Source organism: Methylobacterium sp. J-090, from assembly GCF_022829345.1.
Taxonomy (GTDB): domain Bacteria; phylum Pseudomonadota; class Alphaproteobacteria; order Rhizobiales; family Beijerinckiaceae; genus Methylobacterium.
In genome coordinates this window covers 55705-112118 of the sequence record NZ_JAKSXV010000060.1, presented here as the reverse complement: position 1 = coordinate 112118, position 56414 = coordinate 55705, and the positions used below count along the sequence as shown (strand labels likewise).

The 56414-nt window shown below is 70.2% G+C and carries 51 protein-coding genes and 1 tRNA gene (2 of these 52 only partly in view); 18 read left to right on the top strand and 34 right to left on the bottom strand.

Going from position 1 to position 56414, the window contains the following annotated elements:
• From MKK49_RS08680 to MKK49_RS08625, 12 genes are all read right to left on the bottom strand, one after another.
• A protein-coding gene (locus MKK49_RS08680; protein WP_244027744.1) for a glycosyltransferase crosses the window boundary here: on the bottom strand, window positions 1-472 show its 5' end (the start). Its footprint begins 617 nt before the window's first position; only the first 472 of its 1089 coding nucleotides appear in the window; the start codon lies at window positions 470-472; its stop codon lies beyond the left edge, outside the window.
• 10 nt (window positions 473-482) lie between these two features.
• Window positions 483-2528, bottom strand: coding sequence for a glycosyltransferase (locus MKK49_RS08675; RefSeq protein WP_244027742.1), 2046 nt, complete (start codon window positions 2526-2528; stop codon window positions 483-485).
• Window positions 2529-2672: 144 nt separating this feature from the next.
• Window positions 2673-2749, bottom strand: a tRNA-Pro gene (locus MKK49_RS08670).
• 102 nt (window positions 2750-2851) lie between these two features.
• A complete protein-coding gene (locus tag MKK49_RS08665; RefSeq protein ID WP_244027741.1) occupies window positions 2852-3628 on the bottom strand; it encodes a 4'-phosphopantetheinyl transferase family protein in 777 nt (258 codons plus the stop codon).
• Window positions 3625-3855, bottom strand: coding sequence for a hypothetical protein (locus tag MKK49_RS08660; protein WP_244027740.1), 231 nt, complete (start codon window positions 3853-3855; stop codon window positions 3625-3627). Before MKK49_RS08660 ends, MKK49_RS08665 begins: the two co-directional genes overlap by 4 nt.
• 115 nt (window positions 3856-3970) lie before the next feature.
• Window positions 3971-4843 (bottom strand): RNA polymerase factor sigma-32, encoded by an 873-nt coding sequence (locus MKK49_RS08655; RefSeq protein WP_056087229.1) that lies wholly within the window; start codon window positions 4841-4843, stop codon window positions 3971-3973.
• Between the two features lie 241 nt (window positions 4844-5084).
• The gene (locus MKK49_RS08650) at window positions 5085-5681 is read right to left on the bottom strand and encodes a CarD family transcriptional regulator (protein ID WP_244027739.1); all 597 of its coding nucleotides are present in this window, start codon (window positions 5679-5681) and stop codon (window positions 5085-5087) included.
• Between the two features lie 463 nt (window positions 5682-6144).
• A complete protein-coding gene (fdxA, locus tag MKK49_RS08645; protein WP_244027738.1) occupies window positions 6145-6483 on the bottom strand; it encodes a ferredoxin FdxA in 339 nt (112 codons plus the stop codon).
• A 222-nt stretch (window positions 6484-6705) separates the two neighbouring features.
• Window positions 6706-7002, bottom strand: a complete 297-nt coding sequence (locus tag MKK49_RS08640) for an RNA-binding S4 domain-containing protein (protein WP_244027737.1) — start codon at window positions 7000-7002, stop codon at window positions 6706-6708.
• 39 nt (window positions 7003-7041) lie between these two features.
• Window positions 7042-10455 (bottom strand): helicase-related protein, encoded by a 3414-nt coding sequence (locus MKK49_RS08635; protein ID WP_244027736.1) that lies wholly within the window; start codon window positions 10453-10455, stop codon window positions 7042-7044.
• 68 nt (window positions 10456-10523) lie between these two features.
• On the bottom strand, window positions 10524-10868 hold the full coding sequence (locus tag MKK49_RS08630; protein ID WP_244027734.1) for a hypothetical protein: 345 nt from the start codon (window positions 10866-10868) through the stop codon (window positions 10524-10526).
• A gap of 7 nt (window positions 10869-10875) precedes the next feature.
• Window positions 10876-11763 carry a DUF3108 domain-containing protein gene (locus MKK49_RS08625; RefSeq protein WP_244027732.1) on the bottom strand — a complete coding sequence of 296 codons (888 nt, stop codon included), beginning with the start codon at window positions 11761-11763 and terminating at the stop codon, window positions 10876-10878.
• Between the two features lie 284 nt (window positions 11764-12047).
• On the opposite strand from MKK49_RS08625, the gene rpmB reads away from it, so the two are divergent.
• From rpmB to MKK49_RS08610, 3 genes are all read left to right on the top strand, one after another.
• Window positions 12048-12353 carry a 50S ribosomal protein L28 gene (rpmB, locus tag MKK49_RS08620; RefSeq protein WP_056087207.1) on the top strand — a complete coding sequence of 102 codons (306 nt, stop codon included), beginning with the start codon at window positions 12048-12050 and terminating at the stop codon, window positions 12351-12353.
• A gap of 168 nt (window positions 12354-12521) precedes the next feature.
• Window positions 12522-12995 carry a DUF1348 family protein gene (locus MKK49_RS08615; RefSeq protein WP_244027730.1) on the top strand — a complete coding sequence of 158 codons (474 nt, stop codon included), beginning with the start codon at window positions 12522-12524 and terminating at the stop codon, window positions 12993-12995.
• Window positions 12992-13549 carry a TetR/AcrR family transcriptional regulator gene (locus tag MKK49_RS08610; protein ID WP_244027728.1) on the top strand — a complete coding sequence of 186 codons (558 nt, stop codon included), beginning with the start codon at window positions 12992-12994 and terminating at the stop codon, window positions 13547-13549. Before MKK49_RS08615 ends, MKK49_RS08610 begins: the two co-directional genes overlap by 4 nt.
• A gap of 46 nt (window positions 13550-13595) precedes the next feature.
• On the opposite strand, the gene MKK49_RS08605 is transcribed toward MKK49_RS08610, so the two are convergent.
• From MKK49_RS08605 to MKK49_RS08580, 6 genes are all read right to left on the bottom strand, one after another.
• Window positions 13596-14261 (bottom strand): DUF2268 domain-containing putative Zn-dependent protease, encoded by a 666-nt coding sequence (locus MKK49_RS08605; protein ID WP_244027726.1) that lies wholly within the window; start codon window positions 14259-14261, stop codon window positions 13596-13598.
• Between the two features lie 119 nt (window positions 14262-14380).
• A complete protein-coding gene (gene cobT / locus MKK49_RS08600) occupies window positions 14381-16288 on the bottom strand; it encodes a cobaltochelatase subunit CobT (protein ID WP_244027724.1) in 1908 nt (635 codons plus the stop codon).
• Between the two features lie 7 nt (window positions 16289-16295).
• Window positions 16296-16796 carry a DUF29 domain-containing protein gene (locus MKK49_RS08595; RefSeq protein WP_244027723.1) on the bottom strand — a complete coding sequence of 167 codons (501 nt, stop codon included), beginning with the start codon at window positions 16794-16796 and terminating at the stop codon, window positions 16296-16298.
• A gap of 11 nt (window positions 16797-16807) precedes the next feature.
• A complete protein-coding gene (locus tag MKK49_RS08590) occupies window positions 16808-17308 on the bottom strand; it encodes a DUF29 domain-containing protein (RefSeq protein ID WP_244027722.1) in 501 nt (166 codons plus the stop codon).
• Window positions 17309-17331: 23 nt separating this feature from the next.
• Window positions 17332-18315 (bottom strand): cobaltochelatase subunit CobS, encoded by a 984-nt coding sequence (gene cobS / locus MKK49_RS08585; RefSeq protein ID WP_244027721.1) that lies wholly within the window; start codon window positions 18313-18315, stop codon window positions 17332-17334.
• A 233-nt stretch (window positions 18316-18548) separates the two neighbouring features.
• A complete protein-coding gene (locus tag MKK49_RS08580) occupies window positions 18549-19199 on the bottom strand; it encodes a J domain-containing protein (RefSeq protein WP_244027720.1) in 651 nt (216 codons plus the stop codon).
• A gap of 171 nt (window positions 19200-19370) precedes the next feature.
• Here MKK49_RS08580 and MKK49_RS08575 point away from each other — a divergent pair, with 171 nt between their 5' ends.
• Complete coding sequence (locus tag MKK49_RS08575) at window positions 19371-19646, top strand: BolA family protein (protein ID WP_244027719.1); 276 nt, start codon at window positions 19371-19373, stop codon at window positions 19644-19646.
• Window positions 19647-19670: 24 nt separating this feature from the next.
• Window positions 19671-20093: an alternative ribosome rescue aminoacyl-tRNA hydrolase ArfB gene (gene arfB / locus MKK49_RS08570; protein ID WP_244027718.1), complete on the top strand. Its 423-nt coding sequence runs from the start codon at window positions 19671-19673 to the stop codon at window positions 20091-20093.
• A gap of 18 nt (window positions 20094-20111) precedes the next feature.
• Here the strand turns inward: arfB and MKK49_RS08565 are convergent, their stop codons facing one another.
• Together MKK49_RS08565 and MKK49_RS08560 are read right to left on the bottom strand one after the other, a co-directional pair.
• Complete coding sequence (locus tag MKK49_RS08565; RefSeq protein ID WP_244027717.1) at window positions 20112-20849, bottom strand: YoaK family protein; 738 nt, start codon at window positions 20847-20849, stop codon at window positions 20112-20114.
• Window positions 20850-20979: 130 nt separating this feature from the next.
• Window positions 20980-21957 carry a class I SAM-dependent DNA methyltransferase gene (locus tag MKK49_RS08560; protein ID WP_244027714.1) on the bottom strand — a complete coding sequence of 326 codons (978 nt, stop codon included), beginning with the start codon at window positions 21955-21957 and terminating at the stop codon, window positions 20980-20982.
• Window positions 21958-22012: 55 nt separating this feature from the next.
• Here MKK49_RS08560 and MKK49_RS08555 point away from each other — a divergent pair, with 55 nt between their 5' ends.
• The 5 genes from MKK49_RS08555 to MKK49_RS08535 are packed head-to-tail and all read left to right on the top strand — an operon-like array spanning window position 22013 to window position 26089.
• Window positions 22013-23053 (top strand): ligase-associated DNA damage response exonuclease, encoded by a 1041-nt coding sequence (locus MKK49_RS08555; RefSeq protein WP_244027761.1) that lies wholly within the window; start codon window positions 22013-22015, stop codon window positions 23051-23053.
• A complete protein-coding gene (locus tag MKK49_RS08550) occupies window positions 23050-24960 on the top strand; it encodes a cisplatin damage response ATP-dependent DNA ligase (protein WP_244027712.1) in 1911 nt (636 codons plus the stop codon). Before MKK49_RS08555 ends, MKK49_RS08550 begins: the two co-directional genes overlap by 4 nt.
• Window positions 24957-25442: a secondary thiamine-phosphate synthase enzyme YjbQ gene (locus MKK49_RS08545; protein WP_244027710.1), complete on the top strand. Its 486-nt coding sequence runs from the start codon at window positions 24957-24959 to the stop codon at window positions 25440-25442. The genes MKK49_RS08550 and MKK49_RS08545 overlap by 4 nt, the downstream gene beginning before the upstream one ends.
• 52 nt (window positions 25443-25494) lie before the next feature.
• A complete protein-coding gene (locus MKK49_RS08540; protein WP_244027708.1) occupies window positions 25495-25785 on the top strand; it encodes a type II toxin-antitoxin system RelE/ParE family toxin in 291 nt (96 codons plus the stop codon).
• Between the two features lie 13 nt (window positions 25786-25798).
• Window positions 25799-26089: an addiction module antidote protein gene (locus MKK49_RS08535; protein WP_313899151.1), complete on the top strand. Its 291-nt coding sequence runs from the start codon at window positions 25799-25801 to the stop codon at window positions 26087-26089.
• Between the two features lie 13 nt (window positions 26090-26102).
• Here MKK49_RS08535 and queC read toward each other — a convergent pair whose 3' ends face one another.
• From queC to queE, 3 genes are read right to left on the bottom strand one after another with little or no spacing between them, the layout of a single operon-like run.
• A complete protein-coding gene (gene queC / locus MKK49_RS08530) occupies window positions 26103-26810 on the bottom strand; it encodes a 7-cyano-7-deazaguanine synthase QueC (RefSeq protein ID WP_244027706.1) in 708 nt (235 codons plus the stop codon).
• Window positions 26807-27190 carry a 6-carboxytetrahydropterin synthase QueD gene (queD, locus tag MKK49_RS08525; protein ID WP_244027704.1) on the bottom strand — a complete coding sequence of 128 codons (384 nt, stop codon included), beginning with the start codon at window positions 27188-27190 and terminating at the stop codon, window positions 26807-26809. The genes queC and queD overlap by 4 nt, the downstream gene beginning before the upstream one ends.
• 22 nt (window positions 27191-27212) lie before the next feature.
• Window positions 27213-27851 (bottom strand): 7-carboxy-7-deazaguanine synthase, encoded by a 639-nt coding sequence (gene queE / locus MKK49_RS08520; RefSeq protein WP_244027702.1) that lies wholly within the window; start codon window positions 27849-27851, stop codon window positions 27213-27215.
• A gap of 274 nt (window positions 27852-28125) precedes the next feature.
• On the opposite strand from queE, the gene MKK49_RS08515 reads away from it, so the two are divergent.
• The 3 genes from MKK49_RS08515 to MKK49_RS08505 all read left to right on the top strand — a co-directional run bounded on the left by MKK49_RS08515 (window position 28126) and on the right by MKK49_RS08505 (window position 31870).
• Window positions 28126-29661 (top strand): D-alanyl-D-alanine carboxypeptidase family protein, encoded by a 1536-nt coding sequence (locus MKK49_RS08515; RefSeq protein ID WP_244027700.1) that lies wholly within the window; start codon window positions 28126-28128, stop codon window positions 29659-29661.
• Between the two features lie 62 nt (window positions 29662-29723).
• The gene (locus tag MKK49_RS08510) at window positions 29724-30845 is read left to right on the top strand and encodes a CobW family GTP-binding protein (RefSeq protein ID WP_244027699.1); all 1122 of its coding nucleotides are present in this window, start codon (window positions 29724-29726) and stop codon (window positions 30843-30845) included.
• A gap of 161 nt (window positions 30846-31006) precedes the next feature.
• On the top strand, window positions 31007-31870 hold the full coding sequence (locus tag MKK49_RS08505) for a hypothetical protein (protein ID WP_244027698.1): 864 nt from the start codon (window positions 31007-31009) through the stop codon (window positions 31868-31870).
• A gap of 56 nt (window positions 31871-31926) precedes the next feature.
• Here the strand turns inward: MKK49_RS08505 and MKK49_RS08500 are convergent, their stop codons facing one another.
• From MKK49_RS08500 to MKK49_RS08480, 5 genes are all read right to left on the bottom strand, one after another.
• Window positions 31927-32247, bottom strand: a complete 321-nt coding sequence (locus MKK49_RS08500) for an HPr family phosphocarrier protein (RefSeq protein ID WP_244027697.1) — start codon at window positions 32245-32247, stop codon at window positions 31927-31929.
• A gap of 166 nt (window positions 32248-32413) precedes the next feature.
• Window positions 32414-32815 carry a PTS sugar transporter subunit IIA gene (locus MKK49_RS08495; RefSeq protein ID WP_056087142.1) on the bottom strand — a complete coding sequence of 134 codons (402 nt, stop codon included), beginning with the start codon at window positions 32813-32815 and terminating at the stop codon, window positions 32414-32416.
• Between the two features lie 125 nt (window positions 32816-32940).
• Window positions 32941-33435 carry an HPr kinase/phosphorylase gene (locus tag MKK49_RS08490; protein WP_244027696.1) on the bottom strand — a complete coding sequence of 165 codons (495 nt, stop codon included), beginning with the start codon at window positions 33433-33435 and terminating at the stop codon, window positions 32941-32943.
• Window positions 33436-33442: 7 nt separating this feature from the next.
• On the bottom strand, window positions 33443-35209 hold the full coding sequence (locus MKK49_RS08485) for a stimulus-sensing domain-containing protein (RefSeq protein WP_409565039.1): 1767 nt from the start codon (window positions 35207-35209) through the stop codon (window positions 33443-33445).
• A gap of 84 nt (window positions 35210-35293) precedes the next feature.
• Entirely contained in the window at window positions 35294-36004 is a 711-nt protein-coding gene (locus MKK49_RS08480; protein WP_244027695.1) for a response regulator transcription factor, read from the bottom strand.
• A gap of 293 nt (window positions 36005-36297) precedes the next feature.
• On the opposite strand from MKK49_RS08480, the gene MKK49_RS08475 reads away from it, so the two are divergent.
• The 3 genes from MKK49_RS08475 (at window position 36298) to MKK49_RS08465 (ending at window position 40656) form a co-directional block, all read left to right on the top strand.
• On the top strand, window positions 36298-37116 hold the full coding sequence (locus tag MKK49_RS08475) for a HugZ family protein (protein ID WP_244027694.1): 819 nt from the start codon (window positions 36298-36300) through the stop codon (window positions 37114-37116).
• Window positions 37117-37267: 151 nt separating this feature from the next.
• Window positions 37268-39073 carry a translation elongation factor 4 gene (lepA, locus tag MKK49_RS08470; RefSeq protein ID WP_244027692.1) on the top strand — a complete coding sequence of 602 codons (1806 nt, stop codon included), beginning with the start codon at window positions 37268-37270 and terminating at the stop codon, window positions 39071-39073.
• 5 nt (window positions 39074-39078) lie between these two features.
• Window positions 39079-40656 carry a hypothetical protein gene (locus tag MKK49_RS08465; RefSeq protein ID WP_244027690.1) on the top strand — a complete coding sequence of 526 codons (1578 nt, stop codon included), beginning with the start codon at window positions 39079-39081 and terminating at the stop codon, window positions 40654-40656.
• Window positions 40657-40707: 51 nt separating this feature from the next.
• On the opposite strand, the gene MKK49_RS08460 is transcribed toward MKK49_RS08465, so the two are convergent.
• Window positions 40708-42189, bottom strand: coding sequence for a methyl-accepting chemotaxis protein (locus tag MKK49_RS08460; protein ID WP_244027689.1), 1482 nt, complete (start codon window positions 42187-42189; stop codon window positions 40708-40710).
• Between the two features lie 296 nt (window positions 42190-42485).
• On the opposite strand from MKK49_RS08460, the gene MKK49_RS08455 reads away from it, so the two are divergent.
• Window positions 42486-45590 (top strand): N-6 DNA methylase, encoded by a 3105-nt coding sequence (locus tag MKK49_RS08455; RefSeq protein WP_244027688.1) that lies wholly within the window; start codon window positions 42486-42488, stop codon window positions 45588-45590.
• A 63-nt stretch (window positions 45591-45653) separates the two neighbouring features.
• On the opposite strand, the gene MKK49_RS08450 is transcribed toward MKK49_RS08455, so the two are convergent.
• The 3 genes from MKK49_RS08450 to MKK49_RS08440 are packed head-to-tail and all read right to left on the bottom strand — an operon-like array spanning window position 45654 to window position 50102.
• Window positions 45654-47342, bottom strand: a complete 1689-nt coding sequence (locus tag MKK49_RS08450) for a response regulator (RefSeq protein WP_409565041.1) — start codon at window positions 47340-47342, stop codon at window positions 45654-45656.
• Window positions 47343-47365: 23 nt separating this feature from the next.
• Complete coding sequence (locus tag MKK49_RS08445) at window positions 47366-47827, bottom strand: response regulator (protein ID WP_244027687.1); 462 nt, start codon at window positions 47825-47827, stop codon at window positions 47366-47368.
• 1 nt (window position 47828) lies between these two features.
• Entirely contained in the window at window positions 47829-50102 is a 2274-nt protein-coding gene (locus tag MKK49_RS08440; protein ID WP_244027686.1) for an ATP-binding protein, read from the bottom strand.
• A gap of 384 nt (window positions 50103-50486) precedes the next feature.
• Here MKK49_RS08440 and MKK49_RS08435 point away from each other — a divergent pair, with 384 nt between their 5' ends.
• Entirely contained in the window at window positions 50487-52847 is a 2361-nt protein-coding gene (locus MKK49_RS08435; protein WP_244027685.1) for an EAL domain-containing protein, read from the top strand.
• A gap of 42 nt (window positions 52848-52889) precedes the next feature.
• Here the strand turns inward: MKK49_RS08435 and MKK49_RS08430 are convergent, their stop codons facing one another.
• Entirely contained in the window at window positions 52890-53102 is a 213-nt protein-coding gene (locus MKK49_RS08430; RefSeq protein WP_244027683.1) for a hypothetical protein, read from the bottom strand.
• A gap of 435 nt (window positions 53103-53537) precedes the next feature.
• A protein-coding gene (locus MKK49_RS08425; RefSeq protein ID WP_244027681.1) for an autotransporter domain-containing protein crosses the window boundary here: on the bottom strand, window positions 53538-56414 show its 3' portion. It continues 207 nt past the right edge of the window; 2877 of the gene's 3084 nt are visible here — the last part of the coding sequence; its start codon lies off the right edge, out of view — the gene reads right to left on this strand; it ends in the stop codon at window positions 53538-53540.

Here is a 56414-nt window from a genome sequence, read left to right as displayed (position 1 = left end):
GCACGGCCGGTCGCAGCAGGGCCACGAGGGCCTCGGGTCGGCAGACGTCACGGACGGCTTCGCCGGTGGTGCGGGAGTTGACGAGGAAGCGGCGCCCGAAGCGCATGGCGAAGGCGAAGCTCGGGGCCATGTAGAGCCGGCTCTTCCAGCTCAGGTCCTGGGGCCGGGTCAGCAGGAAGGTGTCGTGGACGTAGGCGATGCAGCGGTCGCCCAGGGCCACGGACAGGGGCCCCGGGGGGAAGCCGGGGAAGACGAACAAGGCCGAGGGGTCGCCGAGGGCCCGGGCCGGCAGGCCGATATGCTGGGCCAGCACCATCCCGGGAAGGCTGCGGCTGCGCACGGGCCGGACCTCGTGCGGCGCGAGGTTCTCCGGGGCGAACAGGTCGAGGGCGACCCGCTCGATGCCCGTGACGTGGCCGCGCAGGTTGGTCTGGTCGAGATAGACCCGGCGCGGCGGGGTTTCGGTGCTCATCGGTGGCGTCTCATGATCGGAGGCGCCTCATGGGCCCCGTGATAAGGCTGCTGACGTAGAGGCCGCGCCGGAGCCAGAGCGGCAGGTCGCGGCCGAGAACGGCGCGCTTGGCCCGGCGCAGCATCCGGATCGGGGCGGGGGAGGGGGCCGGCACGGTGCCGCTCTCGCCGGGGTGGCGATCGCGCGCGAAGGCGAATCGGCCGAGCAGGTCCGGGGAGAAGCGCAGGCGTCCGCCGGAGGCGGCGGGCAGGAGGCCGCGGGCGATCAGGACATCGTTGAACCGCAGGGCGGCCGAGGCGTGGCTGAACCGGTTCTCCAGGGCGATGCGCGCGTAGGCGCCCATGCGCCGGCGCAGGGGCGCGTCGTCGATGAGCTTCGCTAGGTCATCCGCCAGGGCCCCGGGCACCTGGGGCACGAGGATGCCCGAGACGCCGTCGATCACCGCCGTGGTCAGGCCGGAGGCCCGGTAGGCGACGGTGGGAATTCCGCACAGGCCGGCCTCCACGGGCGTCTGCCCGAGGGTCTCGTTGAGGCTCGCCGTGACGTAGATGTCGCAGGCGCTGTACCACTCCGCCAGGCCGGCCTCGTCGCCTATGGGCCCGACGGCCACGAGGTCGGGCAGGCCGAGGGCGGCCGGGTCGTCGAGGCGTCCCACGGCGACGAAGCCGACGCCCGGCCGCGCGATCCGGCGCAGGTTCGCGGCGAGGTCCGCGAAGCCCTTGCCCGGGGCGTCGGCGATGACGGCGGCGAACATTACCAGCACGCTGTCGGCGGGCAGGCCGAGGCGCCGGCGCAGGGCCGCCCGGTCCCCCGGCCGGAACGCCCCCGTGGGGAAGGCGAGATCGATGCGCGCGATCGCGGCGCCGGCCGGGGCGCAGGCCCGGGTGTAGGCCAGGGTCCAGGCGGAGTTCGCCAGGAGCAGGGGGCCGCCGGGCTCGGTCAGCAGCGCCCGCTTCTCCCCATGGATTCCGGCGATCCGGGACGGGGCGAGGTGGGGATACTGCGTCGAGGTCGGGCAGCGCGCATCGCAGCCCGTCGCGATGAGGGTGCATCCGCACGGAAACGCGCAGCGCCCGGTCAGGGGAAACAGGTCGTGCATCACGAGGGCGACCGGCAGGTGCCGCGCGAGGCGCGCGAGGACGGTCGGCCGGCGGGTCGCGCCGTGGATGTTGCCCGCGAGGAGGAGATCGTAGGCGCCGTCCCGGATGGCGGCCTCGGTCCGGGGAAAGCTGTCCTGCCACTCGGCCCCCGCCGGAACGGCCTCGTCGGCCAGCCGCAGATGCGTCACGCGATGGCCCGACAGGACCAGCGCCTCGGCGAGGCGGCGATGGGCGATGCCGGCGCCGCCGCCGGCGCCGTGGTCGGTGAGGGCGGCGATGGCGAGGCCCGAACCCGGCGGCGGCGCGTGCCGTCCGCCCGGGGCATGCTGGAGCAGGACCGGCCGCCCGATCCGGGCGAGGCGCGCACCGGCGAGGCGCGGCCACAGGTCGGCCACCGGGTGCGCCCGCGCGAGGTCGAGACCGCCCGCCCGTTGGACGGCCGTCCGCGACAGGAGGCACTCGCCGCCGGTGAACGCCGCGAGGGAACCGGCCGGGATGCCGCCGCCGTCGATGGGGCCGGGGGCCTGCGCGATGGCGTCGAGGCCGAGCACCCCGTCGTCGAAGACCACGCGCAGGCCGGTGACCACGTCCGGTGCCCCGGAGGAGGAATCCCCGAGGAACGCTTCCAGGCCGAGGGCGGTCAGGGCGCCCGGCGCCAGGAGGTCGCCGGCCCGCAGGACGAGGAGATAATCGACGGACGGATCGGACAGCAGGGCTTCGACGCGGGCTGCCGCGTCCGGCCCGGGCGGCACGTGGTGGTGATGCAGCGGCGCGTAACCCTGCGCGGCCACCGAGGCGTCGGTCGCCGGAAGGCCGGGGGCGTCGGGCCCCGCCGGCGTGAGGACGTGGATGCTGGGCCAGGGGCGGCCATCGGGCAAGGTCGCCGGACGCGGCGCGTCCGGGGCGCGGGGTCCGAAGGGCCACTGGGCGACGCCGTGACCATCGTGTTCGAGCATGGTGACGGTTGAGCCCGTGACTGACGATCGCCGGGAGATCGCACACCGACCCGGCCTCGGCCCATGGCCTGAGGTTAGGGACTAACTGTGAAGATTTGCTTGTTGCTCTCTGAGCCGGGAAGACCGGTTCCCCAAAGGAAACGCTGGTCGGAGTGGCAGGATTTGAACCTGCGACCCCCACGTCCCGAACGTGGTGCGCTACCAGACTGCGCTACACTCCGAAGGCCGGTGCGCTGCACCGACGAGCGGACCTATAGCGAGGCGGACGGCGCCCCGCAAGCGGATCGTTGGCGTGGGCGCGCGCTTTCTTCGAGGGCGCCGTGTCAGGGACCGGGCAGGCGCTCCGCCCAATCCGGGCGAAGGCGCCTGAGCGCGCAGGCGGCGCGGGGCGCCTCGATGGCCACGGCGCCGGTCACGCCCGGCGCCGGCGCGAGGGCGGTCAGGGTCCAGGCCGCCGCCGGGGCGTTGCGGCCGCCGATCTCCAGGATCGCCGGGGGGGCCGGCGGGATCGCGACGGCGAAGCCGTCGAGGGGCATCGACAGGCCGGCGCCGACCGCCTTCACGAAGGCTTCCTTGCCCGTCCAGCACGCGTAGAAGCCCGCCTCGATCGCCGGTCCGCAAGCGGCGAGGGCCGCGACCTCGCGCGGGTGAAAGTGCGCCCGCGCGATCCGCAGGGCGTCCGGCATCGGGCGGGGCACCTCGACATCGACGCCGATCCGCGCCGTCGTGGAGACCGCCACGAGGGCGTGCTCGCCCGAATGCGACAGGTTGAAACGCAGGCGCTCCGCCTCCGGACCGGCGAGCTCCGGCTTGCCGGAGGGCGATCGCGCGAAGGCCAGGGTTCGCGCATCCGCATCGAGGAGGCCGGCGAGGATGAGGCGCAGGGCCGCGTGGCACGCGATGAGGCGATCCCGGTCCTGGGCGCGCAGGAACCGATCGGCCCGATCGCGTTCGCGTCCGTCGAGAAGGGAGAGGCAGGCCGCGCGGCCAGCGGCGGAGAGGCACAGCCCGATGCTCCACACCGCGTGGCCGTCGTGCCAGGCCGGCTCGTCGACGGGCCAGTCGGCGTCCGTCATCGGCAGACCGGACCGACCGTTCATCGATCCCGGCGGATCGCCGCCGCGGCGCCATCGCGCCTGGCCGCCGCGATCAGCATCAGGAGATACCCGAGCTCCACGACGGCGAGGACGCCGAGGAGAAGACCGAAGCCCCCATGCAGCGTGAGCCGCTGATTCCAGGCGACGACCAGGACGGCGAGCACCGACGTGACGATCAGGGCGGGCAGCACCGTGATCGACGTCCAGGAAAAGGGAGCCGCCTCGTTCATGGTGATCGTCGTGCCGCGGAGCTCGAAGCCTAACGGGCTGGATCTGTCGGTCAATGGCCGGAGCGCGTCCGTTTCGACCGCGCGGCGCGGCCGCCACGACGGTCCGGACCGCCGCTTACGCGTAGACGTTGCCGGCCGTCTGCGGAAACCGCTCCGCCAGGGCCCGGCGCAGCTTCTCCAGGGCCCGGTTCTCGATCTGGCGCACGCGCTCCTTCGAGATGCCGAGACGCAGTCCCAGGGCCTCGAGGGTCGCCTGGTCCTCCGCCAGACGGCGCTCCTTGAGGATACGCAACTCGCGCTCCGACAGGACCGCCAGGGCCTCGTTGAGCCAAGTCAGGCGGCGCTCGCCGTCGACCTGGGCCGACACGGTCTCGTCGGGTAGGGCGGCGCCGTCCACGAGGAAGTCCATCCGCTCGGACGACGCCTCGCTTTCCTCGCCCACGGGCGCGTTCAGGGACATGTCCGGTCCCGACAGGCGCGCGTCCATGAGGGCGACGTCCTCACGCGAGACACCGATGGCCGTGGCGATGCGGCGGTGGATCTCGTCGCCGACATGCTCCTCGGTGGATTGCATGAGGCGTGCGCGCAAGCGCCGCAGATTGAAGAACAGGGCCTTCTGCGCCGAGCTCGTGCCACCGCGGACGATGGACCAGTTGCGTAGGATGTAGTCCTGGATCGAGGCGCGGATCCACCACGTGGCGTAGGTCGAGAACCGGACTTCCCGCTCCGGCTCGAACCGGGCGGCGGCCTCCATCAGGCCGACATGGCCTTCCTGGATGAGATCGGCCATGGGCAAGCCGTAATGGCGGAAGCGGCCCGCGATGGCGATGACGAGGCGCATGTGGGCCTCGATCAGGCCGTGCAGGGCGCGCTCGTCGCGCTTGTCCTTCCAACGGACGGCGAGACCACGTTCCTCGTCGCGCGCGAGAAAGGGCGCCTCCATCGCCGTGCGTATGAACTGACGCCGTATCCCAGCGATGTCCGCCATCCCCGCCTCCGCCACTTTGAAACGTTTGCTTCTGCTGCAAGGTCCGGATCGTCCCGCCGTCGAGATCGGTCTCGGGACCTTTGCATGGCGACTGACAACGGGACCGCAACGGCGATGGTTCCCGCAGCGCGGCAAGCCGGTCCTGCCCGGTCTCCGCGACGGCGCGGTGACGAAAACGAAAAAGCCCGGCGCTGATGCGCCGGGCTCGAACTCATCGAACGAGTTTCGAAGAGATCGCGGTTCAGGCCGCCTCTTCCTGAATGGTTTCGTCGCCCTCGGCCTCACCCTCGGCCTCCGCTTCGCCCTTGGCGCGGCGCGGCGACTTGGCGAGGCTCTGCTCGATGAGCTTCAGGGCCTCGGTCTCGGTGATCCGGTTGACGGCGGAGATCTCGCGCACGATCCGGTCGAGGGCGGCCTCGTAGAGCTGACGCTCGCTGTAGGATTGCTCGGGCTGGGCCTCGGAGCGGAACAGGTCCCGCACCACCTCGGTCACCGAGAGCAGGTCGCCGGAATTGATCTTGGCCTCGTATTCCTGGGCCCGGCGCGACCACATGGTGCGCTTGATCCGGGCGCGGCCGGTGAGGACGTCGAGGGCCTTCTTGACGAGTTCGGGCTCGGCGAGCTTGCGCATGCCGACGCTGTTGGCCTTCGCGGTGGGCACGCGCAGGACCATCTTGTCCTTCTCGAACGAGACGACGAACAGCTCGAGCTTGTAGCCGGCGATCTCCTGCTCCTCGATGGCGGTGATGCGCCCGACCCCATGCGCCGGATACACGACCGCTTCGCCGGTCTTGAAGCCTTGCCGGCCTGCTGCCGTCGTCTTCTTGGCTGTGGTCATGCGAGAAGCGCCTCCAGAACATCGCGCGGATTGATCGCCGCGCCGAACGGTAATCCCGGGGTCATTCACCCGGTCTCGGCCCGTTGGCCGAGGGTCCGGGCATCCACACGATGCCGAACCCGCGGTTTCCCAGGCCAGCCGACACAGCGCAACGAAGGACCGCCCGCCGAGGGTGTCGAGCACCCCAAGCGGTCGATCGCATGCGACCTCATTTTCTCAAGCTTGCGAGAGAGCCATCTGTCGAGGGCCGGAGGCAGCACGTCGAGCACGAACGACGGCAGGCGTCATGCATAGCACAATCGTGCCGCCGAATCAAAGGATTGCCGGCGCAGGCTCGCCCTAGGCGCGGGACGAATCCCTGTTGATCGTGCGTGTCCCGCACAGGTTCCGTCGCGTCCCGACCCCGGGAGGAGCCGAGGCGGTGGACTTGTCGAATCGCGCTGCTCGCGGTGCCCGTGCCGGCTCAGTCGCCGGTGCCGGGGCTCGCCGAGAAGTGCGCCTCGAACTTGCCGGAGACCCCGTCCCACTCCTTGGCGTCGGCGGGCGCATCCTTCTTCTGGGTGATGTTCGGCCAGGTCTTGGCGTAGTCGGCGTTGAGCTTCAGCCAGGTCTCGAGGCTCGGCTCGGTGTCCGGCTTGATCGCCTCGGCCGGGCATTCCGGCTCGCAGACACCGCAATCGATGCACTCGTCCGGATGGATGACGAGCATGTTGTCGCCCTCGTAGAAGCAGTCCACCGGACACACCTCGACGCAGTCCATGTACTTGCACTTGATGCAGTTGTCGGTGACGACGTAGGTCATGGGGCCTTCAAGTCCTCGATCCGCCCGGTCCGGGGCCTGGCTGGGCGTGTCAGCCCCGCCATCGGCCCGATGGCTTCGCGAATCCGTTGACGCTTTGGCTGGTGCGGTGCCCGCGCCGCCTGATGGGGCTGGCTCTAGACCCTGTCCGCAGGGCTGACAAGCGCGGCGGCCCGACCCGGTGCCGTCGATCGGCGCGGTGTCGTATGCGGGACACGGGGCCGGTCAGCCCCCGGCGGTGTCCGATGCACCCGGCGGGGCGTCGAGGGCGGCGTAGAGGGTCTGGGCTTCCGGGGCACCGCCGCGCCGTTCGCCGAGGTCGAGCACCCGGACGAGGGCGGTGGTGTGGGCCGCCGCCACGGTGACGACGTCGCCCACCGCGATGGCCGTGGCCGCCGCCTCGGCCCGGCGCCCGTTCACCCGGACGTACCCCTCCTCGACGAGGCGCGCCGCGAGGGTGCGGGTCCGCGCGAAGCGCGCGAACCACAGCCATTTGTCGAGACGCTGGCGCCCCGGCTTCATGACCCTTTGGGCGCCGCGGCGCTCGGCGTCATGGGCGCCTCAGCGCTTGTTGCCGTCGCCCGCCTCGAGCTGCGCCTTGAGGGCGGCGAGCTTGGCGAAGGGCGAATCCGGGTCCGGGGCCCGCTCGCGGCGCTGCGGGCGCGGCTCGTCGCGCGGCGCGGCGCGGGGCTCGTCGCGCCGGTCGGGACGGGTCCGGCCGGGCTCGAAGCGTTCGCGGCGCTGCGGGCGACCGTTCTCGGGGCGGCCACCCTCGCGGCGTCCTCCCTGCTCGCCGGGCGGGCCGCTGCGCGGACGCGCTTGTCCGTCAGGTGCGCCGGCCCCGGCCTGTCGGCGCTGGTCCGGGCGGCCCTCACCGGGCGCGCGGTTGGCCGGGGCTCCGTCACGGTCGCGGCCTCCGCCGTGCGGGCGGTTCTGACGCGGGGCGCTGCGCTGCTGACGCTGGAGACGCCAGACCTCGACGGTGGCGATTTCGGCGGGCGTTTCCTCACCCTCGGTCGCGCCCTCTTCGGCCGCCTGACCTTCGGAGACCTGCTCCTCGGGGCCTTCGGACAAGGTCGCCTCGCTCGGCTCCTCGGGCAAACCGGCGAGGCTTGCGGCCTCCGCCACGGGCTCGGGCGACGCCTCCGTCGCGGCGGGCTCGGCCTCGACCGTTGCCAGCGGCTCGGCGGGCGCTGCCTCCGCGGACGATCCCACGGCGGATTCGGGCGGGGCAGCCTCGATCGGGTTCTCGACGGCCGGTGTGGCGACGGCGTCGGCCGTGGAGCCGGGCGCGGCGGCGGGGTCTTCGGTCGTGGCAGGCGTTTCGGCCGTCACCGGCTCCCCGCCCTCCGTGCCGCCTTCGGCCTCCTGGGACGTCTCGGTCGGGCCTGCGGCGTCTTCTGCCGGTGCCGCCTCGCTCGCGGTTTCGTCGCCGGCCGCACCCTGCGCCGGGACAGGGGCCTGGACCGGTTGGGTCGAAGCCGCCGGCAGCAGCGGCACGGTGATGGCCGGGCCCGGACGGGTCTCGGCGGCGTAGCCGAGGGATTTCAGGATCGAGGCGAAATCCTCGCCCGAGCAGCCGACGAGCGAGGTCATGCCGACGGTGGCCACGAAGGCGTCGCCATCGGCGGTGCCGACGGGGGCCTCGCCCGGCGTGGTGCCGGGGCGGTAGGCGATGGCCGGACGGATGAGGTCGGCCAGGCGTTCGAGGATGTCGACGCGCACGGCGCGCTCGCCGCACACCCAGAAGCCAGCGGCGCGGTAGAGGCCCTTGGCGATCTCGGGATCGACCTTGATGGAGGTGCGGCCGGAGCTCGCCAGATGGGCGATCTCGTCGAGGCCGCGCTGGTCGAGGCCGCCGTTCTTCAGGGCCCAGAGCTGGGCCGCGAGCGTCCGGGGCGCCGGCTTCAGGAGGGCCGGCAGGAAGATGTGGTAGGCGCCGAAGCGCACCCCGTGGCGGCGCAGCGCCCCGCGGCCCTCCTGATCGAGGGTGCGCATCTCGTGCATCACCTTGGCGCGCTCCAGGACGCCGAGGGACTCGACCACCTGGTAGCCGATGCCCTTGGCGAGGCCCGTGAGGTCGGCCGCCGTCTCGATCTCCATGAGGGGCCCGAGCAGGCGCACCACGTGGGCTTTCAGCCAGGCGACGAGGCGGGCCTCGACCTTGTCGCGGGCCGGCCCCGTGAGCTGCTCGTCGGCGAGCAGGCGCACGTGCGGCTCGAACAGCTTGTCGCCGGGGACGAGCTTCGCCACCGGATCGCCGGTCCAGCGCACGACGCCGTCGTGGCTCAGGACCAGGGACGCGTCGGCGGCCGCCGAGAACCGCTCGGCGCGGGCCTCGATCTCGCCCGCGAGCGCCTTCTCGGCCGCGCTGCGGAGGGTCTTGGCCTCATGCCCCTCCGCGCCGGGGTCCGGGACGAACTGGAAGCCATGCAGATGGCCGACATGCTGTCCCTCGACGGTAACGTCCCCGCCGGCGGTGATCTCAGCTTCCAACATCGTATTCTCTCTCAAGCGCCGCATCAGGACGCTGGTACGCCGATCGACGAAACGGCTGGCAAGGCGTTCGTGCAGGGCGTCGGACAGCCTGTCCTCTACCCGACGCGTCTCGCCCTGCCAATGCACCGGATCGATGAGCCAATCCGGCCGGTTCGCCACGAAGGTCCAGGTCCGCCCCTGCGCGATGCGCTGGGAGAGCGCGTCGATGTCGCCGTCGGTGCGGTCGATCATGGCGACGTGCTTGGCGAACCAGTCGTTGGGGATGCGCCCGGCCATGCCCCGCATGAGGAACCGGAACAGCTGGGCGACGAGGTCGGCATGGGTCTGGGGATGGACCTTGCGGTAGTCCGGCACGCCGCAGACGTCCCACAGGCGCTTCACGTTCGCGGGCGTGGAGGCCATGTCGCGGATGTCGTCCTCACGCATGAGGATCTCGAGGGCCGACTGGTCCTCCCCCATGGGCGCCCGGGTGAGGCCGCGTTCGCGCGGGTGCTCGTCCAGACTCTCCTGCAGGGCCTTGAGGGAGGAGAAGTCGAGGTCCGGGTTGCGCCATTGCAGCACCCGCAGGGGCTCGAAATCGTGGGTCTCCAGGGCCTCGATCATCTCGGGCTCGAAGGGGGCGCAGCGCCCGGTGGAGCCGAAGGTGCCGTCGGAGAGGTGGCGCCCGGCGCGCCCCGCGATCTGGCCCATCTCCGGGGGCGTCAGCTTGCGGAACCGCGTGCCGTCGTATTTCCAGTTCGCCGCGAAGGCGACGTGGTCGACGTCGAGGTTGAGGCCCATGCCGACGGCGTCCGTGGCGATGAGGTAATCGACCTCGCCCGACTGGTAGAGCTCCACCTGGGCGTTGCGGGTGCGCGGCGACAGGGCGCCGAGCACCACCGCCGCCCCGCCGCGCTGGCGCCGGATCAGCTCGGCGATGGCGTAAACTTCTTCCGCCGAGAAGGCCACGATGGCCGTGCGCCGGGGCAGGCGGCCGAGCTTCTTCTCACCCGCGAAGGTGAGCTTGGAGAGCCTGGGCCGCGTCGTCGTGTGGATGCCGGGGATGAGGGACTGCACGAGCGGCAGCATCGTCGAGGAGCCGATGAGCAGGGTCTCCTCGCGCCCGCGCTGGTGCAGCAGGCGGTCGGTAAAGACGTGGCCCCGGTCCATGTCGGCGGCGAGCTGGATCTCGTCGATGGCAACGTAGGCGACGTCGAGGTCGCGCGGCATCGCCTCGATGGTCGAGATCCAGTAGCGCGGCCGGTCGGGTTTTATTTTTTCCTCACCCGTGACGAGGGCGACCTTGTCGGCCCCGACCTTGGCGACGACCCGCAGGTACACCTCCCGCGCCAGCAGCCGCAGGGGCAGGCCGATCATGCCCGTGGGGTGGGCGAGCATCCGTTCGATGGCGAGGTGGGTCTTGCCGGTGTTGGTCGGCCCGAGCACCGCCGTGACGCCGCGTGCGCGGGCCTGCGGGGGGAGGGAGGGGCGGAGCATGGGCGCGGGGCGGTCCCTTCGGCGAGTCAGGCCGGCGACGGGGAACGTGTCGCGCGGGAAAGGCCCGGTCAGTCGTCCCGGCGCGGGCGACGTGGCAGGCGACGCTCATATGGGGCGCCATCCCCGCCTGCGCCAAGCCCATCGCGGCCCACGCCGTCCGCGTCGTATCCGCCGCCCGACAGGCCCGGCACGCCGTAGATCTCGATTCGGGTCCGGTCCGGCGGGGCGGCGAGATCGGCGCAGAGGGTGTCGGGCATGGCGATCAGCGGCCCGCGCCTTGGGGCACGCCCCTCCACCACCTCGGCGGACGAATAGGCGTTGCCGCCGCAGCCGGTGTCGTCGGTGCTCAGGGGCGCGCCGAGGGCGGGGCCGGCGGCGAACCAGACCAAGAGGCTGAAAAGGCTGCGGCGCATCCCCGTGTCAGCGCTGGTCGCCGAGGCTCGCCAGGGTGCCGGTCGCGGCGGCCGGATTGGTCGCCGTGGTCGTGGTGCCGCCGCTGCGGGCCCAGCGCGTCGCCTCGATGATGTTGGTGCCGATGGTGGTGCGCACGGAGATGCGGATCGGCAGGAGCACGCGGGTGCCCTCCACGGGGGCGAGCCACACGGACATGTCGCGGTTGTCCTCCATGAACTTCACCCCCGGCCGGTCCGGCCGGTGGCCCGCGATGGCCTGGTAGCGGGCGTTGCACACGAGGATCGGCCCCGAATAGCCGGGCTTTTCCACCGTGCGGGTCTCGCCGTAGCTCAGCACCACGTCGAATCGGGTCGCGCCGTCGAAGACCGGCAGGGTGCGGTTGCAATTGGCCGGGTCGATGAGCTCGCCCCGCGCCACCGCCGGCATCATCAGGGCGCTCGCGGGATCGATGACGCCGCGCTTGTTCTCCGCCGTGATCGGCACGCGGTCGCCCATGTCGACCAGCGGCGGTGTGATCTCGGCCTGGGTGACGGTGCCGCGCGCCAGCGCCATGCGCACGGCGATGCCGGAATTCGAGGTTTTCGTGGAGATGGCGAAGGCGCTGGGCTGCGGTCCGGTGGCGATGAGGCCGCTGGCCCGCGCCGAGCCTATGCCCCCCGTCACCGCGCCGACGAGGCCCGTGAGGCGGGCCGAGACGTCCATGCGGTAGCGCGTGCTCTCGAAGGCTCCCGTCACCTGCGCGGTGCCGATGGGAATGCCGGCGAGCGCGATGCCGTAATCGACGGTGACGTTGGCGGGCGCCGCCGCCTTCGGACGCGCCTGCGCCGTGGGCATCGCCAGGGCGAGGGCGGCGAGGGAGACGAGACTGGCGCTGAGGAGGCGCATGGCGCACATGTGAGGAACTCGGGGTGCTGCGAGGATGCCCGGTCGAGACGCGTCCGGGTCCGTGTTCCCGCATCGTCCGCCCCCATGGTTAACACATCGTTGGAGGGCGGTCAGCTTGAGCGTGCCGCGTGCGAAAAAGCGCGTGCTGCCTTGACGGCGGGGGCACCCTTCCCCTATAGGCTCGCGCCTTCAATGAGAACGCCGCTCCACCGGGCTTGGCGTGCGTGAGACCCGTCTCCGGGTGTCCCGCCATCGCCCTGTCGGACACGCGGAACGAACCGGGAAGTCAAATTATGTCGCGCCGTTGCGAACTCACGGGCAAAGCCGTGCAGACCGGCCACCTCGTGAGCCACTCGAACCGCAAGACCAAGTGCCGGTTCCTGCCGAACCTGTGCCAGGTCACCCTGCAGTCGGACGCCCTGAAGCGCCGGGTGCGCCTGCGCGTCACCGCCCACGCCCTGCGCTCCGTCGAGCACCGCGGCGGCCTCGACGCCTTCCTCATCAAGGCCCGCGAGATCGAGCTGTCGCAGACCGCGCGCCTGATCAAGCGCGAGCTGCACAAGAAGCTCGCCGAGGTCGAGACCCCCGTCGCCGCCTGAGGCCGACGGGCCGGCCTTCGGGCCGGTTCACACGATCGCATGTCGAAACCGCCGGCCGCTTGAATGCGGGCGGCGGTTTTGTCGTGGTTCAGGCGGATGTTGACCCTGCCTCCGCGGACCTGTACCGATCGGTACAGCGTCGGCGAATCGGCGCGCCGAGGAGCCCGCATGTCCGACGCCCGTCCGCCCCTTCCGCCGTTCACTAGGCTGACCGCAATCCAGAAGGTCCGCGCCGCCGAGAACGGCTGGAACGGCCGCAACCCCGACAAGGTCGCCCTGGCCTACACGGCCGACAGCCGCTGGCGGAACCGCTCGGAGTTCTTCGAGGGCCGCCCGGCCATCGTCGCCTTCCTGACGGCGAAGTGGGCGCGTGAGCACGAGTACCGCCTCATCAAGGAAATCTGGGCTCACGGCGACGACCGCATCGCCGTGCGCTTCGCCTACGAGTTCCACGACCCCGACGGGGCGTGGTTCCGCGCCTACGGCAACGAGAACTGGGAGTTCGACGCCAACGGCCTCATGCGGGTGCGCCACGCCAGCATCAACGATCTAGCCATCGCCGAATCGGAGCGCCTGTTCCGCTGGGACGCCCAGGGGCCGCGCCCGGACGATCATCCCGGGCTCACCGACCTCGGGCTGTGACGAAGCCCACCGGGGCGCGGGCGGCGGCGATCCCGGCGCTGGCGGAGGTGTTTCGCGAGCACGGCTATGCCGGCGCCAGCCTGGCGCTCCTCGGCGAACGGGCCGGGCTCGGCAAGGGCAGCCTCTACCACGCGTTCCCGGGCGGCAAGGCCGAGATGGCGGACGCCGTCCTCGACAGCATCGGCGCGTGGTTCGAGGCCGAGATCTACTCGGCCCTGCGGGACGATCCCGACCCGCACGCCGCCATCCGCCGGATGCTGTCGGAGACCGACGCGTATTTCCGCTCGGGCCGGCGCGTCTGCCTCGTCGGCGCCTTCGCCCTGTCGGACGGGCGCGACCGCTTCGCGGAGCGGATCGCCGGCTACTTCGCGGCCTGGCGGGATGCCCTCGCGGGAGCGCTGCACCGCGCCGGCCGGGCGGAGGCGGAGATTCTGGCCGAGGACGCCGTCCTGTCGATCCAGGGCGGCCTCGTCCTCGCCCGCGCCCTCGACGACCCGGACGTGTTCGGGCGCCTGCTCGGTCGCCTGGAGCGGCGGCTGTGCGCCGCGCCGTGATCCAGGGAAGCGCGGACGTCGCGCGGGCAATACGGGGCTCGTCCGCTCAAGCCGCCGCCAGGGTACGGCCACGGGCCGCCGCGAGCACCGCGTCGGCCGGGACATTCACCCAGGTGCCGCCGTCCGCGCCCGGATTCGCCCGCACCCAGTCGCCCGCGATCCGGTAGCCGAGGGTGTAGCCGAGCCAGCGCGGATATCGGCCCCCGGCCCCGAAGAACCAGGCCGCGTGATCGTGGCCGCGCGCCGCCAGGGCCGCCCCATCGGGGCGATGGGCCGCGATGGCGGCGTCATCGACGGCGCATTCCCACGGTTCGGGATCGGAGCCGAACAGGTGCTGCACGAATCGGCCCGCCAACCCTTCGCTGACCAGCGCCTCGCCCAGGGTCCAGCCGTAGCCGGGTCCCGCCATGCGCAGGCAATGATGCACCTCGTGCGCCACGGTCCGATGGATATCCCCATCCGTCAGCGCACGTTCGAAGTTGGGGTTGGCCGGATCGATGGTCAGGGACAGCAGGCCCGCATGGTAGGCCCGACCGCCCGTCCCGGTCTCGGGGATCACTTCGTCCGCCCGACGCTGCACGAGGATGTCGAGGGGGCGCACCGGCATCATGCCCACGATGGCACGCTTGGCGACCTCCACCTCCGCGGTGATCGCGTCGCGCCAGGGGCCGAGGTCGCCCGACGCTTCGAGCCAATGCAGGTGCCACGTCATCGCCGGGTCCGGATCGGTTCTGATGCCTCGGTGAGAGAGCACCGAGTTTGACCGACGACGGCCGCTGCCGCAACGCCCGCGTGCAGCCGTGCGCGGCTGAAACCGCGCCCGGTGGTGTCCTAGCGCCGGCCTCCCGCCCGCGCGGCCTTGCGGGGAGCGCCGCCGCCGGCATCCTCCTCGAACAGCTCCGCCAGCTTCTCCGTCATCGCGCCGCCGAGTTCCTCGGCATCGATGATGGTCACGGCGCGCCGGTAGTAGCGCGTCACGTCGTGGCCGATGCCGATGGCCAGGAGCTCGACGGGGGAGCGGGCCTCGATGTCTTCGATCATCCAGCGCAGGTGGCGCTCGAGGTAGTTGCCGGGATTGACCGAGAGGGTCGAGTCGTCGACGGGCGCACCGTCGGAGATCACCATGAGGATCTTGCGCTGCTCCGGCCGGGCGATGAGGCGCTTGTGGGCCCAGTCGAGGGCCTCGCCGTCGATGTTCTCCTTGAGCAGCCCCTCGCGCATCATCAGCCCGAGGTTCTTTCGCGCGCGCCGCCAGGGGGCATCGGCACTCTTGTAGACGATGTGGCGCAGATCGTTGAGGCGGCCCGGGGCGTTGGGCTTGCCCGACGCCAGCCACGCCTCGCGCGACTGCCCGCCCTTCCAGGCGCGGGTGGTGAAGCCCAGGATCTCCACCTTCACGCCGCAGCGTTCCAGGGTCCGCGCCAGGATGTCGGCGCAGGTGGCCGCCACCGTGATCGGCCGGCCGCGCATGGAGCCGGAATTGTCGAGCAGGAGCGTCACCACCGTATCGCGAAAATTCGTGTCCTTCTCCTGCTTGAAGGAGAGGGGCTGGAACGGGTCGGTGACGACGCGCACGAGGCGGGCCGGATCGAGCTGGCCCTCTTCGAGGTCGAAATCCCAGGCGCGGTTCTGCTGGGCGAGCAGCCGGCGCTGGAGCCGGTTGGCGAGGCGCCCGACCACGCCCTGGAGATGGGCGAGCTGCTTGTCGAGGTAGGTCCGCAGGCGCGCGAGCTCCTCGGCGTCGCAGAGCTCCTCGGCGTGGATCACCTCGTCGAAGCGGGGGTTGAACACCTTGTATTCGGGACCGCGCGCCTCGTTGCCCCGCGACGAGGGCGGACGCCAGGCCTCGGACGCCTCCTCCGACTCGGCGTTCTCGGCCTCTTCCGGCAACTCGCCCGATGGCGCGTCGGCGGATTCGGTGGCGCCCTCCTGGAGGTCGTCGGAGGCCTCTTCCGAGACCTCCATCTCGGCGCGGTCGCCCTGGGACTGCTCCTCGGCGTCGCCCTCGCTCGGGGTCTGCTCGTCGTCCTGGGACTCGCCCTCGTCCTCGTCGTTGTCGTCGTCCTCGGGGTCGAACGGCGTCTCGTCGGCCATGTCGAGGGAGGTGAGGAGGTCGCGCACGGAGCGGGCGAAGGCGCGCTGGTTCTCCAGCGTCCCGATGAGCCCGTCGAGGTTCGGCCCGGCCTTGTCCTCGATATGGGCGCGCCACAGGTCGACGATCTTCTGCGCCGCCGGCGGCGGCGCCTGTCCGGTGAGGCGCTCGCGCACCATGAGGGCGACGGCGTCCTCCATGGGGGCGTCGGCCCGGTCGGTGATGTCCTCGTACTTGCCGCCGCGGTGATAGCGGTCCTCCAGCATGGCCGAGAGGTTGGAGGCGACGCCCGACATGCGCCGCGCGCCGATGGCCTCGACGCGGGCCTGCTCGACGGCGTCGAACACCGCCCGCGCGCCCGAATTCTCCGGGGCCAGGCGGCGGTGGACGGCCACATCGTGACAGCCGAGCCGCAGGGCCATGGAATCGGCGTTGCCGCGCAGGATCGCCACGTCCGCCGGCGTCAGCTTGCGCGGCGGCTCGGGCAGGCGCGCCTTGTCGCCCGCGAGCGCCGGCCGGTCGCTGGCATAGACCACCTCGATCTCGGAGCGCTTGGCGATGGCGCGCAGGCACCCGGCCACCGAGCGCTTCAGCGGTTCGGCGATCGGCTCGCGGCGGTCGCCGGCTTTGCGGTTGGAGATCGACATACTTGAATCAGTCACCGTCTAGTGCGAACGGGCGTGTCATGATGGCGGTCCAGTCGTAGGGACAGGACATCGGCAGGGATTTGGAGGGGACGCGCATCTCGCGTGCCGCCCGAAGCCGCGCCAAGCGAAACCCGTCTTCGATGGCTTCATCGAGCCGCGACATCAAACTCGGGTTCTTTCGAAGTTGCTTCTCCGCACGGAGCCGGTGCTCCTCGATGCTGAGTGCCCAGCTTCGCGAGCGTCTGTTGGGCTGGTGATCCCACTTGAGCATGTGGAGAAGAACAAGCTCCAGGGCACCTTCGAGCTTGTTGTACTGCTCCGCGCCCACGTCGCTCAGTTCCTCGGCGATGTTACTGAGATCGAGCGCGTCGAGGGAGCCTGCGCGGAGCAGCGCCACCTGTTCCTCGACCCAACCATAGAGATCGTCCGTATAACGCATGGATCGCTCGCGCGGCACCGCGCCCTGATCGGGGACCATCTGACCGGACTTGTACGTGAGGATTGCCATGGCTTGGCTCATCACTTCGGGGGATCGACCGCGAACGGCCTCTCCAGCAGTTCGTCCCAGGAGTAGGGGCATTCCTCCGGAAATTCATCCAGCGGCAGATGGGTTTCCTCCGCCGCCCAGTCGCGCGAACTTGGGTAGGCCCGTGCCAGGGCCTCGTCGACCCGCGGTTTGAGGCCCGGATTGTCCAAGAGGACGGTGTGGTAGCGCCGACGCTGCTCACGGATCGAGAAGACCCAGCTTCGCGTGCGGTGCTCCGCCTGCTGGTCCCACTTCAGCATATGCATCACCAGGACCCGGAGGGCGCTTTGAAGCTTGGCGAATTCGCTCTTCGACAATCCCTCCAGCTCCTCCGCCACATGCACGCGATCGAGGTCGTCGAGCTGGTTCGCCCGCAGAAGGCCGGCCTGCTCGACGAGCCACGAATAGAAATCATCCTCGTAGCGCGCGCGGTGGGTGGCGCGTTCCGGGGATGACATCGTCGCGGTCTCGCCCTTCACAGCCGGCTCGCCCATCGCGTCCTCCGTCAGAAAATTCCCTAGCTCAGGGCCACGTTCGAGGCGCTCTCGGGCAGGTCCTTGCCGAAGGCGCGCTGGTAGAATTCCGCCACGAGGGTGCGCTCGAGCTCGTCGCACTTGTTGAGGAACGTCACCCGGAAGGCGAAGCCGATATCCTGGAAGATGTCGGCGTTCTCGGCCCAGGTGATCACCGTGCGCGGGCTCATCACCGTCGAGAGGTCGCCGTTCATGAACGCGTTGCGGGTCAGATCGGCGACGCGCACCATCTTGCTGACGATCTCGCGGCCGCCGTCGCGCTGGTAGTGCACGGCCTTCGACAGCACGATGTCGACCTCGCGGTCGTGGGGCAGGTAGTTCAGGGTCGTGACGATGGACCAGCGGTCCATCTGGCCCTGATTGATCTGCTGGGTGCCGTGATAGAGGCCCGACGTGTCGCCGAGGCCCACCGTGTTGGCGGTGGCGAACAGGCGGAAGGCGGGGTGAGGGCGGATGACCCGCTTCTGGTCGAGCAGGGTCAGGCGGCCCGAGAGTTCGAGCACGCGCTGGATCACGAACATCACGTCGGGCCGGCCGGCATCGTACTCGTCGAACACCAGGGCGACGTTGTTCTGCAGCGCCCAGGGCAGGATGCCGTCCTGGAAGGCGGTGATCTGCTTGCCCTCCTGCAGGACGATGGCGTCCTTGCCGACGAGGTCGATGCGCGAGACGTGGCTGTCGAGGTTGATCCGGATGCACGGCCAGTTCAGGCGCGCGGCGACCTGCTCGATATGGGTCGACTTGCCGGTGCCGTGATAGCCCGTGACCATGACGCGGCGGTTGCGGGCGAAGCCCGCCAGGATCGCCAGGGTGGTTTCCCGGTCGAAGATGTAGTCCGGGTCGAGGTCGGGCACATGCTCGTCGGTCTTCGTGAAGGCCGGCACCATGAGGTCGAGGTCGATGCCGAAGGCCTCGCGCACGGAGACGGTCCGGTCGGGCAGCGAGGCGGGCGAGACGTCAGAGAGCATACGGGACCTCGTGGAGCGGGCGCCGGCGGGGCCGGAACACGCGGGGCTGTGTCGGGCGAGAGGGGGCGCGGCCCGTGCGGAACCGCGTTCGCCCCGCCATCTAGGGGACGGCGCCGGGGGACGCCAAGGGTGGTTCGCCACGATATAGGGCGGCCCACGCCGATTGCCGCCCCGGACCAAGCATGCCGGAGCCCGAAAGATCGCATGGATCGTGCCGCGCCAAGCCTTCGCGCTCAGCAGAGGCCGGCGGCGCGGAGCGCATCGTGGGCGCGGATGATGTCGCGCAGGCGCTCCTCGAACGAGCGGTCGCCGCCGTTGGCGTCGGGGTGGAAGCGCTTCACCAGCACCTTGTACTGCGCCTTGATCGCTGCCGAATCGGCGTTCTCGTCGAGGCCGAGCACGTCCAGCGCCTTGAGGGTGGCCGAGGAATGACGCGGCCGGCGCGGCTCGGGCGCCGCTTTCCGCCGGGCGGTCTCGCCGACGCCCTCGGCGCGCAGGATGTCGAGGGGATCGACGTAGGCCCAGTCGCGGGTGGCCTCGGGCTTCGGCTTGCCCGAGGCGGTGGCCGGGTTCACGCCCATGGCCCAGGTCGGGCGGTGGCCGATGATGGCGTCCTTCTGGAAGGCCTGCACGGCGGCGTCGTTCATGCCGTCGAAGTAGTTGTACGTGGCGTTGTAGGCCTTCACGTGGTCCATGCAGAAGCGCCAGTACTGCCCTTCCGCCTTGCGGCCCTTGGGGGCGCGGTAGAGGCCGGGGTTCTTGCAGCCGGGCGTGTCGCAGCCCTGCGCCGATGCCTGCGCCGACCCCTTCGCCGACCCCTTCTTGGGCTCGTCGCAGGTGGGCTTGATGCGGATGCTGTCGAACAGGGGCGAGTTGAGATCCATGATGGGGCGATTATGAGAGGGCGGGTCGCAGACACAAGAGCGCCGGGCCTGATGCCGCATGCCGCCATCGGGGGTTGACGGCGGCGGCGCCCGCGACGCCCGGACGAGCAGGCCGCGAACGGCAAGCGCGTCCCGAACGGAATCACGGATCAGGCCGGAGGAAATCGCACGATGACGACCATGAGAGACTGGATCGACGAGACCCTGCGGACGCACCTCGCGCCGACGCATCTCGACGTGATCGACGAATCGCACCTGCATGCCGGCCATTCCGGGGCGCGGCCCGAGGGCGAGACGCATTTCCGGGTCGAGGTCGTGTCGGCGGCCTTCGACGGCAAGAGCCGGGTCGAGCGCCACCGCATCGTCAACGGCGCCCTCGATCCGGCGTTCAAGCGCGGCCTGCACGCCCTGGCGGTCCGCGCCCGGACGCCGTCCGAAGCCGCCTGATTCTCAACGCCGGAGCGAGATCCCGTGGCGCTTCAGTGCACGCCCCAGATCGCCATCGACGAGGCGGAGCTCGACGAGACCTTCGTGCGCGCCTCGGGTCCGGGTGGGCAGAACGTCAACAAGCTCTCCACGGCCGTGCAGCTGCGCTTCGACGCGCGGCGCTCGCCGTCCCTGCCCAACGCCGTGGCGGTGCGGCTCATGCGCCTCGCCGGCCGGCGCCTGACCCTCGACGGGATCATCGTCATCTCGGCCCAGCAGCACCGGACCCAGGACCGCAACCGGGCCGATGCCCGCGAGCGCCTCGCCGCCCTGGTGGCGGAGGCCGCCGTGCCGCCGACCCCGCGCCGGGCCACCCGCCCGACGCTGGCCTCGAAGAAGCGCCGCCTCGAGGACAAGTCGAAGCGCTCCGACACCAAGCGCCTGCGCGGGGATCGCGGCGACGCGTGATCCCCGCGCAGGCCCGCCTCAGGACGTCGGGGCGGCGGTGCCGTCCGGCGGATGATGCTCGACCTCGCCGCTGACATAGGCGCTGCCGGGCTTGGCGATGGTGAGCACCAGGGCGATGACCGCGAGCAGCGCCGCGAGGGCCGCCGGAAACAGGAACGCGTCCTCGCCGTAGTGGAGTTGCAGCACGCCGCCGATGACCGCGCCGGTGCTCAGCGCCGCCCACAGGGGTGCCTGAATCCAGAACGACGGCGCGACGACGCCCAGGAGCAGGTTGGCGAGCCCGGTCCCGAACCGCACCACGGCGCCGGTGACGTAGGTGAGCGCCAGGCTGCGGCCGCCCTCGTCCTGCAGGGTCGCGTTCTGGAGGCCGAGCGCGATGACGATGGGGTAGGCGTGGAGCGGGAACGCGAAGGTGCCGTGCGGCACGATGAGCCCGACGGTGAGCAGGACCGCCTGGAGCAGCAGCAGCACGGACAGGCGCCAGCGCCCGACCCAGGCGGCGATGAGCGTGCCCGCGAAGGCGCCGAAGCAGAACAGGATGATGACGGAGGCGACGCGCGAGGTGCTCTCCCAGTCGAACCGGCTCACCGAGACGCCGAACCGCGTCGTGTTTCCGCTCATGAACGACATGAACAGCTGCGAGAATTCGAGGAAGCCGATGGAATCGGCACAGCCCGCCACGGCCGACAGGGCGAGGGCGAACGGGATGCGTGTCCGCGCACTGGCGGGAAACGCCTTGCTCTGCGGGTCTGCCATTGAATCTCCCAAGAACGGCTGCGGTGGGGGGGATGCCGGAACCCTTACGCGCCCAAGCGCGCGAAGGGGTTCATGAGCGTCGCTGAATCCGCCCATGGCGTGCCGCGCGGCACCTGTCCACCGTTCCGGCTTACCGGAGCGGGATGATCTGCTGACTTTCCCGTGACCCGGGCCGGCGCGCGACGACGATGCGCCCGGACACGGGCAGACCGCGCTCCCGGCGGATGGCCGCCGGATCGAGGCAATCGAGGATGAGGCCGGCCTGGGTCACGGCATCGCGGACCAGGGCGTCACCGTGGGCGTAGCGGGCGTCGGCCCCGAGGATGAGGCCGTCGCCCGCATGCGACTGCACGCTGAAGGCGAGGCGCCCGTTCGGCCGCAGGACCCGCGCGGCGCCGGCGAGAAGGCCCGTGAGCGCGCCGACATAGATCATCACGTCGGCGGCGGTGACGAGGTCGGTCCCCGCCTCTTCCGCCGCGGCGAGGCCGGCGACGAGGTCGCCCTCGACGAGGCGGGCGTAGCGTTTCCCCCGCGCGGCCTGCGCCAGCATGAGGGGCGAGAGGTCGATGCCGGTGAGGTGCCGCGCCCGGTCGCCCAGGGCGGCGCCCATGAGTCCGGTGCCGCAGCCGAGGTCGAGCACGGACTCATAGGCCGCCGGCGCATCCGGCAGGGCGTCGAGGGCCGCCACCATGAGCTCCGGCGCGCGGTAGGCGAGATCGTCGACGAGGTGGCGCTCGAACCGGGACGCATAGGCGTCGAACAGGGCGCGGATATAGGCCGGCGAGATCGCCCCCAGGACGTCGCCGCCGCCAGCGCCGATCTGCGCCAGCGCCAGCCGGGCGCCCTGGGTGTCGTCGGGGTCGAGGTCGAGGGCCGCCGCGTAGGCGCGCAGCGCCGCGTGATGGTCCCGCAAGTCGCCATGGGTGACGTAGTGCGCCTCCCGCGCCCGGCCTAGCAGAAACCAGGCCGGGGCGTAGCGGGGCGCGATCTCGAGGGTCTGCTCGGCCATCTCGGCGGCACCCAGCGCGTCGCCCTCGGCGAGGCACCCTTCCGCGTAGGCGTAGCGTCTGTCGGCGAGGAACTCGCCGGAACCGGAGGGGCGCGACATGCTGGGTGAGGGAGTCCGCTTCGCTCGGGGATCGGGCGCCCTATATGCCGCGCCGATGACCTTCAGCGCCAGCGATCTCCTCACCCTGACCCGCGAGGGCCTGTACTGCCCCCTCGGCGACTTCCACGTCGATCCGACCTGGCCCGTGCCCCGGGCCCTGATCACCCACGGCCATGCCGACCACGCCCGCGCCGGCCACGGGCGGGTGATGGCCACGGGCCAGACCCTGCGGATCATGGCCGTGCGCTACGGCGAGGATTTTTGCGAGAGCCGGCAGGAAGCCGAGCTCGGCGAAGAGATCCGCGTCGGCGACGTCACCGTCCGCTTCGCCCCCGCCGGGCATGTCCTCGGCTCGGCCCAGATCGCGATCCAGGCGCGGGGCGTGCGCGTCGTGGTCTCGGGCGACTACAAGCGCGCGCCCGATCCGACCTGCCTGCCGTTCGAGGTCATGCCCTGCGACGTGTTCATCACCGAGGCGACGTTCGGCCTGCCGGTGTTCCGGATGCCGGACACCCGGGACGAGGTCCAGAAACTCCTCGATTCCGTGGCGCTGTTTCCCGAGCGCGCCCACATCGTCGGCGCCTACGCCCTCGGCAAGGCCCAGCGGGTGATGGCCCTCCTGCGGGAGGCCGGCTACGACCGGCCGATCTACCTCCACGGCGCCATGGAGAAGCTGACGGAGTTGTACAAGCAGGAGGGTATTCCCCTGGGTGACACCCCGAAGGTGGTGGCGGCCGAGCGCGGACAACTCCACGGCGCCATCGTGCTGTGCCCGCCCTCCGCGATCCAGGACGTGTGGTCGCGCAAATTCCCCGATCCCGTCGCCTCCTTCGCCTCCGGCTGGATGCGGGTGCGGGCGCGGGCCCGCCAGAAGGGGGCCGAACTGCCCCTGTGCATCTCCGACCATTCCGACTGGCCCGACCTCTGCCGCACCATCCGGGAGACCGGGGCCGGCGAGGTCTGGGTCACCCATGGGCAGGAGGACGCCCTGGTGCACTGGTGCGGGACCCAAGGGATCAAGGCCAAGCCCCTGCACCTGCTGGGCTACGGCGACGACGGCGAGGCCGAGCCGGGCGTCGCGGAGGTCGCCGCGTGAACGATTTCGCCCACCTCCTCGACCGCCTCGCCTACGAGCCGCGCCGCAACGCCAAGCTGCGCCTGCTGCAGGATTACTTTTCCCGCGCCCCCGACCCGGAGCGCGGCTTCGCCCTGGCCGCCATGACCGGCAATCTGACGTTTCGCGAGGCCAAGCCCGCGATGATCCGGGGGCTCGTCGAGGCGCGGGTCGATCCGGTGCTGTTCGCCCTGTCGCACAACTACGTCGGCGATCTCGCCGAGACCACGGCGCTGATCTGGCCGGCGCCCGACGTCACGGCTTCGGGCGATGCACCTGCCTCTCGGGTTGCGAGCGGGCATCGCGGGTCCCCACACCTTCCAGGAGAGGGAGAGGGTGAGGTGCGTGAGTTTTCCGGAGAGGTCCCACACCTCACCCCAGCCCTCTCCTTCCAGGAGAGGGAGCCTGTCGCGCCTCACGCCGACACGTCGGGTACCCCTTCGGCATGGGGCGGGTCGGCGCTTGCCCCCCCCGGCCACAACAACCCGCCTCCCCACATCCCGACCCTCTCGGAGGTGGTCGAAACCCTCGCCACCGTGAAGAAGGCCGACTTGCCGGGGCACATCGCCGCCTGGCTCGATGCCCTCGACGAGACCGGGCGCTGGGCGCTCCTGAAGCTCATCACCGGGTCCCTGCGCGTCGGCGTCTCGGCGCGCCTCGCCAAGACGGCCGTAGGGGCGCTCGGCGGCCACGAGGCCGACGCGGTGGAGGAGGTCTGGCACGGCATGGTGCCGCCGTACTTGAGCCTGTTCGCCTGGGTCGAGGGCCGGGCCGAACGTCCGACCACCCTCAACCCCGCCCCGTTCCGGCCGCCGATGCTGTCGCACCCCATCGACGCGGAGACGGACTTCGAAAAACTCGATCCGGCGGCGTTCTCGGGCGAGTGGAAGTGGGACGGCATCCGCGTCCAGCTCTCGGGCGGCCTCGACGAGGCTGGGGTCCAGGTCGCGAAGGTCTACTCGCGCACGGGGGAGGACATCACCCATGCCTTCCCGGATCTGGCGCAGGCCATCACCTTCACGGGCACGCTGGACGGCGAGTTGCTGATTCTGAAGGAAGCCCGCGTGCAGAGCTTCAACGTCCTGCAGCAGCGCCTCAACCGCAAGGCGGTGACCCCGAAGCTCCTGGACGAATTCCCGGCACATGTCCGGGCCTACGACCTCCTCACGGCGCAAGGCGAGGATTTGCGCCCGCTGCCCTTCGCCGAGCGTCGCGCCCGCCTCGAGACCTTCGTGGCCGCCCTCGACCACGCCCGCATCGACCTGTCGCCCCTGGTGCCGTTCGCGACCTGGGAGGATCTGGCCGAGGCCCGCGCCGACCCGGCCGCCGTGGGGGCCGGGGAGGATGCCGACGCCATCGAGGGCGTGATGCTGAAGGCGCGCGACAGCGCGTATCTGCCCGGCCGCCCCAAGGGGCCGTGGTGGAAGTGGAAGCGCGAACCCCACCTCGTCGATGCCGTGATGATGTACGCCCAGCGCGGCCACGGGAAGCGCTCGTCGTTCTACTCGGACTATACGTTCGGGGTCTGGCGCCCCCGCGAGGACGGCAGCCTGGAACTCGTGCCCGTGGGCAAGGCCTATCACGGCTTCACCGACGCGGAACTGGCCAAGCTCGACCGCTACGTCCGCAACCACACCACCAAGCGCTTCGGCCCCGTGCGCGAGGTCGCGTACGGCCTGGAGGAAGGCCTCGTGCTGGAGATCGCCTTCGAGGGCGTGCAGCGCTCGACCCGGCACAAGTCCGGCGTGGCCCTGCGCTTCCCCCGGGTCCACCGCATCCGCTGGGACAAGCCGGCGGCCGAGGCCGACGGGATCGCGGCCCTCGAAACCATCCTGGCCCGGGGGACGAGCGAGATCGCCCCGGGCGCCACCCTAGAGGAGACGGCATGACGCGCGGAGCCAGGATCCTTGCCGGCACGATCGGTGGACTCGACGGTTTTCAGGCCGGTGCCGTGAGCGCCCAGGCGAGCGCCCGCCTCGTGGTCTCGACGCCGGGCCAGGGCTTCACGGACATCACCGCGCGCGTGGCCGAGTTCGTGGCGAAGAGCGGGATCAGCCAGGGCGTGCTGAGCGTGTTCTGCCGGCACACCTCGGCCTCCCTGACGATCCAGGAGAACGCCGACCCCGACGTCCAGACCGACCTGATGACGGCCCTCGACGGCCTCGCCCCGCGCCATTCCGGGTACGTCCACGGCAACGAGGGGCCGGACGACATGCCGGCCCACATCCGCACGCTGGTGACGGATTCCGGGCTGACCGTGCCGGTGCTGGACGGCCGCTTGGCGCTCGGCACGTGGCAGGGGATCTACCTCATCGAGCACCGCGACCGTCCGCACCGGCGGGAGATTGTCTTGGCGGTGGTGGGGGCGTGAGGCGCTCGCTCGACAGGCTCGAAGAACCTTATCCTTCGGACGGCGATCGCCTATGATCGAAATTTGCCGCATGCCCGACTTCGGGCAATGGCTCGATGCTCTGCAAGACCGCCGGGCCGCCGCACGGATCGAAATGCGGATCGATCGCCTGCGTCTCGGTAATCCGGGCGACGTCAAACCCGTTGGTGGGGGGATCAGCGAGATGCGGATCGATTACGGTCCAGGCTACCGGGTCTACTTTCTGGGGCGTGGGAGCGAACTGATCATTCTGCTCTGCGGCGGCGATCAATCGACCCAGGCGAGCGATATCCGAGCCGCGCACGCCCTGGCACATCAGGAGTAAGGCAATACCCCTTGTGACGTTTCCGTACGATACGGCGGAGCACCTCAAGACCGAAGAGGACATCGTCTTCTATATCGAGGCCGTTCTCGAAGATGGTGATCCAAATCTGGTGCGGGATACGATTGGGGTCGTCGCCCGTGCGCGCGCCATGACACAGGTCGCACGCGAGCTTGGACTGCCTCGCGAAGCCCTCTTCAGGATGATCGCGGCCGAGGGAAATCCGGACGCCGACACGGTGGTGAGCGTCCTGAGGGCGCTTGGCCGGCAACGCACGATCGAGCCGGCCATCGCTCCGACACATTGAGTTCGGCTCGGCGTCAGCCCGTCGTCTCCGCCACGAACGCCCGATACCCCTTCGCCCGCAGATCGCAGGCCGGGCACGTCCCGCAGCCGTAGCCCCAATCATGCCGTGCGCCCCGCTCCCCGAGGTAGCAGGTGTGGCTCTCCTCCACGACGAGGTCGACCAGGGGCCGGCCGCCGAGGCTTTCCGCGAGCGCCCAGGTCGCGGCCTTGTCGATCCACATCAGGGGGGTGTGGAGGACGAAGCGGCGGGCCATGCCGAGGTTGAGGGCGACCTGCAGGGCCTTGATCGTGTCGTCGCGGCAATCCGGGTAGCCGGAGTAATCCGTCTCGCACATGCCGCCGACGATGTGGCGGAGATCCCGGCGGTAGGCCAAAGCCGCCGCGAAGGTGAGGAACACGAGGTTGCGGCCCGGCACGAAGGTGTTGGGCAGGCCGTCCGCCGCCATGGCGATTTCGGTATCGCGGGTGAGCGCCGTGTCCGAGACCGCCCCGAGGGCGGCGAGATCGAGGGTGTGGTCGGGGCCGAGGCGGCGCGCCCAGGTCGGGTTCAGGGCGCTCAGGCCCGCGCGCAGGGCGGCCCGGCCGTCGAGCTCGATGCGGTGGCGCTGGCCGTACTCGAAGCCCAGGGTCTCGACGCGGGGGAAGCGGTCGAGGGCCCAGGCGAGGCAGGTGGCCGAATCCTGGCCGCCGGAGAATAGGACCAGGGCGCCGTCGTCGCTCATGGTGTGCTTTTGCCCTGCGGGGCTTCGCTGCCCTCGTACTCGGCCCAGGACATCGGCGTCTCGTACACCTTTACCGAGGACAGGGCCGGCAGGGCCGCCTTGGTGCGCGCCCAGATCCAGGCGGCGATGTGCTCGGCCGTGGGATTCTCGAGGCCCGCGATGTCGTTGAGGCAGTAATGGTCGAGCTGGAGCAGCACGGGGGCGAAGGCGTGCTCCACGTCGAAGAAGTCCACCACCCAGCCGGTCTGCGGATCGACGGCGCCGGTGAGCGTCAGCTCAACCCGGTAGGAATGCCCGTGCATGCGGTGGCAGCGATGGGTCTCGGGCACGTTGGGCAGGCGGTGGGCCGCCTCGAACGTGAAGGCTTGGGTGATCTTCATGGGGCGCAATCTACACGGCTCACTACGGGATTCCGATGATCTTGTGGGTCTGCAGCGACAGGCGCCAGCGCGCGTCGGCCCGGCAATACGCCACCGCCGCCTCGGTGTTGGCGCGCCGCGCCGGCCCGTCCATGGGCTGGAGCCAGTGATGGCGGAACGGCAGATCGGCGAAGTGCGCCGGATCGGCCTCGGCCTCGGCCTGGGGGTAGACCAGCTTCAGCTCGTGGCCGCTGCGCTGCACCAGCGGGTTGCCGGCCTTGGGGCTGACACAGATCCAGTCGATGCCGTCCGGCGCCGCCAGGGTGCCGTTGGTCTCCACCGCGACCTCGAACCCGCGCGCATGCACCGCCGCGATGAGGGCCGGATCGAGCTGGAGCAGGGGCTCGCCGCCGGTGAAGACCACGTAGCGGCGGTGCGGCCCGCCCGTCCACGTCTCGGCGATGGCGTCCGCGAGGGCCTCGGGTGTGGCGAAACGGCCGCCGCCGTCCCCGTCCATCCCGATGAAGTCCGTGTCGCAGAAGCGGCAGGCGGCCGTGGCGCGGTCCTGTTCGCGGCCGGACCACAGGTTGCAGCCGGCGAATCGGCAGAACACCGCGGCCCGGCCCGCCTGCGCGCCTTCGCCCTGAAGGGTGTGGAAGAGTTCCTTGACCGCGTAAGCCATGCTGTCCCCGGGCGCCCGCCGTCGGGTGCGAATGTCTGTCCGCACATAAGCCGGGTGCGGCCGCGAGGCCACCGCTTCGCGCGGGGAGGGGGCATGCCCTGTCCGGCTGGCCTGTGCACCGCGAAAGGCTTCGCCATGCTCTCGCCACGGAGGCCGGGTTTTTGGCGGGGTGATCGGGGCACGCGAGGCCTCGCCGAAGCTTTGCCGTTGCCCTAACGTGTCCGTGTGGTCCGATCCCCATCGGATCGGACCGGACCCTTCCGAGACAGGCCTGATGTCGAACCCCTTGATGAGGCGCCTCGCCCTTGGTTTTTCGGCGTGCGCCGGCCTGCTCGGCGCGAGTGCCGCCGGGGCCGTGACCGCGCCGATCCTCGTGGTCGAGGTCGATTCCGGAAAGGTGATCTACGCCCAGGGCGCAACCGACCCGTGGTTTCCCGCCTCCATCACCAAGCTGATGACCGCCTACGTCGCCCTCGATCTCGTGCGCCAGGGCAAGGTCTCCCTCGATTCGCTGATCACGATCTCGGCCGCCGCCGCCGCCGAGCCGCCCTCGAAGATGGGCTTTCGCCCCGGCACGCAGCTCACCCTCGACAACGCCCTGAAGATCATCATGGTGAAGTCGGCCAACGACGTCGCCTGGGCCATCGGCGAGAATCTCGGCGGCTCCATCGACGGCTTCTCCGCCCTGATGAACGAGACCGCCGCCCGCATCGGCATGCGCGAGAGCCGCTGGACCAACCCCAACGGCCTGCCCGACGCCCGGCAATGGACCTCGGCCCGCGACATGGCGGTCCTCGGCCGCGCCCTCATCCGCGACTTTCCCGACAGCCGGGGCCTGTTCTCGATCTCGGCGATCCAGTTCGGCAAGGCGATCATGGCCAACCACAACGGCTTGCTTGGGCGGTATGCCGGCGCCGACGGCATGAAGACCGGCTTCATCTGCTCGGGCGGCTTCAACGTGGTGTCGAGCGCCACCCGCAACGGGCGCCGCCTCATCACCGTGGTGATGGGCCAGCCGAGCGCCCGCGAGCGCGACCTCAAGGCCTCCGACCTGTTCGATTACGGCTTCGGCCAGTCCACGGGCTGGACCGCCCAGACCCTCGAATCGCTTCCGGCGTCCAGCATCTCCGAGCCGCCGGACCTGCGCCCCTACATCTGCGACAAGAAGAAGCCCATGCCGGTGGACGAGGGTCCGGGCGCGATCGCGGGCAACACCGACAGCTCCAACGCCCAGATCCTCGCCGCCGCCGCGCTCCCGGGCTCGGCCCTGGCGCTCGCCACCCTCAACAACGGCGCCCTGCGGGGCCGCGCCCTGCCGGCCCGCGCGCCGCTCCAGCCGATCCCCGTCTGGATCGGCCGCGATCCGGCCGAGGGCGCCATCGCCCTCAACGCGCAGGCGGAGGCCGACAAGGCCGAGCGCGCCCAAACCCTGGCCGCCGCCCGCAAGGCCCGCCTCGACACCGTCGCGGCCCGCCGCGAGGCGGCCAAGGAGGCCCGTCAGGCCCAGATGAAGGCGGACCCGAAGAAGGTCGATTCGAAGAAGCCCGAGGCGAGGAAGGCCCTGGCGCGCGGCAAGGCCGCCGTGCCGTCCACCGCCAGCGCCTACGCCCCCGTCGAGTCGACGCCGGTGATGGAGGGGGCGCCCAAGCTCAAGGTGAACACGCTCCGCAAGCCCGCCGCCAAGGTGCAGCCCAAGGTGGCGAAGCCCGAAGCCAAGGCGGCGAAGCCCGAAGCGAAGGCGGAGACCAAGCCGGTCAAGGCTGCCGCCAGGCCGGCCGCCCGCTCGGCCAAGGCGGCGGCGGACGAGTAGCGCGGGCCCGGTCCGCCCGGGCGGCGATTGAGCCCGGAGGCCCGCCGGGTTAGGTCATCGCCATGACCGATCCCTCCGCCTCCGTGCTCTCGCCCACCGATCCGCGCGCACCCGCGCCGATCCCGCTCACCGTCCTCACGGGCTTCCTCGGGGCCGGCAAGACCACCCTTCTGAACCGGATGCTGCGCGACCCGGCGCTCGCCGACACCGTGGTCATCGTCAACGAGTTCGGCGAGATCGGCCTCGACCACCTTCTCATCGAGACGGTGGACGAGGGCATGATCCTGCTCGGCGCCGGCTGCCTGTGCTGCACCGTGCGCGGCGACCTCATCGCCACCCTGGAAGACCTGCTGCGCAAGCGCGACAACGGCCGCATCCCGCCGTTCCGCCGCGTCGTCATCGAGACCACGGGGCTCGCCGACCCGGCCCCGATCCTCCACGCCCTGATCTACCACCCCTACCTCGTGATGCGGTATCGGCTGCAGGGCGTCGTCACGGTGGTGGACGCGGTCAACGGCGATGCGACCCTCGACGCCCACCCGGAGGCCGTCCGCCAGGCGGCTGTGGCCGACCGGCTGGTGCTGACGAAGCGGGACCTTGCCGAGGGCGGGACCGAGGCCCTCGAGGGCCGCCTGCGCGCCCTCAACCCCGCCGCCGCGATCCACGGGGCCGACGTGGCGCCGGCCGATCTGCTCTGCGGGTTCTTCGGCCTCGACGGCAAGGGCGCCGACGTCGCCGCCTGGCTCGGAGCCGAGGCGGTGGACACGCACCACCATCATCATCACGGCCACCACCATCACGACGTGAACCGGCACGACGCGGCGATCCGCGCCTTCACCCTCACCTCCGACGTGCCGGTGGCCCGCGCCACCTTCGAGATGTTCCTCGATCTCGTGCGCTCGGCCCACGGACCGAAGCTCCTGCGCCTCAAGGGCCTCGTGGCGCTCGCCGACGCGCCGGACAACCCCGTCGTGGTCCACGGCGTGCAGCACATCGTCCACGCCCCCGTGCACCTCGACGCGTGGCCCGACGACGACCGGCGCTCGCGCCTCGTCCTCATCGTGCGCGATCTCGACCCGGCCTTCGTCTCGGGCCTGTGGGACGCCTTCCTCGGCCGTCCGCGCATCGACGCGCCCGACGTGGCGGCCCTGACCGCCAACCCCCTGGCGATCCCGGGCGGCTGAGCCGCCGCCGGGACCGCGGAAGCGCCCGAAGCCTCAGGCACACCCGGATTCCCGGTCCGGGGCGGACCCGCGCGGCCTCGATCTTGAACCCGTGACCGCAATGGGGCGCCCCCGGGCGCCGGACCGTCCCGCATCGGGACGCGGGTGGGAAATGTTTCACGATGGCGGCACGGCGGTTCACGGTGATCACGGGTGGAGCCTCGGAGGATGCCCCGGGGCTCGACGCGGCGTGTCCGGCCGATCTCCAGTCCTGGCACATCGACCTGTGCCGCCCGGGTCAGGTCGTGCCCGAGGCGGAGGCGGCGTGGCGCGCGCTCCTGACCCGGACGGGCAATTCGGACCCGTTCTGCGACCCCGATTACCTCCAGGCGGCGGCGCAGCACGGGGCGGGCGGGCGCGAGGTGGTGTTCGCCCTCGCCTGGGGCCGGGCGGGGGCGCGGCGCGCGTTGTGCGGCGCGATCCCCCTGACGATGCCGAATCCGGTCTGGGGCCACGGGCGCATCGCCCTGTGGCAGCCGCACGGCCACGCGGTGGCGCCGGTCCTCGAAGCTCCATGCGGGGACGCGGTGCGGGCGGCGCTGCGCGATCACCTCCGGACCCTGCGTCGGGGCGCGACCGTCGACCTCGCCGCGCCGACGCAGGCGGGGACCCGCCCGGTCCTCAGGCCGGTGCCGGACGCGGTCCGCATCCCGGCGCGCAACCTGCTCGACATCGGCGGCGCCGGCGCGTCGCGGCGCGAGCACATCGTCGCGCCGGATCGCATCCGCGACGCCGTGGAGGAATTCCTGATCCTAGACGCCGCGCATGCGGCGGCCCCGATCATCGGCGACCCTTCGGAGGCGGCCCTGGTGCGGGTGGTGACCCGCCTGTTCGCCCGCCGCCATCAGGCCGCCGTCGACCTGACCCGCCGGAACGGCCGCGTCGTCGCCGCCGCCCTGCACCTCGGCACCGGCCCGCACGCCGTCCTCTGGCGCCGGGCCTCCGAGGGGATGGCGGGCACGGGCCGCCTCGACCGCTCGGCCTAGGGGGCCGCCGACCGGCGCCCTCCGTCCCCGCTGCGGCGGTCGGGGGAAACCCGCCCCTACTCGTCCTCGCCGAACTTGTTGGCGAGGAGATCGGTGATCGCCTGCAGGCTGGCTTCGGCCTCCGGGCCCGAGGTCACCACCGCGATGGTGGTCCCTTGCGCGGCCCCGAGGGTCAGCAGGCCCATGATCGAGCGCCCCCCCACCGTCTCGCCCGCGCGGGTGACCGTGACGGCGGCGTCGTAGCGCTCGACGGTCTGGACGAACTTCGCCGAGGCCCTCGCGTGCAGGCCGCGCCGGTTGACGATGGGAAGCACCCGCAACAGGCCGCCCTCGGGGACGGGGGGCAGGGCCTCATCGGAATCCTCGTCGTCGATCATGCGCTTGTCGCCAATCCTCGCCCGCCGGCGCGCCGTTCTGCCGGCGCCGGAACCGTTACACTGGCCTGTAGGCCGTTGCGGCGGCGTAAGGAAGGCAGGCGCCCGGACGCGATCGATCGGGACGCACTTTCCCGGGCGCGCCTTGCAGAACGCCCGTCGCAGGCCGCTACTTGCCGGCCAGGACCCGCGAGGCGACGTTGATGTACTTCCGGCCCGCCTCCTGGGCGTGCAGGACCGCGTCCCCCAGGGGTTCGGCGTCGCGCACGCTGGCGAGCTTGATCAGCATCGGCAGGTTGATCCCGGCCACGACCTCGACCTGCCCGCCGTTCATGCACGACAGGGCGAGGTTGGAGGGCGTGCCCCCGAACATGTCGGTGAGCACGACGACGCCCTTGCCGGAATTCACGCGGCCGACGGCCGTCATGATGTCGAGCCGCCGCAATTCCATGTCGTCCTCGGGCCCGATCGTGATGGTCTCGATCTGCTTCTGCGGCCCGACGACGTGTTCAAGGGCAGCCTTGAACTCCGTCGCGAGCAGCCCGTGGGTGACGAGCACCATTCCAATCATCGACGCGGATTCCAACGCCCTGTGAGCGGAGTCGCCATCTTGTGCAGCGCAAGGTCCAGCGCAAGGTGATCGTGACGTTTTGTGGGCCTGAACGTCATGATCATGCCACGATGGTGGCCCCCGCGCTACGGTCCGTCCACCCCGGGCAGCCGAAGGATCGCCGTGTGGCGCCCGCCCCGTGTCCCCGTCAGGGCATCGAGAACGAGGCGCGGGGCCAGCCCCGAGCGCAGCAGCCGGCGGTCGAGGACGAGGCGCGGCAGGGAGACGCCGAGGAGGTTCGCCGGCGCCGGGGCCTCGGGCAGGCGGGACCCGCGCGCCACGAGATCGACGACGAGACGGAGCGGGGCCGCGTCCGCCCCCGCGACGGCGCGGCAGAGGCCGAGGCCGCGCACCTCGATCCCATCGCGCAGGGCCGGATGGGGCCGGGCCAGGAGGGTGTCGCTCTCGCGAACGAGCCGGATGCGGTCGTCGCCGACGAGGGACGCCGGCAGGGCCATCATGGCCGCCCGGTCGAGGAGTAGGAGGGCGAGGGTCGATTTGCCCGACCCCGAGTCCCCCCGGATCAGCACGCCGGCGCCGTCGAGGACGAGTGCCGTGGCGTGAATCGTGTCCGCGTTCACCGGTGCCTCAGCGCGCCGCCGGCAGGCGCACGGTGAAGCGGGCCCCGCGCACCGTCGGCTCGCCGTCCTCGTCCGCCGGGCCGGGGCGGTTCTCGGCCCGGATGGTGCCGCGATGGGCCTGGACGATCTGGCGCGAGATCGACAGGCCGAGGCCCGAATTCTGGCCGAAGCCCTGCTCGGGCCGGTCGGTGTAGAAGCGCTCGAAGATCCGCTCGAGGGCGTGCTCGGGGATGCCCGGCCCCTCGTCCTCGACGACGAGCTCGACGTCGCCGCGCACCCGGCGCAGGGCCACCCGCACCTTGGCGTCGGGGGGCGAGAACGAGCGGGCGTTGTCGAGGAGGTTGTTGACCACCTGTCCCAGGCGCGAATCGTGCCCGAAGATCGCGAACGGCGCCTCGCCCTCGCCGGCGGCTTGCGCGATGTCGAGCTGGATCAGGGCATCCTTCAGGCGGCGGCGCTCGTTGGCCACCGACACCACGGTGGTCATGAGCTTGTGCATGTCGACCTTGCGCGCTTCGGCCCGCGCCAGCTCCGCGTCGAGACGCGAGGCGTCGGAGATATCGGAGATCAGCCGGTCGAGGCGCTTCACGTCGTGCTGGATGATCTCGAGCAGGCGCCCGCGCGACTCGTCGGATTTCGCCAGCGGCAGGGTCTCGACGGCGCTGCGGAGCGAGGTGAGGGGGTTCTTCAGCTCGTGGGAGACGTCGGCCGCGAAGCTCTCGATGGCGTCGATGCGCCGGTAGAGGGCCTGGGTCATGTCGCGCAGCGCCCCCGACAGGTGGCCGATCTCGTCCGTGCGCCCGGTGAAGTCGGGGATCTCCTCGCGGGACTTGATGCCCAATCGTACTTTCTCGGCCGCGTCGGCGAGGCGGCGCACCGGCCCCGCGATGGCGCCGGCGAGCAGGATCGACAGGACCAGCATCACGGCGGCCGCCACCAGAAACACCTGCAGCAGGCCGAAGCGCTCCGAGGCGATGACCCGGTCGATGTCGCCGCCCTGCGTCGAGAGCAGCAGGGCGCCGCGCACGGCGCTGCCGCGCTGGATCGGCACCGCCACGGACACGATGGTCTCGCCGACCTCGTTGCGGCGGACGATGGTGCCGCGCGCGCCGCCGAGCGCCACCTGCACTTCCTTGAGGCCGTGCCCGCTCGTGGGGCCGACCTCCTCGGTCCGGGCCGGGCGCTGGCCGCCGAGGATGCGGGTCTGCACGAAGTCGAAGACCTGCTCCAGAACCGTCCGCTTGCGCTCGCGCAGGGTGGGATCGCCGCGCCCCGTCTCACCCCGTCCGATCTCGCCGCGCGCCGACAGGGTGCGGGAATCGAACAGCAGGCCGCCGTCGCCGTCATAGACCCGGGCGCGGTTGCCCGTGGGGGTGATGAGGCGGCGCAGGAGCGGCGCCACCCGCTCGGGGTTGAGGGAGAAGGCCAGCGGCGAGGGCTCTTCCTCGGCCTCGCCCGCCTGGAGCTGGAGCAGCTTGTCGGGGTCGATGCGGATGGCGCCGGTGTCGCCCGAGGCCGAGGCCGACGACGCGATGGCGCCGGCGATGATCTCGCCCTGGATCAGCAGGCTCTGGACCCGGGCCTGGATCAGCCCCTGGCGGAACTGGTTGAGGTAGAGGAAGCCGAACAGGAGCGCGAACAGCCCCACGAGGTTGAGCACGACGATCCGTCGTGTCAGGCTCGACGAGGCGCGCTGGCCGATGGCGTTCCACAGGGCGCGGGGCCACTCCACCAGGCGGAGGGGGCGGTCTTCGACTTGATCTGTGGTCGCCACGTCGGTCCGGTTCGATGGGGTCGCGGAAATCTTTTCGGAATGGACCGCCCGGCGGGCTTCGCTCGGGCGGACCCTGCGCCGGGCTCAGCTTTCCTTGAAGCGGTAGCCGACGCCGTAGAGCGTCTCGATCATGTCGAAGTTGGTGTCCGTCACCTTGAACTTCTTGCGCAGGCGCTTGATGTGGCTGTCGATGGTGCGGTCGTCGACGTAGACCTGATCGTCGTAGGCCGCGTCCATCAGGGCGTTGCGGCTCTTCACGACGCCGGGGCGGTGGGCCAGCGCCTGGAGGATGAGGAACTCGGTGACCGTGAGGGTCACGGCCTCGCCCTTCCAGGTGCAGGTGTGGCGCTCGGGGTCCATCATCAGGAGGCCGCGCTCGAGGGAGCGGGCGGCCGCGTCGGCCTCGCGGGCGGCGGCTCCGGGGCCGTCCTTCGGGGCGAAGCGGCGCAGGACCGCCTTCACCCGCTCGACGAGGAGGCGCTGCGAGAACGGTTTGTGGATGAAGTCGTCGGCGCCCATCTTGAGGCCGAACAATTCGTCGATCTCCTCGTCCTTCGAGGTGAGGAAGATCACGGGAAGGTCGGATTTCTGCCGCAGACGCCTGAGAAGCTCCATCCCGTCCATGCGCGGCATCTTGATGTCGAAGATCGCGAGATCGGGCGGGGAATGCTTCAGGCCGTCCAGCGCCGAGGCGCCGTCGGTGTAGGTCTGGATGCGGTAGCCTTCGGTCTCCAGCGCGATGGAGACGGAGGTGAGGATGTTTCTGTCGTCGTCCACGAGGGCGATGGTGGGCATGCGCGTTCCCTACTGCTCGGATGCGGTCCTTGCGGGCGGTGCGCCCGCATCTCCGCATCCCACTCCGAACACACCGGAGCCGGCGAAAAACGCGCTGGCGGCCTGCCCCCAGGGGCGAGGGCCGCATTCGCGCGGAGAGTCAGGCTGTGTAAAGGGTCCCTGCGTAAAAAGCGAGCGGCGTCGCATTGGTGCTTGACTGAGGCCAACGGGCCGCACTCCCGCCACCTCGCAAACCGGACCGTGCCACCGCTATCATCACGTGGCTGAACGGCAGCCGAGACGGGGACGGAACCATGGCGGAGCGCGCGGACCAGACGGGCGGGGGAGGCACGGGCGAGGGAAACCCGGGCGAGCGGCGCGGGCCGGCGGTGCCGCTCCCGGCAGCGGACGCGCCCTTCGACGCCATCGGCCTCGCCCGCCACCTCCTGCGCAGCATCCGCTCCGGGGCGCTCGCCACCCTCGACCCGGAGGACGGCACGCCCTTCGTCTCCCTCGTCACCGTCGCGACGGATGTGGACGGCACGCCCCTGATGCTGCTGTCGCGGCTCTCGGCCCACACCCGCAACCTGCTGGCCGATCCCCGCGCCTCCCTGCTGTTCAGCGCCGGCGGCAAGGGCGACCCGCTCGCCCACCCACGCCTCACCGTGACGGGGCGGGTGACGCAGACGGCCGAGCCGCGCGCCCGTACCCGCTTCCTCGCCCGTCATCCCAAGGCGAAGCTCTACGCCGACTTTCCGGATTTCGGCTTCTTCGCCCTGGAGCCGAGGGCCGGCCATCTCAACGGCGGCTTCGCCAAGGCCGCCGTGCTGACGGCCGACGAACTGCGCCTCGACCTCGCCGGGGCCGAGGCCCTGGTGGCGGGGGAGGGCGGCGCGGTGGAGCACATGAACGCCGACCATCTCGACGCGCTGGCCCTCTACGCCGCCGGCACCGGGGCCGAGCCCGGCCCGTGGCGCCTCACCGGCCTCGACCCCGAGGGGATGGACCTGCTCGCCGGCGACCGCACGGCGCGGGTGCTCTACCCGGAGCCCGTGCGCGCGATGGGGGCCCTGCGCAAGGTGCTGGTGACGATGGCGGCCGAGGCGCGGAAAGGCGCCGCGCCCGGGGCTTGAGGCGAGAGGGAGACTGGACCGCCCACCCCCCGCGCTTGGCGTGGGCAACCCACGCTGCTATCTGCGGGCGACCCGTTTCCCTTACCCTTGAGGCCGTGCGCCGGGCCCGTCCCACGACGAGGGGCCGCGCGCGCCGGAGATCGCACCCTCGATGACCACGTCGCCCATCGACAACATCCGCAACTTCTCCATCGTCGCGCATATCGACCACGGCAAGTCGACGCTGGCCGACCGGCTGATCCAGACCACCGGCACCGTGGCCCTGCGCGACATGAGCGAGCAGATGCTCGATTCCATGGACATCGAGAAGGAGCGCGGGATCACCATCAAGGCGCAGACCGTGCGCCTCGAATACCGCGCGGCGGACGGCAAGGACTACATCCTCAACCTGATGGACACCCCCGGCCACGTCGACTTCGCCTACGAGGTCTCGCGGTCGCTGGCCGCCTGCGAGGGCTCCCTGCTGGTGGTCGATGCGAGCCAGGGTGTGGAAGCGCAGACGCTGGCCAACGTCTACCAGGCGCTCGACGCCAACCACGAGATCGTCCCCGTCCTCAACAAGATCGACCTGCCGGCGGCCGAGCCCGAGCGCATCCGCGCCCAGATCGAGGAGGTGATCGGCATCGACGCCTCCGAGGCCGTGGCGATCTCGGCCAAAAGCGGTCTGAACATCGAGGCGGTGCTGGAGGCCATCGTCACCCGCCTGCCGCCGCCGAAGGGCGACCGCGACGCGCCCCTCAAGGCCCTGCTGGTCGACAGCTGGTACGACGTCTATCTCGGCGTCGTGGTCCTCGTGCGCATCGTCGACGGCGTGCTGAAGAAGGGCATGAACATCCGCATGATGCGGGCCGACGCCGTTCACGGCGTCGACAAGATCGGCGTGTTCCGGCCGAAGATGGCCGATATCGGCGAGCTCGGCCCCGGCGAGGTCGGCTTCTTCACCGGCTCGATCAAGGAGGTCGCCGACACCCGCGTGGGCGATACGCTCACCGAGGACAAGCGCCCGTGCAAGGAGATGCTGGCGGGCTTCAAGGACGTGCAGTCCGTGGTGTTCTGCGGCCTGTTCCCCGTGGACGCAGCCGAGTTCGAGACCCTGCGCAGCGCCATGAGCAAGCTGCGCCTCAACGATGCGTCGTTCTCGTATGAAATGGAGACGAGCGCGGCCCTGGGCTTCGGCTTCCGCTGCGGCTTCCTCGGCCTGCTCCACCTCGAGATCATCCAGGAGCGCCTCGAGCGCGAGTTCAACCTCGACCTCATCTCGACGGCGCCCAGCGTCGTCTACCGCCTGCAGATGACCGACGGGACGACGAAGGAGCTCCACAACCCGGCCGACATGCCGGACGTGATGAAGATCACCAGCATCGAGGAGCCGTGGATCCGCGCCACCATCCTTACCCCGGACGAGCATCTCGGCGGCGTGCTGAAGCTGTGCCAGGACCGGCGCGGCGCCCAGGTCGATCTCAACTACGTCGGCAAGCGCGCCATGGTCGTCTACGACCTGCCCTTGAACGAAGTGGTGTTCGATTTCTACGACCGCCTGAAGTCGATCTCCAAGGGCTACGCCAGCTTCGACTACCACATCTCCGATTACCGCGAGGGGGATCTGGTCAAGATGTCGATCCTGGTGAACGCCGAGCCCGTCGACGCCCTGTCGATGCTCGTCCACCGCACCCGCGCCGAGCATCGCGGCCGCGCCATGTGCGAGAAGCTGAAGGACCTCATCCCCCGCCACCTGTTCCAGATCCCGGTCCAGGCGGCGTTGGGCGGCAAGATCATCGCCCGCGAGACCATCAAGGCCCTCTCGAAGGACGTCACTGCCAAGTGCTACGGCGGCGACATCTCGCGCAAGCGCAAGCTCCTCGACAAGCAGAAGGAGGGCAAGAAGAAGATGCGCCAGTTCGGCAAGGTCGAGATCCCGCAGGAAGCCTTCATTGCTGCGCTGAAGATGGACGATTAATCCACATGGTCAGCAATCAAAACATTGGCCGGAGCGGCGAAAAGGCATTCAGTCGTCTGTGCTCCGATACAGACTTAATATGCAATCCATCGTTGGAAGATGATGCAGGATGGGATTTTTTCGTACAGTTTCCGTTAGATGCCGGCTTTCGCGACACGTTGGATAAGCGTCCGGCATCGCTTTGTGCCTTTGTCCAAGTTAAAACTTCAACACGGGATATAAGGTCTGTCGAAATTAAATTAAATAATGCGGAGAGAATGGCCACTGAAGTAAAGCCCGCATTTATTGTTGTAGGTAGGTTAGACAAGCAATCCGGCCGCATTTCTTTCACTATGGGCCACATTGGCCCAACGGCAATTGCTTTTATATTGCGGGAACTGAGAAAGATCTCGGTATCCTCCCCAACAGAGCGAAAAATCAAGAAAATTTATCTTCCTATTTCTGTCCTAGATCTTGATTTGATTGCTTGTCCCAGTGATGTCGCTGCAATAATAAGGAAGCATAGCCATAATAATTTAGAGGAATATATAAAGAGTAAAATTAGCCTTGTTGGAAGTATTGGTTACAAGTCAGATGCGTATACAGGAAAATTTAGTATCAGCGGCGAATGTGGGCAAGATCGATTGGTCGCGCTTATGCTTGGTGAGATAGAAGAACTTGAAGTAAGTAACTTTGAGTTCAGCGAGACGCGATTTGAAATTACTGTGACAAAAGAGATATCTAAATCAGCTATTATGAGAGCTGAGCCAAGCTGCAATATTGCTGCAATAGTTGTATTTTTCAATGAGAAGCTCGGACTTCGAGCGGAATATTCTGCGTCTGTAAGAATTCCAAATATTCCGAACTTAGAATACGAAAAATTCCGAGTAAGAATCGAACATGATTTATTTGCTTTTTCGGTAGGAGGTGTAGGCGTTTCGAATTGGAGATTCAGCCCAAACTGGAACTTATGCGAACAATGGGCGAACTTAAAAAATAACGTTACTTTGGTGCGAATGCTATCCGCAGGTGGGTGTGAGATCGAATGCTTCATCGACGACGAGCGGTTCATCCATGGGGATTTGCGTACCGAGAATTTTGCGAGCGATGATATTGAAGATTTCCACGTTGCCGTTCGTGCGGTGGAACGCTTATTCGACAAAGTGCAGAATAGAAATAAGATAATATTCTCCATAAATGAATTTTTTCATTTTATGAAATCGAATAGAACGATGTGTTACATGGTCGGTCGTCAAAAAAACCATAAGCTATTAATCACATCGACCATAAATGAAAAGCCCCCGGTGGCCCCTAAGGATGCTAAATTTGTATTTCCAATGATATTCTCCTGCGGCAAAAAATTACTGGCGGTTTCTATTGTATCAGAAGGTCCAGTTTTAATTGATGGCAAAAAAATTAAGTTATCTGCGTATAAGACCTATCCGAGAGATTGCGAGGTCTTTAAAAGTCGCCACCAGTGCATTCAGTATTTGAAAATCTCCGCAAGGAACTTTTGCGATGCCTTGCCCGATGATGATTTTACTGTAATAGACCGTCGGATTTTTTTGAAGAAAGATGACTCAAATCATCTTCTATCAATTTAATAGACTTTTAAATTCGGAGGTTGCAGTCCTAAATTTGTATTGTAGTACAAGTTAAGCTGGCAATTTTAATCCCGCCGACCGCGCCAATTCCCGCGTCGCCTCGCCCAATTCCCGCCCCTGATCCCGCAACTGCCCCGAGGTCGTCCCAAGCGTCTGCGACTGGACCAGGGCCTCGTCCGTCGTGGCCCTGAGGGCGTCGAGGTGGTGGGTCGCCGCGCCCAAGGTGGTGCGGACCTGGGCGACGCCGTCGGCAATGCGGCCGGCGGCTTCCCGGTGGGCGCCGCTCACCCGGAGAATGTCGCCGGCGGTGCCCTGCACCGTCTCGATCTCGGTCCGCACCCGGGACAGCGAATCCGTCGAGCGGGCCGCACCCTGGCGCAGGTGCTCGATCTGCGTGCCGATCTCGGCGGTGGCCTGGCTCACCCGGTTCGACAGGGCCTTCACCTCGGCGGCCACCACGGAGAAGCCGCGCCCGGCTTCCCCCGCCCGGGCCGCCTCGATGGTGGCGTTCAGCGCCAGCAGGTTGGTCTGGCGCGCGATGGTGCCGATGAGGTCGCTGATCCGGCCGACGCCGGCGATGCGCGCCTCGAGCTCGGAGAACACCCCCACGGCCTCCCCGAGGCGGGCGGCCGAGCCGCCCGCCAGCGTGCCGACCCGCGCGGCGTGGTCCCCGGCCTCCCGCGACAGGGCCACGAGGTCCTCGGCCGACCGGGCCACGGTGTCGATGTCGTGGGCGGCCTCCGTGGCGGCGCGGTCGACCTCGCCGCGGCGCGCGTCCACGGTCTCGGCGACCCGGAGCGCGGCCTGGGCGCCCGCCTCCACCCCCACCGTCGTGCCGGCGAGGCGCTGGCCGATGCCGTCGAGCGCCCGCATGAGCGCGGCGACGCGGCTGCGCTGGGCGTGCTCGGTCAGCGCCAGGGCGAGGCGGTCGGCGACGTAGGCCATGAGTTCGAGGAGGTCGGGCTTGAGTTCGGCGGTCTCCCGCGAAAAGAACTCCAGGACGATCTCCACCCCGTCGCCGACGCGCACGGGGAACATGAAGCAGCCGCGCACGCCGTTCCGGCGGGCGGTGCCGGCCCGGACGAAGCCCGGCAGCACCGTGCAATCCGGGCAGCTCACCGGCGCCCCGCTCGCCGCCACGCGCCCGACGAGGCCCTGGCCCGGTGCGAACACGGCCTGCTCCGAGGCGGCCACGAAGGCGTCCGCGTGGCGGGGGTCGCCCGACGGCGCGAGGTGCCACACCCGCATGGAGGTCATCCCGCCCCGCGCCCCGGCGCCGTCCCCGGGCAGGCGCCGATAGGCGTGGGCGATGGGCCAGCCGGTGAAGCCCGCGACGATGGACAGGCACGACGCCGTCGCGGCCTCGGGCGACGCCGCCTCGGCGCAGGCCCGCGAGACGGTGTTGAGGAAGGCGAGGACGGAGCCGAGATCCTGCGGCAGGGTCTCCGCCGGAGCGGCCCGCGACGGCCGGCCGAGCCGCCGCAGGCGCGCGAGCGGGTCCGTCTTCACCGAAGGGGTCGGGCCGGCGCCCATGGAAGAGCTTCTGACGGACACGTCTTCGGTGCTTTCGATGGGCCGCACGATGCTTCCGCAGATCTCGGAGCGGTTCGAGATTAGCCTCGTCCCACTTGATGAAATCTTTTCAGGTCTCGTCGCGCTTGCACAAATGGACGGCAACCCTGGGCGAATTTTAGCCCGGGACCGCGATCCGGTGCGCCGCCGAAATTTCCCGGTGCATCCTGCGCGGATGGTGGCGCCGATCGCTCAATCGTCAATTGAAAGGCAACTTGAGGTAATGATAGTGGGCGGCGCCTCACACGGGACAGCCCATGCCGATCGACGCAGACATCCTCGCCGCCATCGTCGCCGAGCTGGCCAGCCGCCCTGGGCACGAGAAGGTCCGCGCCCTGCTGTACCGTCTCCTCGTCGAGGCCCTCGGGGCGCGCAGCGAGCAGATCGTTTTCGAGCGAAAGATACCTGAGGTTAACGGTCGCGTCGACGCCCTGCTCGGGCGCACGATTATCGAGATCAAGACGGATCTGCGCCGCGAGCGGCCGGCGGCCGAAGCCCAGCTCGCCCGCTACCTGCCCGAGCGCGAGGGGGCGACGGGCCAGCGCTACGTCGGCCTCGCCACGGACGGGGCGACCTTCACCGCCTACGAGATGCGCGACGGCGCCCTGGTGGAACTCACCGGCCACGACGTGCGGGTGGCCGAGGCGGCCCGCCTCGTCGCCTGGCTCGAGGGCGTCATCGCCGTGCGCGACTGGCTGCCCGCCGACGCCATCGGCATCACCGGCGAGCTCGGGCGCGAGAGCGCCGCCTTCGCGCGGACCCTCGGGCTCCTGGCCGGGGCCTGGGCCGGGCTGGCGCGCCACCCGGAGGCCGTACTGAAGCGCCAGCTCTGGTCGCGGCACCTCGGCTTCGTCTACGGCCGGGCCATCGACGACAGCACCCTCTGGCTCCAGCACACCTACCTGGTGATCCTGGCCAAGGCGATTGCCGCCGGCACCATGGGCCAGTCGTCCAACCTCGCCCGGTCCACGCCGGCCGATCTCCTGTCCGGCCGGCATTTCCGGGAGGCCGGGGTGCACGGCGCCGTCGAGACCGACTTCTTCGGCTGGGTCCTCGACGCGCCCGGCGGCGACGCCATCGTGGCCGGCCTCGCGGCCCACGCCGCCCGGTTCGACCTCGGCAGCGTCGACGTCGATCTCCTCAAGGTGCTCTACGAATCCCTCATCGATCCCGAGCAGCGCCACGACCTCGGCGAGTACTACACGCCCGACTGGCTCGCCCGGAAGGTGGTGCGCCGGGCCCTCGACGCGCCGGCGGACCAGAGCTGCCTCGATCCGGCCTGCGGCTCGGGCAGCTTCCTGTTCCACGCCGTGCGCCTCAAGCGCGAGGCCCTGCTGGCGGCGGGCGTTCCCCCGGGCCTCGTCGCCGCCCGCTGCTGCGCCGGGGTGACGGGGTTCGACGTCCATCCCGTGGCGGTCATCTTCGCCCGGGTGACCTACCTCCTGGCGCTCGGCGAGGCCCTGCCGCAGCGGGACGGGGACCTGTCGCTGCCGGTCTATCTCGGCGACGCCCTGCAGTGGAACGTCACCCGCGACGGCCTCGAGCGCGACCTCGTCGTCGAGGTGCCGCGCGATCCCCGCGAGGGCCGCAAGGGCGCGCCGCTCCTGCGCTTTCCCCTCGAACTCTGCGCCGATCCGGCCGGGTTCGACCGGGTGATCACCGCGCTCCACGCGGCGAGCGAGGAGGGCTGGAGCGGCGACGCCTTCGCCGCGAGCCTGCCGGGGCTCGGCGTCCCGCCCGATCAGGTCGGGACCCTGCGGGGAACCTACCTCACCTACGACCGCCTGCGCCGGGCCGGGCGCGACCATGTCTGGGGTTTCGTCGCGCGCAACCTCAGCCGGCCCGTGGCCCTCTCGGACGGGGCGCGGGTCGACGTGGTCATCGGCAACCCGCCGTGGCTGTCCTACCGCTTCATGGCCGCGGCGATGCAGCGGCGGTTCCGCGACACCGCCCGGCGCCTCGGCCTCTGGGTCGGCCCCGAGGAGGCCCACCTCGTCACCCAGACCGACCTCTCGGCCCTGTTCTTCGCCCGCGCCGCCGAACTCTACGCCCGCCGCCCGCGCGGGCGCCGGCCGGGCGGGCGCGTCGCCATGGTGCTGCCCCTGGCGGCCCTGAGCCGGGGCCAGTTCCGCGCCTTCCGCACGGGCGACTGGACCGGCCTCTCCGTCGCCTTCACGGAGGGCTGGATGCTCGACAACCAGGCGGTGGCCCCGGTCTTCCGGGTGCCGACCTGCGTGCTGTTCGCCGAGGTGACGGGCGGCCCGGCGCGGCCGACGCCGGGCCGGGTGACGGCCTTCGCCGGCCGCCTGCCGTCGAAGGACGCGCCCGAGGCCCTGGCCGATCGATACCTCGTCCTGCGCGACGCCCCGGCCCCCCTCGCGGCGAACTTCGCCGCCGGCTCGCCCTACCGCGACCGCTTCCGCCAGGGCGCCGCCCTGGTCCCCCGCGTGCTCTGCCTCGTGGAACGCGTCCCCGTGGGCCGCCTCGGCGCCAACCCCGGCGCGCCCCTGGTCCGCAGCCGCCGCTCGTCCCTGGAGAAGTCGCCCTGGCGCGATCATCCGGGCCAGCAGGGGGCCATCGAGGCGCGCTACCTCCGCCGGGTCCATCTCGGCGCGTCCATCGCCCCGTTCCGCGCCCTGGAGCCGGCCGAGGGCGTGATCCCGCTGGAGGACGACGTCCTCCTCGATGCGCGGCAGGCCGCCGGCCACGGGGCGCCCCGCCTCGCGGCGTGGCTGCGCGAGGCCGAGGCGGCCTGGACGCAGAAGAGCGCCGGCACCATGACCCTGAAGCAGGGCTGGGACTACAACCGCAAGCTCACGGTCCAGTGTCCCCCGGCGCCCCTGCGGGTGGTGTTCGCCAAGGCCGGCACCCGCCCGGCGGCCTGCCTCCTCGACGGGGACGGCGTCATCGACGACACCCTGTACTGGGCCGCCGTGGCGAGCCGCGCGGAAGGCCTCTACCTCCTCGCCATCCTCAACAGCGAGGCCGCCCGCCGGCGGATCGCCCTGCTGCAGGCCAGGGGCGAGCAGGGGGCCCGGCATTTCGACAAGCTGATGTTCACCCTGCCGATCCCGCTCTTCGACGCCCGCTCGGCCCTGCACGCGGCCCTGGCGGCGGGGGCCGAGGCCGCTGAGGCCGTCGCCGCCGCCGTGGCGATCCCGCCCGGCGCGCCGTTCCAGAGGGCGCGCGCCGGCGTGCGGGCGGCCCTGCTGGCGGACGGGATCGCGGCGCGCATCGACGCCGATGTCGAGGCGCTGCTCGGGCCTCCCGCCCGAGGCTTCGCCGTGCCGATTCCCGACGTACCAATCCCCCCCGTGCCGATCCTCGCCGACAGGCCGGTGCCCGAACCCGCCGAGACGTGAGATCCCGGGCCGGGCACGGGCCGACGCGGCGACCCCGTGTCCGCGGTCGGGACTTTGGCCCGTCTACGAACGGTTGGAGACCAGCCGCAATCCCGGGGCCATCGGCGCGGCGAGGGCGTTGGCGACCTTGCGTTCGAGTTCGCCGACGCGAAACGGCTTCAGCACGATCCCGTCGGACCGGTCGACGCCCGCCTTCGTCAGCGCGTCGGTGTCGGCGAAGCCCGTGACGAACAGGATGGGCATGCCCGGCCAGCGCTTGCGGATCTCGATGGCCGCCTCGGCGCCGTTCATGCCCGGCATGGCGAAGTCGAGCACGACGAGGTCGACGCACGGGTCCGCTTCGAGGGCGGCCAGGGCCTGAAGGCCCGAGGGGGCCTCGCGCACGTCGTAGCCCGCCTCGGCGAGCCGGGTCGTCGTGACCTCGCGGACCTCGGCGTCGTCGTCGACCACCAGCAGGATCGGCCTGCTGCCGGGCGGATGCGCGCGCGCGCAATCGATGGGCCCGGGGCGAGGGGGTGCGGCCGATGCGTCGCCGTCCACACGCGGCAGGTAGACCTTGATCGAGGTCCCTTCGCCCGACACCGTGTCGATGCGGATGCCGCCGCCGGACTGCTTCACGAAGCCGTAGACCTGGGCGAGGCCGAGGCCCGAACCCTTGCCGACCTCCTTCGTCGTGAAGAACGGCTCGAACACCCGGGCGCGCACCTCGGGGGTCATGCCGGTCCCGGTATCGCTCACCGAGACCATCACGTACTCGCCGGGCTGGGGCTGCTCCGGCCGCGAGGGAGCACCCGTGATGGTGACGTTGGCGGTCTCGACGGTCAGTCGCCCGCCCACCGCCATGGCGTCCCGGGCATTGATGGCGAGGTTCAGGATCACGAGCTCGATCTGGGTGGCGTCGACCAGGGCGGGCCACAGGTCGGCCTGGAGCAGGGTCTCGATCTGGACCGCTCCGCCGATGGAGCTCTGCAGGAGGTCGCCCATGGACGCGACGGTCTGGTTCAGGCCGACCGGGGTCGGCTCCAGGCGCTGACGTCGCGAGAACGCGAGGAGCTGCGCCGTGAGACGGGCGCCGCGGTCGGCCGCCCCCTTCATCATCGCGAGCCGCCGCTTCGAGCGCTCGTCGGACACCACACGCTCCAGGAACTCGATGTTGCCGGCGATGACCGTCAGGAGGTTGTTGAAGTCGTGGGCGACGCCGCTCGTCAGTTGTCCGACGGCTTCGAGCCGCTGGTTCAGCCGGAGGGCATCCTCGGCCCGCTCGCGCTCGGCGATCTCGTGCTTGAGCTCGGCATTGGCCTCGGCGAGCTCGCGGGTCCGCTCGATGATGCGAATCTCCAGGGTCTCGTTGACGGCCTGCAGCGCCGCCTCGGCCGCATGCCGGTCGGCGCGTGCCCTGGCCTCGGCCAGGGCACGGATGATGGTGCGGGGCATCCGGTCGAGGCGCTGCTTGGTGATGTAGTCCGTGGCGCCGTTCTTCAGGGCCTCGACGGCGACGTCCTCGCCGAGGGTGCCCGAGCAGAACACGAACGGGATCTCGGGGCATTGCGCGCGGGCGATGCCAAGCGCGCTGATGCCGTCGAAGGTCGGCAGGACGTAGTCCGCCAGGATGAGATCGTGCCGGGCGGGCAGGGCCGCGGCCGCGAAATCGTCGCGGGTCATGACCCGTTCGATCACCACCGGGTGGCCGATGGCCTCCAGCTCCGCCTCGATCAGCTCGGCGTCGAGGTCGCTGTCCTCGAGGTGAAGGATGCGCAGGGCGTCGGAGCGCCCGGTCAGACGTTGGATGGCCAGCCTCCCCTGTGCGGCGGCGCCTCGTTCAGGACGGCCCAGAATACCCCGAGGTCCTTGATGGCGGCGAAGAACTCATCGAACCCAACGGGCTTCACCACGAATGCGTTCACCCCGAGGTCGTAGGAACGCACCACGTCAGTTTCCTCGCGCGACGAGGTCAGCATCACCACCGGGATGCCCCGGGTCGCCGGATCGCGCTTCACCTTGGCCAGCACCTCGAGGCCGTCGACCTTCGGCAGCTTCAGGTCGAGGAGGATCACGGCCGGGTCCTGCGGTTGCCGCTTCTCGTGCGGTCCCCGCCGGTAGATCCAGTCAAGCGCCTCCGCGCCGTCCCGGCAAATGACGATCTCGTTGGCGAGCTGGCTGGATTCGAGGGCGGCCATCGTCAATTCGATGTCGTTCGGGTTGTCCTCGACGAGGAGAATCGGCTTCAATCCGGCCATCTCAGTGTTCCTCCGCCCGCAGGGGCAGCGTGAAAGTGAACGTCGCGCCCTGGTTGAGGACGCCCTCGGCCCAGGTCCGTCCGCCGTGGCGCTCGACGATGCGGCGCACGTTGGCGAGTCCGATGCCGGTGCCCTCGAACTCCTCGACCCGGTGCAGGCGCTGGAACACCCCGAACAGCTTGTCGACATAGGCCATGTCGAAGCCGGCGCCATTGTCGCGCACGAAGAACACCGCCTCGCCGTCCCTGGGCGGCAGGCGTCCGACCTCGATGACCGCCTCGGCCCGGCCGCGCGTGTACTTCACCGCGTTCGAGAACAGGTTCTCGAGCACGAGGCGCAGCATGAAGGGATCGGCGTAGGCCCGTCCCAGCTGCGCGATCTCCCACCGGACGACGCGGCCGGGCTCCACGTCGCGCAGCACCTTGCGGCGGACCTCCTCCACGAGGGTGTTCATGTCGCCCGAGATCCGGTTCAGGGCGTGCCGGCCCATCTGCGAGAACGACAGCAGGTTGTCGACGAGGGTGCCCGCCGAGAACGCCGCCTCGATGATAGTCTCGACGTAGTGTCGCCCCTTCCCGGAGAGGTTGGCCGATTCGCGGTTCTTCAGGAGGTTCGCGTAGCCGACGATGTGCCGGAAGGGCGCGCGCAGGTCGTGGCTGACCGAGTAGGAGAACGCCTCCAGTTCCCGGTTCGAGCGCTGGAGTTCCTCGCTCAGGGCGGCGAGCTCCTCGGCCCGGCGCAGCACGATGCCGAGCACCGACGCGCGCAGATCCTTGGCCGCCTCGATCTCGGAGACGGACCACGGCAGGGAGCGGCCCTTGAGGGTCTCCGCCCAGATCGCGAAGGACTTTCGCGGGTGCAGGCGGTCGGGTCCGCCGGCCGGATCGGGCTGGACCGCCTTGACCGGATTGCCGCCCCATTTCACCGTCCGCACCACCTCGGGCCTGAACCAGAGGATGTAGCTCGCGTATCGCTTCGATACGGAGATCGCCAGCAGGCCGCTGGCGAGGGTCGTGAACGCCTCGGCGCGCGGGAAGACCTTGGCTTCGGGAGAGGCTTCGGACAGGCTTTCGGTGACGAAGACCTCTGACCCGTCGGTGTTGGCGGACAGCCACTCGTACAGGATTCGCACCTCCTCCTGCCGCGGCGTCGCGCCGAGGAGCCGGCAATGCTCCGCGGTGACGATGGCCGCACCGTCCGCATTCACCAGCGCCAGCACGTCCTCGGGGTGCTTGAGCAGCCCGTTGACGAAGCTGTCCTCCTCCGCCATGAAGCCGAGGAGGCGCGATTGCACGGCGCCGAGGGCCAGGCGTTGCTCGGCCTGGTCGCCGCGTTCGCGGGCGGACAGTTGCAGGGCGAAGATCTGGGTGAGGACGTCGCAGGCGTTGCGGGCCTGGAGCGGGACCCGCTTGGGTTCCCCGTTGTGGCAGGAAATGAGCCCCCACAACGCTCCGTCGACGAGGATCGAGACGGACATCGAGGCCATCGTGCCCATGTTGCGCATGTACTCGACATGGACCGGCGAGACCGAGCGCAGGACGGACTGGCTCAGGTCGAGCGGCTGTCCCGACGGCGTCAGCGCCGGCCGGATCGGAACCGGCACGTAGCCCGCATCCGGGATGATGCGCAGGCGGTTGCGCCGGTAGAGCTCGCGCGCCTGGGCCGGGATGTCGGAGGCCGGGAAGCGCAGGTCGAGGTAGGACGGCAGCACGCCGTTGCCGTCCTCGGCCAGCACCGTGCCGTGCCAGTCGCGGTCGAACCGGTACACCAGGGCCCGGTCGAATCCGGTGATGCGCCGGATGTCCTGGGCGACGAGGGCACAGAGATCCTCCACCGTGCGCGCCACGTGGAGGTTCTGGACGAAGGCGCGCAGCCTCGGCGTCAGGGCATCCAGGCCGGAATCCCCGGAGGCGTCGTCCGTCTCCTCGAGCTCGACGACGACCAGGCCGCCGACGCGGTGCGCCGCGACCTCGTAGGCCTGCCGGTCGGCGCCGGTCCCCAGGCACACCGTGCGCAGATAGAGGGCGCCGTCCTGGTCCACCGGGTCCGCGAGATGGCGCCGGACGACGGCGGCAAGCTCCGGGAGCGCTCCGTCGAGGGCCGTCCCGACTGCGGCGGCCGCCGGCGCATTCGCGCTGGCCTGGACGATGGTCAGGCTCGCCGCATCGAGGACGAGGAGGAACCCGTGCGGCTGCACGCTGCCGACGATATGGATGGGCTCGCGGTCGCAGACCGTCAGGTCGAGGCCCGTCGCGCGTTCGGTCCGTTGGTTCAAGGATGATGCTCCGAGGATGCAAGGCCGCCCGGCACCGCCTTCTCGATATCAGCTTGGGCCGGTCCGTGAAACGCGCACAAGGGCGCAGGATCGGGGGCCGCGCTCCAGTTAAGTTCCACCCGCCGGCCCGGTTTGCCCCCCGTGGTGCTGGGCCATCGACGATTTCAGGTCGCCGTATGCGTGAGAGCGGCTTTAATGTTCTCGATAAGATTGTGTCGAGTCGTCGATGACAGGATAAACCTTCTCATCACGTCATAGTGATCATCGGAGTTGCCTGGCGGCGACGCGCGTGTGCCTGAGGAAATCGCTCCGCCGGGCGCGATAGACGCTTCTTTAACGATGAATTTTAAGGAAGAGCGAAGGTGTTTGACTCGATGTCGAGGCATGATGTCGACCTTCATCGCGCTTCTGGAAAGTCAGGCGGTCAGCTTCGTCCTGGCCGCGGCGACGATCTGCGCGCTCAGCGCCGGCCTGATGGTGCACCTGCTGCAGAAGGCCGAAGCGGCCCCGCGGGCGCGACGCATCCGCTGGCTCCTCGGCGCGGCGTTCGCCGCCGGGCTGGGGGTCTGGACGACGCATTTCATGGCGATGCTCGGCTACCGAACCGACCTCATCCTGGGCTACGATTTCGGGACCACCCTGGTGTCGGCCGGGATCGCCGTCCTCGCGGTCGGCCTGCCCTTCGCCCTCTCGACGCTGCCGTCCGGCCGGTGGTTGCGCGGCGTCCTCGGCGCGGCGTCGGGGCTCGGCATCGGCGTGATGCACATCACCGGCATGGCGGCCCTCGAGGGCTGCGCCCAGCGCCAGTCCCTCCTGGCCAACGGCCTCGCCTGCCTCTGGGGCGCGGCGCTCCTCGCCCTGCTGCGCGTCCTCCCCCGGGGGCGTCACCCCTACGGCGTGCCGTGCCTGCTGATCGTGCTGGCGGTGTGCGGGGTGCACTTCATCTCGCTCGCCGGGACCGTCCTCGAGGGACAGCACATCGACCGGATGCTCCCGAACATCCAGCTGTCCCTCAGCATCCTGACGGCGGCCGGCGCGGCGATCCTGATCCTCGGGGCCTTCCTCGCCCTGGTCGCGACCCGGCGGTTCGAGGCTCAGGAAACGGCCCACCTGACGGTTCTGGCGACCGCGCTCCAGAACATGTCGAACGGCATCCTGAAGATCTCGCGGACCGGGACGATCGAGCTCTACAACCAGCGCCTGTGCGGGATGCTCGGTCTCGCCCCGGCCGACATGTTCGTGGGCATGCGCCTCGATCGGTTCCTCCAGGCGACGGGCGATGCCAACGGCTGGGATGCCGACCGGGTCGCCCGGGTGGTGCGCAATCACTGGCTCTGGTTGGCCAAGGCGGAAGAGACCCGGGTCGAACATCATTTCGAGGACGGCCGCATCCTGTCCATCGCCTGCCAGCCCGTCGAGACCGGCGCCGTCCTCACCTACGACGACGTGACCCGAGACAGGCGCGCGCAGGAGGAGATCTCGCATCTCGCCTATCACGATCCCCTGACGGGGCTGTGCAACCGGCGCGGGCTCAGCGAGCGGATGCTCGCCAGCCATCGCAGCCAGGAGCCGTCCACCCTTCTCCTGCTCGACCTCGACCGCTTCAAGTCCGTCAACGACACCTTCGGTCATTCCGTCGGCGACCAGCTCCTCGTCGCCGTCGCGGCGCGCCTGCGCGGTCACCTCGGCCCGGAGGGCTTCATCGCGCGCCACGGCGGCGACGAGCTCGCGATCCTGGCGCCGGGCGACGGCGCGTTCGGGGAGGCGCTGGCCCAACGGATCGTCGCGGAGATCGAGCGGCCCTACGCCCTCGACAGCGTGACGGTGGTGATCGGCTGCAGCATCGGCGTCTGCAGCGCCCGCGACAGCACCGGACCCGATGACCTGATGCAGCGGGCCGACATCGCCCTCTACGAGGCCAAGCGCCGCGGGCGCGGGCAGGCGATGAGCTACCAGCCCGGGATGATCGAGGCGATCGCCGAGCGCGGCCATCTCGAGAACGACCTGCGGGCGGCCCTCGCCCAGCAGCAGTTCCACCTCGTCTACCAGCCGATCCTGTCGCTGGCGGACGATCGGATCGTCTCCTACGAGGCGTTGATCCGCTGGAACCACCCGCATCGCGGGCTGGTCTCGCCGGCCGAGTTCATTCCCCTCGCCGAAGACAACGGCTCGATCGTGCCGATCGGGCGGTGGGTGCTGGAGCAGGCCTGCCGCGAGGCGGCGCGCTGGCCCGCGGACCAGCACCTCGCCGTCAACGTGTCGGCGGTCCAGCTGCGCTCACCGCGCCTGCTGTCCCACGTCACCGACGCGCTGGCGCGCAGCGGCCTGCCCGCGCATCGCCTGGAGCTCGAACTGACCGAGACCGCCCTCGTGGAGGACGGGCGCCAGATCGCCCACGTCCTGCGGTCCCTCCGCCAGCTCGGCATCCGGATCGCCATGGACGATTTCGGCACGGGCTACTCGTCCCTGGCCCACCTGCGCGACCTCCCCCTCGATCGGATCAAGATCGACCGGAGCTTCGTCGCCGCGGCCCTGAGCGACAGGCAGTCCCTGGCCGTCATCAAGGCCGTGACCCAGATGGGCCGCGACATGGGCATCGCGACCCTGGCGGAGGGGGTGGAGACCCCCGATCAGCTCGCCCTGCTCCGCGCGATCGGGTGCGACGCCGTGCAGGGCTACCTGATCGGCCGCCCGGCCTCCGTGGTCCAGGGCCGCGCGCCGGGTGAGCTCGACCGGGCGGCCTAAGTCCCGGCGTTCCAGCGAATCCGACCGAACGCCGGTCGGAGCTCAGGTCGCTTCCTCCTCCACCGCCTTGCGGAGGGCCGCCAGGGCGCGATCGCGCGCTTCCGCGGTTCTGAGCAGGCGCCAGAGCCGGAGGCACTCGTTCGCGTCCGCGAGTTCGCACGAAGCGGGCGTCTCGAAGAGCTGGTCGAGGGGGATCCGCAAGGCGGCCGAGATGGCGTTCAAACGGGCCGTGGTCGCGTTGTCGGAAGAGGACATGCGGTGCCCTGGCATGCAAACTCGGACGGCCCGATTGCTCTGGTGTGCCGTATGCCAACTAGGATTAAACCCGGTTGCGGAGAATTTATGGCACGCGACGCTGATCGTGCGAACAAGATGATGTGACGTGGCCACAATGATTCTGGTGACGGATGCCGCCGGTCGATCGGTGTCCGTGAGCGAAGAGTGGGCTCGGTCGACCGGCCGGCGCACCGTCGATGCCCTCGGGTACGGAGTGGCTGGATCGCATCCATCCCGGTGATCGCGGCATCGTCGAGGCCGCCATCGATCAGCGGTCGCGCCTGCGCCCCCGGCCTATGGCAGGCTCGAGCGGTTCATGCCGCCGCCACCCCATCCGAGCGCTTCGGCGCAACAAGCAATCTCTGAGAGACGCGGGCGCCCGGCCGATCTCCCCGGCCGGGCGCCCGCGTCGACTCAGAACCGGTAGGTGAAGTTGCCCTTCACCGCGTGGTCCTCGGCGCGGCGTCCCGCCTGGCCCGCATAGGCCACGCCGAGCGTCGCGTTGGCCGAGACCCGGAGGTCGAGGCCGGCTTCGGCCACCAGAGCGTCGCGGTCGATGGGGAGGCCGGCCGTCAGGAAGGTCGGTCCGGTCGCACCGAAGGCGAGGAGGGCCGTCGGAACCACGTCGCCGAAGGCGCGGCGGTAGCCCAGCAGGCCGTGGGCGGAGACCGGAACCCCGAAGCCGAGCTCGAGGCTGGTCTGCGCCCGTAGGCCGGCGGTGGCCGTGCCGAGGTCGTAGTCGCGGGCGAACCCGGTCAGCGCCGCGACACCACCGGTCTCGGCGAAGCGGTCGCGGCGGATGGAGATGGCGGCGCCGCCGACGAAGGGCTCGATGTAGGACGGTGCCGTCACGGGCACCGGCCCGGACTCCCTGCCGTTCGGCGCCGCCGCGCCGCCGAGGAAGACCTTGTAGCCGAGTTCGCCGAACCCCTGGATCGTCGCGCCGCCGGTCCGCGCGGTCGGCGCATCGGAGACCCCGGCGAACAGCACCGTGCGGCGCAGGCGCGCCGAATTGTCGGCATAGACGGCGCCGAGGCGCAGCGAGACCGGCCCACGCTCGTAGCCGCCGTAGAGACCGCCGAAACCGCTCTCGATCGCGCCCGATTGCAGGCGGTTGCCCGTGTCGAGGTTCGTCACGGTGTAGCCGCCGGCGAGGCCGAATCGGAAGCCGCTCTCGACGCGCGCATCGGCGCCGAGCACGAAGCCCGAGGTCTGGCGCGACAGGCTCGCCGCGTTGCCGTCGGTCCGGGCCTGCCCGAAGCTGCCGAAGCCCTGGCCCCAGACGCCGAACACCCGCGGGTCGAGGACGCGGACCGGCACCGGGACGGGGGCCGCCCGACGGCCCGGAAGGTCCGCCGTGTAGGACGCCGGCAGGCGGCCGTAATCCGCCCCGTCGGTGTCGCCGGGAGACGCGCCCCAGCGCATCCGGCCGAGGATCGACTCGCGCACGAAGAACGCGGTCTCGAATTCGGCTGCGATCGCACTGGCGTGGATGTCGCCGGTGAGCGCCTGGAACGCCCCCACGGCCTCCGGCGTGGTGAGCCCGATGGTGCGGTCGTAGGCGCCGGTGCCGGCCCCGCCGGCCTGGATCGCCGTCGCGACCGCGGCCTGGTTGCGGGTCTGCGCGATGGTGGCGAACGGGATGTCGTTGCGGGTCAGCGTCAGGTCGACCTCGTTGGCCTGGTAGCGCAGGCTCGGGCTGAGGAAGGCGAGGTTCGCGGTCACGCCCGCGAACTGGCCGGACACGCCGCTGCCCGCGGTGAGGATCGTGTACCGGGTGCGGGGATCGTAGGTCCCGCCTGCGGCCAGCACCTGCACGGTGCCACCGTTCAGCGCCGCGGCGCCGGAGGCCGCGATCCGGTCGGACTGGCCGGTGGCGTTCGCCTCGACCTGGTAGGTCGACCCGGCCGCGAAGGCGACGTTGCCAGCAACCCTCAGGGTGCCGATCGAATTGCCCGGGGCGACGGTGCCGCCGGAGAGCGCACTGACGCCGCCGACCGTGCCAATGCCGCCGAGCAGGCCGCCGGCGCCGACGGTGGCGAGGCCCGTGATGGTGCCGTTGGCGTAGAGGGCGCCGCCGCTCCCGATGGCAGCGTTCGTCGTCAGCCGATCCGCATTGTCCATGCGGAGCGTCCCGGTGACGTTCCCGAAATAGCCCGCCGCCGAATAGAGATCGATCCGGCTCCAGTAGCTCAGCGCCGTGCCGTAGAAGGCCGCGAGGGCATTGGTCTGGGTGTTGACGACGATCTGGTTGATCGTGTCCGTCGCGAGCTGCCCGTGCAGGCCGCCGTTCGGGGCGATCGTCCGCGCGGCGGCGGTGCTGCCGCCGTAGAGGGTCGCGAGCAGGATCGACGGGTCCGGCCCGCCGGCCGGTGCCGCCTCGCGCGGGGCTTGCGCGAAGGTCAGCGTCGGCAGGCCGGAGGTGAGGCCCTGCCGGTAGGCCGCCTGGTTCGCCGCCGAGGGGACGAACGGGTTGTTCGCCGTGTTGGCGGCGCTCGCGGCGCAGGCCGCGACGGTGTCTCCGCATTGCTGCGCGAAGGTGCTCCGGAGCTGGGTCTGCGCCGCCGTGAGCTGGCTCGGCAGGTTGAGCGCCGTGCCGGTCGTCGCCGCGTTGTCGATGTAGAGCGGATTGGTGAAGGCCTGGGCGAGACCGTAGAACGTCAGGGCCCGGCCGGCGACGAGGTCGAGCGGGTAGTGCACGCCCAGCACGGCACGGCTCTTCGAGAACTCGCCGGCGCGCAACAGCATGCTCTGATACAGCTCCGGCACCAGCATTCCGAACAGGATGCTGTCGTTGTAGGCACCGGCGGTGTGGCCGCTCGGGAAGGCCGGGCTTACGACGACGCCGTTGATCGCCGTCGGGTCGAACTGATTGATCTGGCTCGAGACCTGCAGCGGTCGCGAGTTGCCGTAGACGTTCTGGCCCGGCTGCCGGTTCGAGACGCCGTAGGCGAGATCGTAGACGCTCTCGCGGGCGTTCGGCAGATCGCCGAAGGTCGGCAGGCTGTAGCCGGCGGCTGCCACGGCCCGGACGGGCACGTAGTTGGCGGTCACGGTGCCGGGATTGATGGCCGCGCCGTTGGCGAAGTAGTTCTTCGTCGTGCTGACGGCGGACGCCGTCAGCACGAGAGACCGCGACATCAGATCGTTGACGCGGCCGATCGAACCGTTCGACGCCGTCGAATCCCTCGCTCTGGACGAGGCGTAGATCCCCCCCAGGATCGGACCGAGTCCGTTGATGACGTTCCCGGACTTGTCGCTGATCGCCAGCTGCTGCTGCTGCGGGGTCGC

Coding starts and splice junctions, on each gene's coding strand:
- MKK49_RS08675 (WP_244027742.1), bottom strand. CDS start 2,528: ATGCTCGAACACGATGGTCACGGCGTCGCCCAGTGGCCCTTCGGACCC.
- MKK49_RS08665 (WP_244027741.1), bottom strand. CDS start 3,628: ATGAACGGTCGGTCCGGTCTGCCGATGACGGACGCCGACTGGCCCGTC.
- MKK49_RS08660 (WP_244027740.1), bottom strand. CDS start 3,855: ATGAACGAGGCGGCTCCCTTTTCCTGGACGTCGATCACGGTGCTGCCC.
- MKK49_RS08655 (WP_056087229.1), bottom strand. CDS start 4,843: ATGGCGGACATCGCTGGGATACGGCGTCAGTTCATACGCACGGCGATG.
- MKK49_RS08650 (WP_244027739.1), bottom strand. CDS start 5,681: ATGACCACAGCCAAGAAGACGACGGCAGCAGGCCGGCAAGGCTTCAAG.
- fdxA (WP_244027738.1), bottom strand. CDS start 6,483: ATGACCTACGTCGTCACCGACAACTGCATCAAGTGCAAGTACATGGAC.
- MKK49_RS08640 (WP_244027737.1), bottom strand. CDS start 7,002: ATGAAGCCGGGGCGCCAGCGTCTCGACAAATGGCTGTGGTTCGCGCGC.
- MKK49_RS08635 (WP_244027736.1), bottom strand. CDS start 10,455: ATGCTCCGCCCCTCCCTCCCCCCGCAGGCCCGCGCACGCGGCGTCACG.
- MKK49_RS08630 (WP_244027734.1), bottom strand. CDS start 10,868: ATGCGCCGCAGCCTTTTCAGCCTCTTGGTCTGGTTCGCCGCCGGCCCC.
- MKK49_RS08625 (WP_244027732.1), bottom strand. CDS start 11,763: ATGTGCGCCATGCGCCTCCTCAGCGCCAGTCTCGTCTCCCTCGCCGCC.
- rpmB (WP_056087207.1), top strand. CDS start 12,048: ATGTCGCGCCGTTGCGAACTCACGGGCAAAGCCGTGCAGACCGGCCAC.
- MKK49_RS08615 (WP_244027730.1), top strand. CDS start 12,522: ATGTCCGACGCCCGTCCGCCCCTTCCGCCGTTCACTAGGCTGACCGCA.
- MKK49_RS08605 (WP_244027726.1), bottom strand. CDS start 14,261: ATGACGTGGCACCTGCATTGGCTCGAAGCGTCGGGCGACCTCGGCCCC.
- cobT (WP_244027724.1), bottom strand. CDS start 16,288: ATGTCGATCTCCAACCGCAAAGCCGGCGACCGCCGCGAGCCGATCGCC.
- MKK49_RS08595 (WP_244027723.1), bottom strand. CDS start 16,796: ATGGCAATCCTCACGTACAAGTCCGGTCAGATGGTCCCCGATCAGGGC.
- MKK49_RS08590 (WP_244027722.1), bottom strand. CDS start 17,308: ATGGGCGAGCCGGCTGTGAAGGGCGAGACCGCGACGATGTCATCCCCG.
- cobS (WP_244027721.1), bottom strand. CDS start 18,315: ATGCTCTCTGACGTCTCGCCCGCCTCGCTGCCCGACCGGACCGTCTCC.
- MKK49_RS08580 (WP_244027720.1), bottom strand. CDS start 19,199: ATGGATCTCAACTCGCCCCTGTTCGACAGCATCCGCATCAAGCCCACC.
- MKK49_RS08575 (WP_244027719.1), top strand. CDS start 19,371: ATGACGACCATGAGAGACTGGATCGACGAGACCCTGCGGACGCACCTC.
- MKK49_RS08565 (WP_244027717.1), bottom strand. CDS start 20,849: ATGGCAGACCCGCAGAGCAAGGCGTTTCCCGCCAGTGCGCGGACACGC.
- MKK49_RS08560 (WP_244027714.1), bottom strand. CDS start 21,957: ATGTCGCGCCCCTCCGGTTCCGGCGAGTTCCTCGCCGACAGACGCTAC.
- MKK49_RS08555 (WP_244027761.1), top strand. CDS start 22,013: ATGACCTTCAGCGCCAGCGATCTCCTCACCCTGACCCGCGAGGGCCTG.
- MKK49_RS08545 (WP_244027710.1), top strand. CDS start 24,957: ATGACGCGCGGAGCCAGGATCCTTGCCGGCACGATCGGTGGACTCGAC.
- MKK49_RS08540 (WP_244027708.1), top strand. CDS start 25,495: ATGATCGAAATTTGCCGCATGCCCGACTTCGGGCAATGGCTCGATGCT.
- queC (WP_244027706.1), bottom strand. CDS start 26,810: ATGAGCGACGACGGCGCCCTGGTCCTATTCTCCGGCGGCCAGGATTCG.
- queD (WP_244027704.1), bottom strand. CDS start 27,190: ATGAAGATCACCCAAGCCTTCACGTTCGAGGCGGCCCACCGCCTGCCC.
- queE (WP_244027702.1), bottom strand. CDS start 27,851: ATGGCTTACGCGGTCAAGGAACTCTTCCACACCCTTCAGGGCGAAGGC.
- MKK49_RS08515 (WP_244027700.1), top strand. CDS start 28,126: ATGTCGAACCCCTTGATGAGGCGCCTCGCCCTTGGTTTTTCGGCGTGC.
- MKK49_RS08510 (WP_244027699.1), top strand. CDS start 29,724: ATGACCGATCCCTCCGCCTCCGTGCTCTCGCCCACCGATCCGCGCGCA.
- MKK49_RS08505 (WP_244027698.1), top strand. CDS start 31,007: ATGGCGGCACGGCGGTTCACGGTGATCACGGGTGGAGCCTCGGAGGAT.
- MKK49_RS08500 (WP_244027697.1), bottom strand. CDS start 32,247: ATGATCGACGACGAGGATTCCGATGAGGCCCTGCCCCCCGTCCCCGAG.
- MKK49_RS08495 (WP_056087142.1), bottom strand. CDS start 32,815: ATGATTGGAATGGTGCTCGTCACCCACGGGCTGCTCGCGACGGAGTTC.
- MKK49_RS08480 (WP_244027695.1), bottom strand. CDS start 36,004: ATGCCCACCATCGCCCTCGTGGACGACGACAGAAACATCCTCACCTCC.
- MKK49_RS08475 (WP_244027694.1), top strand. CDS start 36,298: ATGGCGGAGCGCGCGGACCAGACGGGCGGGGGAGGCACGGGCGAGGGA.
- lepA (WP_244027692.1), top strand. CDS start 37,268: ATGACCACGTCGCCCATCGACAACATCCGCAACTTCTCCATCGTCGCG.
- MKK49_RS08465 (WP_244027690.1), top strand. CDS start 39,079: ATGGTCAGCAATCAAAACATTGGCCGGAGCGGCGAAAAGGCATTCAGT.
- MKK49_RS08460 (WP_244027689.1), bottom strand. CDS start 42,189: ATGGGCGCCGGCCCGACCCCTTCGGTGAAGACGGACCCGCTCGCGCGC.
- MKK49_RS08455 (WP_244027688.1), top strand. CDS start 42,486: ATGCCGATCGACGCAGACATCCTCGCCGCCATCGTCGCCGAGCTGGCC.
- MKK49_RS08445 (WP_244027687.1), bottom strand. CDS start 47,827: ATGGCCGGATTGAAGCCGATTCTCCTCGTCGAGGACAACCCGAACGAC.
- MKK49_RS08435 (WP_244027685.1), top strand. CDS start 50,487: ATGATGTCGACCTTCATCGCGCTTCTGGAAAGTCAGGCGGTCAGCTTC.
- MKK49_RS08430 (WP_244027683.1), bottom strand. CDS start 53,102: ATGTCCTCTTCCGACAACGCGACCACGGCCCGTTTGAACGCCATCTCG.